The organism is Candidatus Pelagibacter sp. HIMB1782, assembly GCF_052047475.1.
GTDB lineage: Bacteria > Pseudomonadota > Alphaproteobacteria > Pelagibacterales > Pelagibacteraceae > Pelagibacter.
On record NZ_JBNAKE010000001.1, the window covers coordinates 284,629 to 342,299 of the forward strand.

The window sequence follows — 57,671 nt, forward strand, 5'->3', positions numbered from 1 at the left end:
GCTTCTTTTATAGAAACCATGATCTTTTATATACGATTCCTTTTAATTTTAAAGTCTCTATCTAAGTTTTTTACAAATTATAAAACTTTCTTTAGAATCTTTTCTACTCGATTTAGGTTTGAAAACCTTAACTTCTTTAAAATACTTTTTACCTTCTGCGACTATTTCGTTGAAAGTTCTACCCATAAAAATTTTAGAAATAAAATAACCATTTTCATTTAACAAATCTTTTGCAAATACCATTGCTTCCTTACATAGTTCACCTGTTTGAATTGAATCTATATTCTTAATTCCTGTAGTGTTTACTGCCATATCTGACATTACAACATCTGCTTTAGATATAGTATTCTTCTTTATTTCTTCTTGGACATTTTCTTCAGTGAAATCTCCTTGAATTTGGATACTAGATCCAATGGGTTCCATTTTTTTTAAGTCAATTGAAATTAATTTTCCATTCTTAGCTGTCTTTTCAGCATATTGTGACCAGCTACCAGGAGCTGCTCCTATATCTATAATGGTTAATCCGCCTTTAAATATTTTATATTTTTCATCAATTTCAATTAATTTATAAGCAGAACGTGCTCTATATCCATCAACTTTTGATTGCCTTACGTAAATATCTCTTCGTTGTTTATTGACCCAATTTTTAGATATTTTATTTTTTTTCAATTATTTATTAAACCTAAGTTTTAAATCAATTAAATCACCATCTAAAGTTTTTACTTTTGATATAAAATCTTTGTTGTTTCTTATCTGGTCGTTATTTTTTCCAGCAAAATGTACAATTCCTATTTGATGATTTGGTAAGTATGGTTCAACAAGAGTACTAGTAGACTTATCAAATCTTAAAGCTTCTATTAAAGTCCAATTACAGTATGCGGGTAATATCTCTACAGGGAGCTCATCATTATAAATAGTTATATTCATTGCAATTTGTTCAGATCCCCAAATTTTTCCAGACTTCAAAGCTATCCTCAAATTTTTTTGCCAGACTTCCCAGTGATTTGCATTAGCCTCTAAAGCAAAAACTCCAATATTTAAATGAGGTTTTAGCGCAACTGTTCTTGCAATATCTTCTGAAAACCCAGATGATTTTGCATGTTTATAATTTTGTGATTTAATTTTTGCAAAACTTCCAAACAACCATTCAGCTCTTAAAACTCTTCCATAAGCTCTATCAGCTGATGTTGCTATAGAAAGTTTGTTATTCTCACACCCTTTAAAGTATAATTCTATTGCATCCCAGGAATTGACCCAAGCATCTGCATCAATCCACAAGTACTTCTCATATCCAGGAAAATATTTCGGTAAAAAAGCTCTTGATACCTGGCTTTTCAACCATTCTCTTCCTTTAACTTTAAAGTCAGGAACTTCAATATCCCAATCTGCAGATTTAATCTCGTCTACTTTTAAAGACAATTTTTCCTTTTGTTCATCGGTTAAACCTGCATCTAAAATGCAAATAGCAGTATTTTCACTTTCTTTGAATTGTTTTATAGAATTAACAAGTTCGTCCAAAAGTTCATAATATTTTGAATCAGCTAAAGATATAATTACATTTTTTTTCATTAAAGAACGTCTTCGAGATCATCATCTTCTGTTTGATTAATATCTTCATTTTCTTTTCTAAGCTTTTGATAATGGAAATAACTAATTGGCAATAATGATAAGTAAATAATTCCACTTATTGAAATCACATTAAATGGGTAGATTAATAGAAGTCCAAAAAATAATACTATTCCAAATAGCAGGAATATTGTTGCTTTTCTTTGTATTACAATTTTTTTAAATGAATAACTTGGAAATTTACTAATCAATAAAAAAGAGGTGGCGATAAAAAATATTGGCACAACAATTTGATAATCTATTTTAAATAATTCAATACTAGACATACTAAATATCAGAGGTGTTAATACTAAAATTCCACCAGCTGGGGATGGGACACCTTCAAAAAAATTATCTCTCCAGGATGGTTCACCTCCTGTATTTACATTAAAACGTGCTAATCTTAATGCAACGCAAATTACATATATTAAACAAACTAGCCATCCAAACCTTCCAAGTTCATTTAATTTCCAAAAATACATTATGAATGCTGGAGCAACGCCAAAGCTTATCATGTCAGTCAAAGAGTCTAATTCTTTTCCAACTTTTGATGTACCTTTGATTAATCTTGCTATTCTTCCATCTAGTCCATCAATTACAGCTGCAATAATTATTGCAATGATTGCAAACTCATATCTTCCATCTAAAGCAAATCTTATAGAAGTAAGACCAATACAAACACCTATAAGTGTAAGCATATTAGGTAAAATTACTCTAGCACTCCTTTTTTCAGGAACTATTTTAAAATTTTTTTTAGGTTGTTGCATATCTATCTTTTGGCTAATAGAGTTTCCCCTGAAATAGCAGTTTGACCAATTTTAACCAATGGCTCATAATTTTCATAATAAACATCTGCTCTACTTCCAAATCTTATCATTCCAATTCGATCACCTTGGTTTAATGTTTGATCCTTATTTGTCTCGCAAACAATTCTTCTTGCAACCAAACCTGCTATTTGAACTATGACAATATCATTTCCATGATTATCTTTTAACTTATAATAATTTCTCTCGTTGTCTTCGCTCGCTTTATCGAGTGAAGCATTTAAAAATTTTCCTGGCTTGTATAAAATATCTTCAACTTTACCCGAACAAGGAGTTCTATTTACATGACAATCAAATACGTTCATAAAGATACTAATCTTTTTAAATTTCTTGTTTTCTAAATTTAATTCTTTTGGTCCATCTACCTCTTCAACTTTAATTACCTCTCCGTCTGCTGGACTTACTAGATAACTATCATCTCCTATGATCACTCTTTCGGGATCTCTAAAAAAATAATAAACCCATACAGTTAGTAGCAATCCAATTAATCCTAAAAATCCATTTACCAGTAATAAGATGATTGTGATGAAACCTGCTATTATAATGAACTTGTATCCCTCTGTGTGTATCTTTGGAAAAATCTTGGTAAACATATTCTTCTATTTGCTAATTTTCGATTAATATGTATATAAACCAGTCAAATTCAATTATTAAGATAAATTTAATTTAATGAGTAAAATCAAGGTAAATAACCCAGTAGTCGAGTTAGATGGCGATGAAATGACTCGAATTATTTGGGAGTTTATTAAAAACAAATTAATCCTTCCTTACATCGATCTTGGAATTGAGTATTACGATCTGGGAATGAAAAGCAGAGATAATACTGATGACCAGATCACAATAGACTCAGCAAATGCAATTAAAAAAATTGGTGTTGGAATTAAATGTGCAACAATCACACCAGACGAAGCAAGAGTTGAAGAATTTGATTTAAAAAAAATGTGGAGATCTCCAAATGGAACAATAAGAAACATTATTGGGGGAACGGTATTCAGAGAACCAATTATTTGTAAAAATATTCCAAAGTTGGTTCCTTCATGGACAGATCCTGTAATCATTGGAAGACATGCTTTTGGTGATCAATATAGAGCTACAGATTTTAAAGTGCCTGGAAAAGGTAAAATGGAAGTTAAGTGGACATCAGAAGATGGAAAAGAAGAAATTAAATACGAAGTATTTAATTTTACAGGTCCTGGAGTAGCTTTATCAATGTATAATTTAGATAAATCTATTCAAGATTTTGCAAGATCGTGCTTTAGCTATGGTCTAATTAAAAAATGGCCAGTTTATATGTCTACAAAAAATACAATTTTAAAACAATATGATGGAAGATTTAAAGATATTTTCCAAGAAGTTTTTGACAACGAATACAAAAAAGAATTTGAAAAACATAAATTAACTTACGAACACAGATTAATTGATGACATGGTCGCGTGTGCAATGAAATGGAGTGGAAAGTATATCTGGGCTTGCAAAAATTATGATGGCGATGTCCAATCTGATACTATGGCTCAAGGTTATGGATCACTAGGATTAATGACAAGTACTCTATTAACTCCTGATGGAAAAGTGATGGAAGCTGAAGCTGCTCATGGAACTGTTACTAGACACTATAGAATGCACCAACAAGGAAAAGAAACTTCTACAAATCCTATCGCATCTATATTTGCATGGACAAGAGGATTAGCTCACAGAGGAAAATTAGACAATAATCAAGAATTAATTAAATTCGCTCAAACATTAGAAGCAGTATGTATTGAGTGTGTTGAAAATGGTTCAATGACAAAAGATTTAGCAATTCTTGTTGGACCGAACAGTAAGTTTTTAACTACCAATCAGTTTTTAGATGAAATTGATGGTAATCTTAAGAAGAAATTAAATTAAAGATTTTATTTTTTCAAAAGCATCATTGATTTTGGATTGGTCTTGACCACCAGCTTGAGCAAAATCTTTTCTTCCACCACCGCCTTTGCCTCCAATTACTTCTGAACCAGTTTTAACAAATTGTACTGCATCAAATTTTTCTGTCAGTTTTTCTGTGACACCAACAGCTATACCAACTTTGTCATCTTTGCTTGCAAAAACAATTACAATACCCTCACCCAATTCTTTTTTACCTTTGTCTACAAGTTTTCTTAATTCTTTAGGTGGAAGATCTTCAACATTTTGAAATCTTACTTTCACCCCATTAACCTCTAGATCATTAACTTTATTTTTGGATTGATCTTGTAATATTGAATTAACTGATAAAGTTTCCAATTGTTTATTTAAATTTTTAATTAAAACTTTTTTATCAGTTTCATCTAAGTTAGGCTTTCCACCAAGATCTGAGATTTGCTTACTCAATTCATTAATTTGTTCATCATCTTTTTCAGATGATAAATTTAACATTTTCTCTTTATTTTTAAGATAATCATCTAACTGCTTATCTCTTAAAGCCTCTACTCTTCTAACCCCTGCTGCAATTGAGGATTGGCTAATAATCTTAAATTTACCAATATCACCAGTGTTTTTTACATGGGTTCCACCACATAACTCAGTTGAAAAGTATTTTTCTCCTTCATCTCCCATTGATAATACTCTTACTTCATCTCCATATTTTTCACCAAATAATGCTAAAGCCCCATTATCGACTGCCTCTTTTGGTGTCATTATTCTTGTAGTTACATCTGATTGTTTAGAAATCATATCATTTACGTGACTCTCTATTTTTACCATCTCATCATCTGAAATTGGCTTCATATGGCTAAAATCAAATCTTAATCTTTCTGGCTCAACAAGAGATCCTTTTTGAGTAACGTGCGGACCTAAAACTCGTCTTAAAGACTCGTGTAATAAATGTGTTGCTGAATGATATGCTCTTGTATCATTTCTTTTCTCAATATTAATTTTCATTTCAACATCTTGCTCTAGTTTAATTGAGCCTTTTTTCACTTTTCCATAATGAACAAATAGATCTACCAATTTTTTTTGAACATCAGTTACTTCAAATTCAAATTCATCTTTAGAGATCAATCCTGTATCCCCAACTTGACCTCCAGACTCAGCATAAAATGGTGTTTGATTGACAACAATAATGCCTTCGTCACCTTCATTTAAAGTGTCAACTTCTTTATGATTTTTAAGAAGTGATTTAATAACTCCTTGTGCTTGATCATTTTCATATCCTAAAAATTCTGTAGCTCCATATTTTTCTTTTACTCCATACCAAACTTGCTCAACTGCACTATCACCAGATCCTTTCCAATTTTTTCTAGCAAGCTCTATACTTTCTCTCATCAGCTCACCAAATCTTTCTTTATCAAATTCTAAAGATTTTGATTTTAAAATATCTTCTGTAAGATCAATTGGGAAACCATAAGTTTCATAAAGTTTAAAGGCAATATCACCTGGTAAGACTTTATCTATTTTAGAAATTTCATCATTTAAAATTTTAATTCCTCTATCTAAAAGAACTAAAAATTTTTCTTCTTCCATTTTTAAAGTCTCTTTAATTAAAGACTCTGCTCTTTTTAGTTCAGGATAATTCCCTGACATTTCGTTTAATAGAGTATCAAACAATTTAGAAAATACTGGATCCTTAGCTCCTAATAAATGAGAATGTCTCATCCCTCTTCGCATAATTCTTCGAAGCACATACCCTCTTCCTTCGTTAGATGGCAATACTCCTTCAGCAATTAAAAATGAACTTGCTCTTAAGTGATCAGCTATAACTCTAAAACTTGATAGATTTGATTTATCTGATTTAATCTTAATTATATCTGATGCAGAATTAATTATTTTTTTAAAATGATCTGTTTCATAGTTATCATGAGTACCTTGAAGTAAAGCAGCTATTCTTTCTAAACCCATTCCAGTATCAACAGATGGTTTTGGAAGATTTATTCTTTTATCTTTTGTAACTTGTTCAAATTGCATAAAAACTAAGTTCCATATTTCGATAAATCTATCTCCATCTTCATCTTTGGTACCAGGTAATCCTCCATGCAAATGATCACCATGATCAAAAAATATTTCTGAACAAGGTCCACATGGTCCTGTTTCACCCATTGACCAAAAATTATCTGATGTTGCTATTCTGATAATTCTATCATCACTAAAACCTGCTATTTTCTTCCAAAAATTGAAGGCCTCATCGTCTTCATGGAAAACTGTTACATAAAGTCTATTTTTATCTATTCCAAAATCTTTAGTGATTAAATTCCAAGCATAATCTATTGCTTGCTCTTTAAAATAATCTCCAAATGAAAAGTTTCCTAACATCTCAAAGAAAGTATGGTGTCGAGGTGTATAACCAACATTTTCTAAATCATTATGCTTACCACCAGCTCTTACGCATTTTTGTGAAGTAGTTGCTCTTACATAATCTCTTTTCTCTAAACCAGTAAAAACGTTCTTAAACTGGACCATTCCAGAATTAGCAAACATCAATGTTGGATCATTGTTTGGAACCAAATTACTAGATTCCACAATCTGATGATCATTCTTTTCAAAATACTTTAGGAAAGTATTTCTAATCTCATTGAGAGTTTTGTCTGCCATATTTTTAAAATACAGCTTTTTTATTTTATGTCTAGATACAGTACGGGAAAAAAGGCGCTTAAATTAAGCGCCTTTTATTAATAAAGATGACCTATTAATTCTTTTTAGATGGAGGAGTAGCTTCAGCTTTTGCTTCTTCTTCTTTTTCAGCTACTTTCTTTTCTTTCTCCAATTTTTCAGGATCTATCGGGTTTCCTTCTATTTTTTTAGAAATAACACCAGCTTTTTCCCTAATTGCCATTTCTATTTCTGCAGCAACTTTAGGATTTTGAGCTAAATAAGTCTTGGCATTCTCTCTACCTTGACCTATCTTCTCTCCTTTATAAGCATACCATGCTCCTGATTTTTCAATAATATCTGCTTTGGAACCAAGATCAACTAATTCACCCATCTTGCTAATTCCTCTTCCATACATCAAATCAAATTCAACTACTTTAAATGGTGGAGCTACTTTATTTTTAACTACCTTCACTCTTGTAGAGTTACCAATAATTTCATCTTTGTCTTTGATAGCACCTATTCTTCTAATATCCATTCTAACAGATGAATAAAACTTAAGTGCATTACCACCTGATGTAGTTTCTGGACTTCCAAACATAACTCCAATTTTCATTCTGATTTGGTTAATGAAAATCATCATTGTGTTTGTGTTTGAAATTGAGCTTGTTAATTTTCTTAAAGCCTGACTCATTAATCTTGATTGAAGACCAACATGGTGATCTCCCATCTCTCCCTCGATCTCAGCTTTTGGAGTTAAAGCTGCAACAGAGTCGATTACAATAACTGAAATAGAGCCTGATTTTACTAGCGTATCAGCAATTTCTAATGCTTGTTCACCAGCATCTGGCTGTGAGATTAAAAGTTCTTCAGTGTTTACTCCTAATTTTTTTGCATAAACTGGGTCTAAAGCGTGCTCTGCATCAACGAATGCACAAATTCCACCTGCTTTTTGAGCTTCAGCAACAACTTGTAATGCTAATGTTGTTTTTCCAGATGATTCTGGTCCATAAACTTCAATAATTCTTCCTTTTGGTAATCCGCCTATACCTAAAGCTAAATCAAGACTTAAAGAACCTGTTGAAACAGACTCAATATCCATAGCTCTCTTTTGGCCAAGCTTCATTACAGAGCCTTTTCCAAAATTATCTGTAATTTGAGCTATTGCAGCATCTAATGCTTTGTTCTTTTCTTTAATATCCATTTCTTGATCTTTAGTAGATTTAACTACTTTTAGGTTACTTTTCGTCATTTTTTGCCTCTTTTTTTACGTTTTTTAACAGTCGAATCATGAATTAAATGTACACATTTTGTTCTCATTGGCAAGATCTTTGTTTTTAATGATTAAAAAAGACTGAATTACTTAAGATTTAAATAGTCGCTATTTAAAAGTCCTACTGATTTTAAAACTCTGTATTGGGCTAACAAGTAGCTTCTTTCAGCTTCAGCAAGATTAATTTTCGCGTTTATTAAGTTTGATCTAGATTGAAGAACATCAAAAGTAGATCTTCCAGATCCACTTTCATATTCAAAACTAATTCCTTCAGTTGCAACTTCTGAAGCTTTAACTTGTGATTGTACTGCTTGTAAAAAACTTCTTGAAGATTGCAAAGTTGACCAAGAAGATGTCACAGACTGCGTATTATTTTTCTGAGCATTCTCTAATAACAATCTTTTCATTCCCTTAGCTTGAAGATTTTTGCTTACATTAGATTTATTTTTTCCACCAAATTGAAAAGGCCATGAAACAGTTGCTTGCAAGACATCTTTTTCTCTTTCATCATAAGTTGCACTTAAATCATCTGTGTAGGTTCTCTCTAAAGAGATTTTTGCAGTTGGCGAAAGATCAGATCTTGCGATTTTTACATCTAGTTCTGATTGTCCATATTCGATTTCAGCAATAATTAATTCAGGACTTTTCTCTAAAGATATTTTTTTAGCTTCACTTAAATTTTTAGGGATTGTTACTTGCGCGTTATATATTTTTTTCAATTTTGCTTCTTCAGCAATAGTACCAATTACATTTTCATAATTTAATCTACTAGTTACAATATTATTTTGAGCTTCAATATATCTTGCTTGTGCACCTGCAAGAGAAGATTGAGATTGTGCCAAATCAGATGCTGTGATTTGCCCCCTACTTAATCTTGCATTATCTAACTCAAATTGTCTTTGAAGTAAGTTTACGTTTTCTTCATTAATATTTAATTTTTCATAAGCCAAAATTAATCCTGTGTAAGCTTCAATAGCTCTTAAGAATATTTCTTGTTCTTTTTTAACTAATTTTGCTTCTGTTAAATTTAGTCCTAACTTACTTTTCTCATATTCTGTTTTTCTTCCACTGCCATCAAGTAATGTTTGCTCAAGTTTAATTGAAGAAGTCATTGTATCAGTATCAGTGATTGATGCATCTCCTCCACTTTGATTTGTAAGTTTATTGGTATCTTCAAAATTTTTTGTACTAGAAAGAGTTAAGCTAGGTAACAAATCACTTCTAGACATGTTGATTACTTCTTGTTGAATTTCTAAATTTTTTCTTTCAGCTTGAAGCTCAAGATTATTATCAAAAGTTTGTTTTAGTGCTTCTTTTAAAGTTGCTGAAAATGCACTTAATGGAAAAACTAATACACAAAAGATAATTATTAAAAACTTTTTCATTTATTATATTTTATTGTCTTAATTTGATGGTTGCTATTTAAATTTAAGATAATTGTAGAATATTTTGGTGCAAATTTAAACATGTTCTGTGTAATTCTTTGGTAAGTTTGCATAAAATTAATAACATCTCCCTTACTCATTATTTTATGACTAGATTTATTTTTGGTATTTAGCCACAACTTACTCTCTTGTTTAAGTCTCCATTTTTGAAGCAAACTAAAATTTTTAGCTTTTAAATAGATCAAACAATTTAACTGAGAATATAATTTTTTGTATTTTGTCTTTAATTGCTCATTTACATATTTTCTCCAAATAAGATTTTGATCTTTAGTTCTTTCAAGTGAATTAATTGGTTTTTTAATTGTTTTATTAACTTCTGCTCTTGCACCAACACACCAACCCTCAAATATAATTACATCTGGCTGCTCTTTAATATTATACCAATTTTTTTTAGGTGATCGATCATCAACTGCCTTATTAAAACTTGGTAACTTTATTGATTTAAAGTTTTTATTTTTTGATTTTTTAAAGAAATCCAACATAATTTTCACATCATGTGTTCCTGGCACCCCTCTTGTCATCAACATAGGATGAACTTTATTGGATAAAATAGATCTCTCTTTTCTAGTTTTATAAAAATCATCAATGGAAATTTTAAATACTTTTAATTTGAAATATTTTTCTAATATTATTTTTACAATTGAACTTATAGTCGTCTTACCAGTTCCTTGTCCTCCAGCCAAACCAACAAAGTAAGGTTTTTTATTATTAGCTTTTTTTGCAATCCAAAAACATACAGGTATTAGAAAAGATTTAAGCATCTTATCTTTGTTGCTAAATTTTTCTTTTGAGGTTTCTTGTGATTTAATAAATTTTAAACAATCACCTTTAACTTTTTTAAAACACTCAGCAATTGATTGCATTAAACTTTTATTTTTCTTGATCCATTGGATGGTTGAGACCATCAAATTGAGCTATCTCTTTTATATCTTCAACTTTAATTTCATCAACACAACCTAAGTTAAATCCAGTCATAGCTGGTGCACTTCTTGGGTTGTGGTGAGTATAAATTCCACATTCAGTACAAAAATAATGTTTAGCAACTTTTGTATGATATTGATAAAGTTTTATTTTATCTTCACCTTTAGTAAGTTTAAAATCTTCATTTTTAACCATGCCCATTGTTGCATTTTTTCTTTTGCAAATTGAACAATTACATCTGACAATTTTTGCTAATTCATTAACTGTTGAATTAATTTCAGCTTCTATAGATCCACAATGACAACTTAGTTTCATATATCTCCTTAATTTAAGTTAAAATACTTTTTGCTGCAATCTTATTTCCATCTAAATCACGAACGTATGCATAGTAATTTCCATCTTTTCTAACACCTGGTTCACCTTCATCTGTCGCTCCTTTTGAGATTGCGACTTCATAAAATTTATCCACTGCTTCTTTAGTGTCAGCTAATAAAGTAGTTTGTGAACCATTTCCAAAAGTTGCAGGCTCACCATTTACAGGATGCGTTACATAAAATTGAACTTTATCTGGATCACTTGAATGAGCATAACCCAAATACTTTTCTGTTTTTAAAATTCTTTTTAATTTTAAAGGTTCAAAAACAGCATCATAAAAGTCACCTGATTTTTGGTGATCATTAGAACCAACCATAACAAAATCTAAAATGTTCATAATCAAACTCAGAATTTATATATTTAAATAACCAACTTAAACTATCTATGGTTGAAGTTATCCACAAGTCCACAATATGTGGATTGGATGTTCACGTTTTGATTCACTTTTGATTCAGTTACAGACTCAAAATACAACCTATTGAGTGTATTCCATAAATAGTCTATAAAGTAGAACAAAACAAGAACATGAAACTAACAATCCCATATTATCTACATAAAGCAGGCGCTGGTTTTCCTTCTCCTGCAACAGATTATATCGAAGAAGATATTGATCTGAACATGCATTTAATAAGAAATGTTCCAGCTACTTTCATCATCAGAGTTCAAGGTAAATCTATGGTTGATGTTGGCATTAATGATGGAGACTTGTTGGTCGTTGATAAAAGTTTAAAACCAAAAAATTTTTCAACCGTGATTGCAAACGTTCATGATGAACTTGTGGTTAAAACTTTAGTTCAAGAAAGAGATAAAAAATTTTTAACTTCTGGTTCTAAAGAGTTTTCTGACAGAATTTTAATTAATGAAGAACAAGATGTTTTTATTTGGGGAGTAGTTACTTATGTCATCCACTCAGTATACTAAAAAAATAGCACTCGTTGATTGTAATTCTTTTTATGTTTCTTGTGAAAGATTATTCAATCCTAAAATAAGAAAAAAACCAGTTGTCGTTTTATCTAATAATGATGGCTGTATCATTTCAAGATCTAACGAAGCAAAAGCTTTGGGAATTAAAATGGGTGAACCTTATTTTAAAGCAAAAGATATTATTGTTAAAAATAATGTAAATGTTTTTTCATCAAACTATTCCTTGTATGGAGATTTATCTAGAAGGGTGATGCGAACTCTTAAAAGATTTAATTCTGAAATAGAAGTTTACTCAATTGATGAAGCATTTTTAGATTTATCAAACTTTAAAGATCAGGATGTAGAAAAAGTTGGAAAAGAAATTAGAGAAACAGTTTTACAATGGACTGGTATTCCAACCAGTATTGGGATCGCAAAAACAAAAACATTAAGTAAAGTTGCAAATCATATTGCAAAGAAAAAACAATCTGGGGTTACGAGTTTAATTGGAATAGATAATTTAGATCCTATTTTAGAAAAAGTTGAAATTAATGATGTCTGGGGAGTTGGCAGACAATTAACTAAATTTTATCAAAAGCATGGAATTTATAATGCGAAGCAACTTAAGAATAAATCTAATACATGGATTAAGAAAAGTTCCAATGTTTTAAGTTCAAGAACAGCAATGGAGCTTAGAGGAATTTCTTGTATTGATTTAGAAACAACTACTACTAAAAGAAAGAGTTGTGTTGTTTCAAGATCATTTGGAAAAAGAATTGAAACTTTCCAAGAATTAAAAGAAGCAGTTGCAAACTATTGTTTAAATGCATCTGAAAAAATTAGATCAGAGTCTTTAGTTGCAAAAGCAATTACAGTATTTGTAAGAACAAGTCCTTTTCATAGAAACTTTGGTTATTATTCAAATGCAAAGACGGTTGATTTTCCTATTGCAACAAACAACAGTATTGAAACAGTTAAAACAGCAGTTTCAATATTGGAGAGTATTTTTAAAAATGGTTATCGTTATCAAAAAGCAGGTGTGATGCTTACGGGGTTATCTAATGCTAGTGATAAAACAAATTTATTTACTTCTGAAAAGGATGAAAAGATAAATAGCTTAATGAGATCAATTGATAATACTAACCATCGATATGGAAGATCAACTTTAAGCGTTGCAAGTGCTGGTGTTCATAAAAAGTGGAATATGCGAAGACAGTATTCTTCTAAAATAGATACCGCTGATTTTTATTGTTTACCAACGATTAGAGCTTAAAAAAAATTATTAATTTATTTTACAAAAGTATCGTTAAATTGATTAGATACTCTTACAAAAGTAGTACATTTGCTCAGTTGTTTGAGTGATGGGGCCCCTACATAAGTACAACTACTTCTAACACCGCCAAGAATATTTAAAACAGTATCGTTTATTTTCCCTCTATATTTAACTCTCACTTTTCTTCCCTCACTACTTCTGTAATCTGCTAAACCACCGTAATGTTTTTTGTTGGCAACTTCTGAACTTGATCCATAAAATTCTATATACTTAGATCCATTTACTTTTACTATTTTACCTTTTCCTTCATCATGACCTGCTAACATTCCACCTAGCATTACAAAATCTGCACCTCCACCAAAACCTTTTGCAACATCACCAGGACATGTACATCCTCCATCAGCGATGACATGTGCACCAAGACCATGAGCTGCATCTGCACATTCAATTACTGCACTTAATTGTGGGTACCCTACTCCTGTTTGAATTCTAGTTGTGCAAACACTTCCGGGTCCTATTCCAACTTTTACAATATCTGCACCACTAAGAACTAATTCCTGTGTCATATCTGCAGTTACAACATTTCCTGCAATAATAGTTTTTGTTGGATATTTTTCTCTTACTGATTTGATAAAATTTGTGAAATGTTCTGAGTAACCATTAGCAACATCAATACAAATAAATTTGAAAAAACTAAATTCCTTTAAAACCTTATCTAAGTTTTGAAAGTCCTCTTTTTTAATACCGACACTAAGCGCAATGTTTGGATAAATTTTTTTTATATTTTTGTTTTGTTTTATTTTTTTTACATCATGTTGCTTTGTTAAACATGTGATCATTTGATGATCATTTAATTTTTCAGCTATACTTAGTTCACCTACACCGTCCATATTGGCTGCCATAATAGGAATTCCTGACCATTCATTTTTACTATATTTAAATCTGTAAGTTCTAAGAAGATTAACGTCTTTTCGACTTTTTAATGTACTTCTCTTAGGTCTGAATAAGACATCAGAGTAATCTAGCTTAAGCTCTTCTTCTATTCTCATAATTCAAAATGCTATTATTTCTAAAATACTATTTCAATTAAATTGTAGCCTGTGGATAAGTTTAAAGTATCGAATTTAGGTAATTTTTTTATTTAATTTTACCTAATTGCTTCTGTCTCATTATAATTATAAGACCACTTATAACAATCATTACAGCACCTAGATAAGTATTATATTCCGGTGTCTCGTTAAAAAAGAAATATCCATATAAAATTCCCCAAAGTATTGCTGTGTACCTGAAAGTTGATGTAACAGAAACTAATGCAGCTTTAATTGTCAGTACTGAGAAAATATAACCAAAAGATAAAAAGAAAGCTGAAATAATTAAAATAATGCTTTGTTCTAAATTGAATGAATAAAATTTATAAATAGAAAGAACTCCAAAAAATATTGTAACTACCAAACAAGTAATAAACGCTATTTGAAGACTATTATGACCCGTTTTTATATTTTTAGTTACCAAGTCTCTTATTGATAAAAAGATTGCAGAAAGAAGTGGAAATATAAAGTAGTAACCAAATTTTAATTCAGCTGGGTTGATGACTATTACAACACCTGTAAAGCCAATTATAACCGCACTCCATCTTTTCCATCTAACTTTTTCGTTTAAAAATAATGCTCCAAAAGTTGTCATTATTATTGGGGCCAAACTCAATAAAATATAAACCATTGCAAAAGGTAATTTTGCAACCCCTATAAAAAAACCAACAGCAGCTAAAGCTTCTAAAATTCCTCTTAAAGTTAGTTTGTTTGAAGAAAATATTATTCTTAAATTAAATTGGTTTTTAATACTTAAAAATATTCCTATAAATATTAGACAACAAATTCCTCTTAAAAAAATAATCTGATTTAAAACCGCTAATTCATCAAAGCTTTGGTAAATATGTTTAACTAATGCATCGTTAGTAGCAAATGAAAACTGTGCAATAACCATATAAACGATACCAAGTATTTCATTATTTAATTTTTTTTCAGGCATGAGCGTGCCTATATACATTTTAATTAAAAAAATCTAAGAGTAATTTATTAAGCTTTAAAAAGCTTATCTGATAAGTTGTCTAATTTATCACCCCAGAAAACATCTTTTTGAATTCTTTCAAATTCAACATCAAACACTGTAGACATTGCAGATGCATATACTGATCTTGCGTCAATTGTTGAATTTAAATCTCTTCCTTCAAATAATTCTTTTCTTTTTAACCCAGGCCAATCTGTATGAACTTGAGATTTCTTTAATAATCCCCCTGCCATTAAAATAGCTGAACCATAACCATGTTCGGTTCCATTGCTGCTATTTTGTTTTATTGTTCTTCCAAACTCTGTAAGTGTCACAACTAAAGTGTTATCAAATGCTTCTTTAGTCATTGAAGATTTTAAAGACCTAACAATATTATCATAATTACTTAAACAATCTGCATGCGCCCCATCTGTTGCACCTTGCGCTGCATGAGTGTCAAAGCCATCAACTTCAAAAACTGCAACTTTAGGACCATCAGGTTTTGAAAGTTCAGTACCAGCACTTGCTGCTAAAATCCAAGCATCATCTCGTGATCTGTTATCAAAATCTCTTGTTAAAATTATTTCTAAATTATCACTTAATAATTTTTCATCATACTCTTTGTATACATTTTTAATTAATTCTAAAGTAGAAGGATACGGAAGAGTACGTCCCACAGGAAAATAATTGTTATTCATTGGTACACCTCTAATCAACAAAGGCATCGGTAGTGCTAAAGCTAATCCTTGTCCTGTTAACCCAGCTGTTTTCATTCCTCTACCAAGCCAACCTGTTTTTTCTTGATAAGGAATTTTTCCTCCAGATTCCATTAAGTTTTGACCATCAAAGTGTGATCGGCCAGTATATGGAATATTTGTTGCATGAACTGCTGCACTTAAATTTTCGTCCCAAAGACTTTTAAATGTTTTTAGAGCTGGGTGTAAATCAAAATCAGAAGTTAATTTTAAAGTTCTATCAAGATTAATTTTACTTCTTAATTTTTCAAAGTTTTTGTCATCTTTAATTGGAATTGCGCATAGACCATCCATTCCACCACGCAACATTATTACAACTAAATTTTTTTTCTTTTCTGATGCAAAAGTTGGTGCCCCAAACCCTGCAAAATATAGTGAGGTTAAGGCTGTTGTCTTTAAAAAATCTCTTCTTGATATCTTCATGCTTTTAAAAACTCCGGATGGTTAAATAATAAAGTGTGTTTTTCCTTTAGTCTATTTTTTTGATTTAAATATTTGATTATTTTTTCTGGGTTATCAAAGTTTTTGTGTACAGCATTTTCATAATCAACATGAAGTGGTTCCATCTTATAAAAATCATAACTTGATTTTGCATAGACAAGTCTTCTTATTAGTAGCTCTGGTGAAATCCAGTCATCAGAATGATCTGACCAACCATTTGGTTGTTTTGCTCGATAAGGATGGTGACCAAGGTTTTCTAAAAGCCACTGTGGTCTTCTCATACTATCTAGTGGTTTTTGACCAAGCTCATATTTATCCATTAATTCTGGTGGTGGTGGCCATCTTAAATTTGCAATTTTTGCAACTTGTATAAGCCAATTTTCAGGTGTCTGAAATTTTTTATATTTGTTATTGTATTCAAAAGCTACTTTAATTGCTGCTTTATGAATTTCAGGTATATGACCGTCTGATTTCTTAAAAGCATCAATAATTGGTTGTTTCATCTCTTGAGTTGGTTCATCAGTGATTAAAAATCTACACAATCTTTCAGCAACAAAATCTCTGCAGTTAGGATGGTTAACTAAATCCTTAATTACAACAGCCAATGTTTTTTTTCCTCTTTTGTATTCTTTACCTAAAACATTTTTTTTACCAGGTTGATGATGTTCAGAATTGAACCAAACATTTCCTGTTTCTAAACTTTTTTTACCATATTTGTGCTCCCATCCTGTCATGATGTAAGCTAACTGAATTACATCTTCTTGGGTATATCCAGCTTTAGGAGATATCGTGTGAAGCTCCATAAGTTCTCTTGCATGATTTTCATTAATAGTTGCAGGCTCTTTTTTTCTTCTTCTCCATTCTTCTCTGCCCGAAATACTTTTTGGACCTACACTTTCACTGTTGTCTAAATGATGTATCATTGCCCATGATGTAGTTACGTCATACACCATTTTTTCAAAAGACTGATTCAAATTTGGCCAGATAATTTCTCTTTGATATGCTCCAGTTGAATAATGTGGTAAAAAATCTTTATCACTAATTGCGAAAAAGTTCCCCCAAAACATCCAAAGTTTTGTAAGGACTGGTTTGGTTCCGTTGATAGCTTCGTTGTGTCTAATAGATATCTCTAAAGGCTCCCAAAATTTTTGACCAGTTTCATGTCTCAATTTATCTTTATGAACTTTATAAAGATTTTTATTGTCTTTATATTTTTTTCTTAAAACTTTTCTATCTCCATAAACCCAATCTCCGTAATGACCTCTAAGTTCTTTTTCTGAAAGAATTTTTCCCTTCCATGAAAATTCTGGAATTTCATCTACCTGATTTAATGCCCAATTTAATGGATCTGAAGGAACTTCTTCATTTGGACCTATTCCAAATGCGACTTTTCTAAAAAAGTTTTTCATTAATAATATTATAAATAAATTACTTTACTTTATCAATATCGTGGATGTTTGTTAAAGAATTATTAAATTCTTCAATATTTTCTCTTAAAGCTAAACTAGAAATTGAATAAATCATTATTAATAACAAAACTAAAGGTAATGAAGTAACAATTGACGCATTACTTTTGATTAACAAAATATAAAAAACAATAAATAAAGCTGAACGAATTAAAACTGTTTTTCTAAATACGCTTATTATTGAAAGAGAGTGTTTTAATAATTTAAAAAAACTCATCTGAGATGGGCCAAAATATCTTTTTCCCCTAATTGATGGAGAAGAAATTAAATCTTTTTCAATTTTTTTTAATGATCCTGAAAAACTATTCCATGTAGATTTTTCATCTAACATTTTTTTTACAGTTGCTTTTGAAAGACAAGTAAAATTACCAAATTTAATTGATTGCCCAGTAAATGCTAAAGTTAAAAATTTGTGAAATTGATAGCAAAACTTAAAGAACATGCTCTCTGATCTTTTAACCCTTTCACCAACTATTGACCTGTCTCCAGCTTCTTTTGATAATTCAATAAAATTTTTAATCTCCTCAGGTCTATCTTCACCGTCGCCGTCCATTGGAATTACATAGTCAAATTCCTTTTTCTCATAGATGTATTTCAAACCAGAAGCAATACATCTTGCATGACCTCTGTTTTCTTTCATATTAATGATTTCAATTGAATGAATGTTTTCAATATTTGGGTAATCATCGATGATTTGCTGTGAAGAAGCATCATTAATTACCACTAATGATATTTCAGAATTTAAATCTTTTATCTCATGATTAATATTATCAATTAATAACTTCAAAGACTCGCGGTCATTATAAACAGGTACTAAAATGAAATATTTCATAGATTATCTTGATCCAACGCAGATACTATCAAGACACATATAATCTTTCAATTGATCAAGTTTCTCTCTTTCAACTATACCTTCCCAAACTGGTCTAGATTTTAAATGATAAGATAAATTGCCTGCATTCCACTCATCTCCAAGCACAACATTGATAGTAGTTTCAAACTCTTGATCCCAAGCATATTGAGTTTTCATGGCAATTTCTTTACCTGGATAATCTGTTCTCTTATCGTCTTTTGAAACAGAAACATAAGCATAAAGAATAGGTGATAAAAAGAAAAAGAATAAAAATCCAATCATAAAGGGTTTTAATTTTTTTAAATTTATTTGAGACTGAAATAAATAAACAATTAATGTTCCAAAGAACAAATAAAATGGTGTCATCCACATTGTTCGAATTTTTGAACCTGTTATCAATGAAGTTAAAAACATCAGAGCAATTGGCAAGATATTTATTGCTAACAAAAATAATAAATTTTTATCTTTGAAATTTATTTTAAATTTAATTTTTTTAACTAATAACAACGTTAAAATTATAAATGGAATTAATATACCAATTTGTTTTCCTAAAAATATTAATGGAAATTTGATGTGATCAATGAAACTTGATTGCTCTAAACCTGTTCTTGCAAGTCCATAAGTAACTGTGATGAATTCATTATTATTTAACCAAATTAAGTGAGGAACTAAAGCAACTATAAAGACTTCTATTGTAATTAAGTATTTAAAATCAAACTTTCTTTCTTTCTTAAAAATTAAATAAATAAATAAAAGTGCGATAGATACTAATAAGTAAATGAATAAATATTTCGATAAAAATCCTAATGCACCAAACAGACCTATTAAAAAACAATCCCAAAACTTAATATTTTTACCACTATAAATTTTCCATGAATAATAAGCTGTTAATGACCAAAAAGGTAATTGGCATATATTTACGTTAAACTCAGGTGTGGTAAAATTATAAAAATAAATTGTTTCAATTAATAAAACTGAAATTAAACCGAAAAAATTATTCTTAAGTATTTCATTTGAAAGTTTGAATACATAATATAATGAAATAATTACAAAAATTTGGCTTAGTAAATAGTAAACCCAGTCCTGTGACCCAAAAATATGAAAAAAAACTTCAGGAAAAAAAGCACTCATAGGAGGATGCTTATTAAAACCCCAATCTAAATTACTTCCCCAAGCTAAAGCTTCAATTGTATCTAAGGGTAAATTGTGATTTGTAAGAGTTGGAATCAAGGTCCAGAAAATTAGATGAGATGTAACAAAAATATAAAAAAGATTATCTATATTTTTGTTATTAATGGTCATTAATTAAATATTTATAACAATTCAGCTTGCTTGACACCCCTATTTTGCTGAATATACTCCGGCCATTCAAAATTAAGCGATGCCTAAAACTACTAAAGTAAAGAAAAAAGTATCTAAACCAAAAACTAAAGTTGCAAGTAAGCCAAAGAAAACTGCAGCTTCTCCAGCTAAAAAAGTTCCTATAAAAATTTCAAAAACTTACGTTCCAAAAGAAACTGAAAAGTATATGTGTGAAAAACATAAAGTATTTTTTAGAATGAGATTAAATGAATGGAAGAAAGAATTAATTAAATCAAACAATGAAGCGCTATACAATGGAAGTATGGATGATAACAATATTTCAGCAGATCTAGTAGATCAAGCAAGTTCATACATCGATAAAAATGTAGAGATGAAAGCAATTAACAGACAAATTAAGTTAATTTCTGAAATCGACAAAGCTTTAAGAAGAATTATGGATGATACTTACGGATATTGTTTAGATACAGCTGAACCAATTGGTTTAAAAAGATTAATGGCAAGACCGGTTGCTAAATACACAATCGCTGCACAAGAAAAGCATGAAAAAGAAGAAAAAGTTCATGTGGATGATTAATTAAATCTTCGGAATTTTTGCCTCTTTATCCATAAAAGCATATCCTTTTATAACAGCTTCACGTTCAGAAATTTCTTGATACCATCTAGATAAGTTTTGGTAATTTTCTAATCCAATATCATGCCATTCATGTCTAGCTAACCATGGCCATGTTGCAATATCAGCTATAGTGTAATTATCTCCAGCTAAAAATTTAGAATCTTTTAATCTTGTGTCTAATTCTCCATAAATTCTTTTAGCAATTTTAAAATATCTTTGTTCACCAAATTCACTTTTTCCAGGATTATAATGATGAAACTGGTGATGCTGACCAATCATTGGACCAATAGTTCCCATTTGAGCCATCAACCATTGATTAATCACTAATCGATCTTTTTCGTTATAAAACTTTCCACTTTTTTCACCCAGGTACATCAATATTGCACCAGATTCAAAAATACTTTTATTATTTTCATGATCAGTAATTACAGGAATTTTGCCAAATGGACTTATCTTTAAAAAATCTGGATTAAATTGTTCGTCGTTTCCTATATCAATTTTAGTTACTTTATATTGATAACCAATTTCTTCCAGCATAATACCAATCTTCCAACCATTAGGAGTATTAGCAGAAAACAATTCTATCATTTTTTTACACCAAGTCTCTCTTGAGCAGCCTTTGATGTAGTTGTGAATTCAAATCTTAATTTTTCGTCTGGTCTTGCATACTTAAAACAACCTCGAGCAGCAAGAGCTCCTTCATGAAAACCTGAAAGAATTAATTTTAATTTACCTGGATAAGAACAAATATCACCAATTGCAAATATACCATCGACATTTGTCTCAAAGTTTTCAGTGTTTACTTCAACTGTTTTTTTGTTGATGTTAAGACCCCAATTTAAAATAGGACCAAGCTGCATAATTAATCCAAAAAAGCCAAGAACATAATCGGATAGTAATTCTTTAATTTCACCGTCATCATGTTTTATTTTTACTGAACTAATTTGGCTTTCACCAATAACTGAGTCCATTTGATATTTAGTGTACAAATTTAATTTTCCTTGATCATTTAATTCCTTTACTTTTTGAACACTAGATTCAGCTCCACTAAATCCATCACGTCTGTGAATTAAATTTACTTTAGATGTATTTGATAATTCTATGGCCCAGTCTAGAGCCGAGTCTCCACCACCAAATATTGAGATGGTTTTGTCTTTAAAAATGGTTTTATCTTTAATTGAATAAAATAATGAAGATCCTTCAAATTTTTCACATTCTTTAACTGGAAATTTTCTAGGTTCAAAAGATCCTACTCCACCTGCAATAATAATTGCTGCTACATCAAATTCTTGGTTTCCACTTGTTTTGACATGCCAACGATTTTCAACTTTTTTTAGTTCCTCAACTCTTTCATTTAAATGAAATTTTACATTAAAAGGTTTTATTTGTTGTAAGAGATTATTTGTTAATTCTTCACCAGTACATTCTGGTACAGCTGGAATATCATAAATAGGTTTGTCTGGATAAAGTTCGATACATTGCCCTCCAGCCTTGTCTAGATTATCTACGATTTCACACTGAAGTCCAATAATTCCAAGTTGATGAGCACAAAACAAACCTGTTGGTCCTGCTCCAATAATTAAAACATCTGTTTTATTCATCTAAGCTTGCTTTTCTGGAATAGTAACTTCCAATCCGTCTAATTCATCTGAAACTATTAGTTGACAACTTAATCTACTATTTTGTTTAGGTTCATAGGCCATATCCAACATATCTTCTTCACCGTCTTCTTTAGTTGGAAGTTTATCTAACCAGTCCTCTTTAACATAAACATGACAAGTAGCACACGCCATTCCACCTCCACAATCTGCATCAATTCCAGGAATATCGTTTTGAACTGCACCTTCCATTACTGTTAATCCATTTTGAATATCAATAGTATGGGTTTTGCTATCGTGTGTGTGGTAAGTAATTTTAGCCATGCGTTATATATAGGTTTTTATCTAAAATGAGCAAGTAAGTAAAAACATACTTAACAAGATTTATGCGTTCTGAGGTTCTGGTACTTCCTTCTTAAAAAAGTAGCTAGTGTCCTCTGTTTGTTTCATTATAGCTGGTAAAATTTCTTTGTAGGCATCAATTAAACCATCATTTGTTCTTGGTAACTGATCCTTAATATGATGATGAAGTTTATCTAAATTATAAGATGGAACCGTTGGAAACATGTGATGTGTCACATGATATTCCATTTTCCAATATAAAAAACTTAAAATAGGATTTAGATACATTTCTCTTGTTGTGTACCTATGATCTTTAATATTTCTTGCTAAACCAGCATGTTGAGTAAAAGAAACTAGTTTGTGTAAAGTTCTTCCATAAAATTTTGGTAATAAAAAAAACAAAACTGGCAACCAAGATGATGCTATTAAAGACCACAATATAATTGTAATCCAAATTCCAACAAAAACTCTAGAATTAAAAATTACTTTTGATTGAGCGTTTTCAGGAATGCAATCTTGCATAACTTTAGTTTGTACACCAAATGCATGTTGAATAATTTCATAAGCAATACTTTTTTTAAAATAAATAAGTTCCATAAAAGGAATTAAATTCATTAATAAATTTTTTGGAGTTTCTTTTAAATTATTTCCATATTCAATTTCATGATCAAATGGATTTTCTGTTGAATATGTATTTCCATGATGAACAAAGTGCGTGTATCTCCATCTTAATGGTTCAAAGTTAGAAAGATAAGAAGAGATGTAGTAAAAGAATTCATTTAAAGATTTTGATTTAAACGCAGTTTTATGACCTGTCTCATGCCATAATGGATTTGAAAAACCATAAATGTTTCCATAAACCAAAAACCAAAAAGCGGACCACCATGTGCCCCAAGTTATGTAGGCCAAGGTTCCTGTAATTAATAACAGTCCAAAAAAAACTGAAACATGTTGAAGACCTTTGATATCAGATTTTTTTGAAAGCTCTTTAAGAACTTCTATATCAACTTGGCATTTGTGCCATTTTTCGAGTTTTACATCCATAATTAAAAATAAGTATAATAACTATACATAAATTTACATAAGACAAAAAAAAAGGGCAAGTACAAAATTGTACCTGCCCTTTTTTAAATTTTAAGTAAAACTACTACTTAGCTCTACCAGGTTGTTGCATAGCTGCTGCCCAAATGATCAGACCGAAAGCGATCTTGTTCAAGAAGTCAGCTGCGTTGTAAATCACGTTTAGTGAGTTAGCATCTACACCACCTGTTAGGTAACCAAAAATGTAACCTAATGGGTAGATCGCCCAACCTACAGTAACGATCATTCTCATTGCACCAAAAGCAGTTACAAGTGATTTGTTACCACTTTTCGCTGCTCTCTTACCTGCTTCACCAGAGAATACTTCATATAAGATGTATACCCAACCAGCCATACCGATTATGAAACCAAGTGTAGCGTTGATGTATCCAGCTTCTCCTAAGTATCCACCTACTAGCATTACTAATGTACCAATCATTAGTCTCCAGAAAATTCCAGAGTCTGATTTGTTTACTGCTGCTAGAACAAAATAGAATTCTAACATCAATAATGGCACTGTAATTAACCAGTCAATGTATCTGTATACAGTTGGTGAGTCACCAGTAGCGATCCATACATCTCTCATGTACATGTAGTGTACGAATGCAATACCAGTTACTAGACCAGCAACTGTCATTGAAACTCTCCATCCAGCTGGAACTGAACTTCTTTCTAAGAAAAAGAATACAGTAGCAGCTAAACAAGCCATAGATACTAACCAAAACGAAATACCTACGAAATCGTCTTGAGCCAGCATAGCTGTTTCAGCGTTTGCAACACCAGTTACACCCATAAGAGCAACAACTGTAAGAGCAAACAATTTAAGTTTTTTCATAAAAAACTCCCTCTTCGTTAGTTTTTATTTATTAGTTTATATAAACTAGACTTAAGTAACCCTAAGCCAAATTTGGGGTTAAATAGCAAATTAAATTAGTTTTATGAAGACTTAATTGTCATTAATTTGCATTGATTTTACTGAATTTTTAAAATTAAATACAATTTATAAGTTAAAAACCAAAAAAATATCGAAAATCGAATCAAATTAGAATGTCAAAAAAATTTCAAAGTATTTATGAAAATTCTATAAAAAATCCTGAAAAATTTTGGCAAGAAGCAAGTGAAGATATCTTTTGGTTTAAAAAACCAACAAAAATTTTGAATAAATCTAATCCTCCTTTCTATAAATGGTTCCAAGATGGTGTTACTAACACCTGTTATAATGCTCTAGACATTCACATTGACCAAGGAAGGGCTCAAAAAACTGCTTTAATCTACGATAGTCCTATTACAGGCAATAAATCTAAGTTCACCTATGAGGAACTTAGGGCAAAAGTATCAAGATTTGCAGGAGCCTTAAAGCAACAAGGAATAAATAAAGGAGACAGAGTAATTATTTACATGCCAATGATCCCTGAGGCGGTAATTGCTATGCTCGCATGTGCAAGAATTGGGGCCATACACTCAGTTGTCTTTGGTGGATTTGCCTCAAATGAACTTGCAAGCAGAATAGATGACAGTAAAGCAAAGTTATTAGTAACGGCTTCATGCGGTTTTGAGCCTGGAAGGACAGTTGAATACAAGCCTCTAGTAGATGAGGCTATAAAAATAGCCAATCATAAAATTGAAAAGATGATTTTGTTCCAAAGACCAGGAAACGAAGTCAAATTAAATGCTCCAACAGAGATAAGTTGGGAAGAAGCAATCTCAAATGCAAAAGATGCTGATTGTGTTGAGATGAATTCAAATGAGTTTGCTTACATCCTCTATACATCTGGAACAACTGGAACACCTAAAGGAATTGTAAGAGATATTGGTGGTCATATCGTTGCTCTAAAATGGACCATGAAGAATATCTACAATATTGATACTGATGATATTTGGTGGTCGGCAAGTGATATTGGATGGATTGTTGGGCACTCTTATATTGTTTATGCTCCATTGTTCAAAGGATGCACTACAGTATTATTTGAAGGAAAGCCTGTTGGAACTCCTGATGCTGGGGCTTTCTGGAAAATAATTTCAGATTATAAAGTAAAATCATTATTCACTGCACCAACTGCATTTAGAGCTATTAAGAAAGAAGATCCGGAGGGTAAATTTTTCTCAAAATATGATTTATCCAGTTTTGAGAGCTTGTTCCTTGCTGGAGAAAGAGCAGATCCAGATACTATCAAGTGGGCTGAAAATTTATTAAAGGTCCCAGTGATTGATCACTGGTGGCAAACTGAGACTAGTTGGGCAATCAGCTCAAATTGTACCGGTATTGAAATGATGGAAACCAAATATGGCTCAGCTTGTAAAGCGGTTCCTGGATATGATGTCAAAATCATCAAACCAGACCAATCTTTAGCTAAACCAAATGAAATGGGAGACATTGTTGTAAAACTACCTTTGCCTCCTGGGACATTCCCAACTCTTTGGAATGCAGATCAAAGATATAAAGAAAACTATATGACTAATTATGAAGGTTATTATCAAACATATGATGCAGGTCACATCGATGATGATGGTTATATTTGGATCATGTCTAGAACAGATGATATTATTAATGTTGCTGGTCACAGATTGTCAACTGGTGCAATAGAAGAAGTATTGTCTGAACATCAGTCAGTTGCAGAATGTGCTGTTCTTGGAATTGCAGATAAACTTAAAGGTCAATTACCAATTGGTTTAGTGGTATTAAAATCAGGTGTTGAAAAAAATAATGAAACTATATCAAAAGAGTGTGTGCAAATGGTTAGAGATAAAATTGGCCCTGTTGCTGCATTTAAGACTGTTATTGTTATAAAAAGACTACCAAAAACTAGATCAGGAAAAATTTTAAGAGGAACAATAAGAAAAATTGCAGATGGTGTTGAATATAAAATTCCACCAACAATAGATGATCCAGCAATATTGAATGAAATAAAAGAAGATTTGGTAAATCATAAAATTTTAAACAATGGTTAAAACTTATATATTTTTAATTGCTGCAATTTTTTGTGAAGTTGCTGGAACAATGTTACTACCAGTTTCTCAAAACTTTACTAAAGTTATACCTACTGTTGCTTTATCAATTTTTTATCTTTGTGCATTTTATTTATTAACTTTTGTTGTAAATAAACTTCCAATTGCAATTGTTTATGCAACATGGAGTGGTTTAGGAATTTTTACAATAGCAATACTTGGATATATATTTTTTAAGCAAACCTTAGCTTGGCAAGCAGTATTAGGATTATTTTTAATTGTATTAGGTGTAATTCTAGTAAACAGTTTTACAGTTAAGCTTAACTAAATTTCAAAGGTGTTCCTTCTGGATCTCCTAAAATTTTCCCATCTTCCATTTTAATTTTTCCTGCAATTATAGTGTACGTAGGAGTTCCTTTAAATTTAAATCCATTAAATGGAGACCATTTACATTTACTCTCAATATTTTCATTTTTAATTTCAATTGTTTTATTCATATTAACAATTGTAAAATCTGCGTCATATCCCTCTTTGATAAATCCTTTATTTTTAATTCCAAAAATTTTAACTGGATTTTCACAAACAAAGTTCATCAGTTGATTTAAACTTAGCTTTCCGTCATTAATGTGATTTAACATTACTGGCATTAAAGTTTGAACGCCTGGCATCCCTGATGGAGTATTTGGATAAACTTTATCTTTATTCTCTTTCAAATGAGGCGCATGATCTGATCCAATAGTATCATTGAAGTTGTTTCTGACCCCATACCACAGTCTATCATAATGAGATTTGTCTCTTAATGGTGGGTTCATCTGAGCATACGTTCCAAGTTTGTCATAACAATCTGGAGCATAGAGAGTTAAATGCTGAGGAGTTATCTCAAAAGTAATGTTGCCTTTATGCTGAGAAAGAAAATCAATTTCTTCTTTAGTTGTTATATGAAGAACATGAGCTTTTTTCTTATGTTTTTCTGCAATTCTAACTATTCTTCTTGTAGATGCTATCGCACATTCTGCGCTCCTCCATACGGGATGTGTGTGAACGTCTCCTTCTTTAATTAATTTTTTATTAATTTTTAATATCGCTTCATCTTCGGAATGCACTGCAACGACTTTGGAAGCGTTTTGAAAAACTTTATCTATATCATCTTCTTCAGCAACTAATAAATTACCAGTCGAGGATCCAGCAAAAAGCTTAATTCCACAACAACCTTCTAAATCTTTTAAACTAGCTAAATCATCTGCATTATCAGCAGTAGCTCCAAAGTAGAAAGCGTAATTGCAATACATTCTATTCTTTGCGAGATCTAGTTTTCTCTGAAACTCTTTCATGTTTGAAGTTGGAGGATTAGTATTGGGCATTTCGAACACACTAGTAATCCCACCTGCTATTGCCGCCCTACTTCCTGAATGAAGATCCTCAGTATCTGTTGATCCAGGTTCTCTAAAATGTGTTTGGGTATCTATACAGCCAGGTAAAACTGTTTGACCTTCAGCATCAACTGTCTTTTTTGCTTCATCTGAAATTTGACCAATCTTTTGAATTTTTCTATCTTTTATTGCAACATCAACATCTTTTAATTCACCATCGATGTAACATTGTCCATTTTTGATTATAAGATCTAACATTTGAAGAAAAAGTTATTATATTAAAATGATAACTTAATCAAATATGAATATCAAAAACGTTTACATTTTAGAAGATAGATCAATTCTTTATATAAATGGTGAGGATGCAAAAGATTTTTTACAAAATCTTATCAGTAACGATATAAATAAAGTAAGCGAACATAATAGTTGTTTTACATCTTTATTAACTCCACAAGGGAAATTTTTATATGAATTTATAATTGTAAAACATAAATCAGGTTATCTTTTAGATTGTGAAAAATATCAAGCAAATGGACTATTTAAACAGTTATCTCTTTATAAGCTAAGATCTAAAGTTGAATTACTTAACCTAAGTAATGAATTTGTTGTAGCAGCTTTTTCTCATGAAAAATTTTTGAAATTTAATGATGCAAAAGATCAATCAGGATTTACTATTAAATATAGAGAAGATCCTATTTTTTTAGATCCAAGAAACAAACAATTAGGAGCAAGATTAATCATTAATTTAGAAAAACTTTACTTATCCTTAAAAAAATTAGATCTTCACGATAAAGATGTAAATGAATACTATTCTTTAAGTCATAAACTAGGAATAGTTCCAAAAGATTTAAACAAATTACAAGATAAATTATTTGGTATAGAGTGTAATTTTGAAGAACTAAATGGAATTGATTTTAAAAAAGGTTGTTACGTAGGCCAAGAAAACACAGCTAGAATTAAATTAAAAAATAAGCTTTCAAAAAGATTGATGCCTATAAAAATAATTAATGGAAAACTTAATGAAGGAGAAAGTATTTTTAATAATGAAAATGAAATAGGTAAAGTATTAATAGATAATGATTACCCATTTGCTTTAATCAAATTTTTAGATGAAAACTTTGATGAAAAACTTGAATTTAAAACTAAAGAAGCTTCAATAAGTATAAAAAAACCTGAATGGATTAGTTAAAATTGAAATTTGGTGCGGTCGGAGAGACTCGAACTCTCATGGACTTAGTCCACACGGCCCTCAACCGTGCCTGTCTACCAATTTCAGCACGACCGCGATATGTCTCATAATAAATGAATGACAAGCATGTTTCAAATTGGTAAAAAACTCCATGGAATTTACACAAGAAGTACGTAAAGCAACAGATCCAATTTACCAAAAAATTTCAAAGGTGATGCCTGAGATAGAATGGTCAGTGCACGCACCGTACATACATAAAATTAATAAATTAAAAAAAGAAAAGAACGCAATTATTTTAGCTCACAACTATCAAACGCCAGAAATTTATCATGGTGTTGCTGATTTTTCTGCAGACTCACTTGCGCTAGCTATAGAAGCATCAAAAACTTCAGCAGATATAATTCTAATGGCAGGAGTTCACTTTATGGCTGAAACTGCAAAATTAATGAGCCCTAATAAAAAAGTAATTTTACCTGATATGGAAGCGGGATGTTCTTTATCATCCTCAATTACTGGTAAAGATGTGAGATTACTAAAAGAAAAATACCCAGGTGTTCCAGTAGTATCATACGTAAATACTTCAGCTGAAGTAAAAGCTGAAACAGATGTTTGTTGTACATCAGCAAATGCAGTAAAAATTGTTAAATCTCTTGGAGTAAAAAAAGTTATATTTTTACCTGACGATTACCTCGCAAAGTACGTTGCATCTCAAACCGATGTAGAAATTATATCCTGGAAAGGAATTTGTATAGTACATGACCAATTTAATAAAAAAGAAATTGAAGATATTAGAAAAAACAATCCTGGAATAAAAATTATTGCTCATCCAGAGTGTCCACCAGATGTAATTGAAGCTAGTGATTTTGCAGGATCCACTTCTGGAATGATTAAATATGTAAAAGATAATCAACCGAAAAAAGTAATGATGGTTACTGAATGTTCAATGAGTGACAACATTCAAATAGAAAATCCAAATGTAGATTTTGTTAAACCATGTAATATGTGTCCGCATATGAAAAAAATTACTTTACCTAAAATTTTAGATTGTTTAGAAAATGAAACCGGCGAAATTATTATGGACAAAGAAACAATAGAAAAAGCGAGAGTATCCGTAGAGAGAATGGCAGCTATTGGCAGATAATATAAGTGTCAAAAATTAAATTAAGCAAAGAATTTATCAAAAGTACTGTTAAGTTAGCTTTAAACGAAGATCTTTATCCTTCAGGAGATATCACTTCAGCATTAATTAATAACGATAAGGTTGTAACTGTTAAATTAATATCAAATCAAAATGCAGTTGTTGCTGGATTATTGTTTGCTAAGCAAACTTTTTCACTAATAGATAATAAAATAAAATTTATTATCAAAAAAAAAGATGGCTCAAGAATTAAAAAAGGTTCCATAGTTGCTTTGATTAAAGGTAAGGCAAAAAATATTTTAATTGCAGAAAGAGTAGCTCTAAACTTTTTGTCACATATTTCTGGTATTGCAACAAAGACTAATGAATTTGTTAAATTAGCTGGAAAAAAAACTAAAATTTGCTGTACAAGAAAAACAATTCCAAACCTTAGAGTAATTCAAAAATATGCTGTTAAGTTAGGAGGAGGTATAAACCATAGATTTAATTTAAGTGATGAATATCTAATAAAAGACAACCATATCGCAAGTTCAGATTTAAAAAATTTAGTTATAAGAGCAATTAAAAATAAAAAAGGAAAAAAAATTACAGTTGAAGTTGATACAATTGATCAACTTAGATCAATTTTAGGTTTAAAATTTAATACTGTTCTACTAGATAATATGAATATTAAAAATTTAAGAAATGCAGTTAAAATTGCTAAAAAGTATTACGAAACTGAGGCCTCGGGCAATGTTAATTTAAAAACTGTTAAAGCGATTGCTTCAACTGGCGTAAATAGAATTTCTGTAGGAAGTATTACTCATAGTGCTACAGCAGTTGACTTTAAGCTAGAAATTTAACTTACAAACTTAGATAGATCCGGTTTAAAATAGTTTGGGCCTTTCATCACTTTTCCAGCTTCATTATAAATTGGTTTTCCATTTTCATCTAATTTGCTCATATTTGAGTTTTGAACTTCTTCAAAGCATTTATCTAAATCTATTCCAAAAGCATGTCCTGCCCCATACGTTACATACAAAATATCTGTAAGCGCATCAGCAACTTCTAATAAATCTTTATTATTCATAGCTTCTGTGAGCTCATCTAATTCTTCTTTAATTAAATCAATTCTTAATTTATTTATCTTATGGGTACTAAAAGATGGCTTAGTTTTAACATCTTGACCAAAGGTTTTCATAAAAGTTCCAACTTTACTAAAATTCGACATATTGCTCCTGTAAGTTTTTTAAAATTTGTTGTATTAATATAATTATTTGTACTTAAAAATTAATCAATGAAATTAAGAAAAGAATTTGACAGTATTGGTAGTATAAATGTCCCCAGTGATAAATATTGGGGTGCATCAACTCAAAGATCAAATAAATTTTTTAACATTGGAAAAATTTTAGTTAATATTTCTATAATAAAATCTATTGCTATTATTAAAAGATCAGCAGCAATAGTTCATGCTAAAGATAAATTAATTAGCAGTAAGATTTCAAAAGCAATTATCAAAGCTTCTGATGAGGTTATTAAAGGAAAATTAGATCAAAATTTTCCTTTAAAAGTTTGGCAAACAGGTTCTGGAACTCAGACAAACATGAATGTTAATGAAGTAATTTCTAATAGAGCTATTGAAATGCTTGGTGGAAAAAAAGGCACAAAAAAACCAGTTCATCCAAATGATCATGTAAATAAATCACAATCTACAAATGATGTTTTCCCAACTGCTATGCATATTTCTGTAGCAATACAAACTTTAGCTAAAATGTTGCCAAGTTTAAAAATTTTAGAAAAAGAATTAAAGAAAAAATCTATAGAATTTAAAAAAATTGTTAAAATTGGAAGAACTCATCTTCAAGATGCAACTCCATTATCTCTTGGTCAGGAATTTTCTGGATATCATGCTCAATTAAAAAAATGTATTGAAAGAATAGAATATGCATTGAAAGAAATTCTATTCTTAGCTCAAGGTGGAACAGCTGTTGGAACAGGAATAAACTCAAAAAAAAATTTTGATAAAAAAATTGTTAAAGAAATCTCAAAATTTACTAAAATAAAATTTAAACCTGCACCAAATAAATTTGCTGAACTTGCAGCACACGATGCAATAGTAAATTTTTCTGGAACATTAAATACATGTGCTGTTGCATTGATGAAAATTTCAAACGATATCAGATTTCTGGGATCTGGTCCTCGAGCTGGATATGGAGAATTAATACTACCTGAAAATGAACCTGGCTCATCTATAATGCCTGGAAAGGTAAATCCAACACAGTGTGAAGCAGTTACAATGGTTTGTGCAAACGTAGTTGGAAATCACAATGGAATTACTATGGCAGGATCACATGGTCATTTTGAATTAAATGTGTTTAAGCCATTAATTGCCCATAACATTTTGCAATCTATTGACTTATTGGCAGATAGTACAAAAAATTTTGCGCTTTATTGTGTTAAAGGAATTAAAGCTAATAAAAAGAAAATAAAAGAGCATTTAGATAATTCTTTAATGTTAGTAACTGCTTTGGCCCCACATATTGGTTACGATAATGCTGCCAAAATAGCTAAAACAGCTTTAAAAAATAACACAACACTAAAACATGAGACGTTAAAAACAGGATTAATAAGTAAAAAAGACTACGAGAAAATAGTTGATCCTAGAAAAATGATTTATCCTACATAATTTTTTATTACTTCATTCAATAAATTTTTGAGATAAATTTTATTTTGCAAGTTGTTATCTTTTAGTAAAATATCATCAAAAGTATAATCAGATTTTTCAAGTGTTTTTCCGTCTACCTTGATATTCTTTACTTTGATATTTTTTTCATTAAATAAATAGGTAAAGTTAACATTAACTTTACTAATCTTTTTTCTCAAATTTTTTGAAGTAAGTAAGAATTTGTAAAGTTCATCAGTATTATTTATATTAATTTCAACGTTAGAATCTAAAATTAATTTTCCTTCTTTCACAAATATCAAGCTATCTAAAAATTCAAAATTAATATTATTTTTCCATGTCATTTTGGATTGATCAATATCTACTAAACCTTCTTGAATTTTTGATTTTATTAAAACATTTTTAAAATCATCAAATTGTTTAATGCTGTTCCCAGAAATAATTAAATAAAAATCAATATTCTTATTGTTTAAAATTTCGGTTTTTAGAAGTTCTTTAATAATCGCATTTGACGAAAACAAAGAGGAAAGATCTAGTTTATTCGTATTACCTGTTATGTTTGCATAAAACGGCTTTAAATTAAATCTACCTGTATAAGAAAACTCAGGATTTTGTTTTTTATCAAAAAATTTAAACTCAAACAAATCATTTTTATATTGATACTCAAAAAAGTTTTTTGAGTTTAATAAATTTATTTCTGAAAAACCTAAATAATTTGTATCATCATATGAAGATTGATTGTCTATTTCTAGTCTTAAACTTTCTATATTTATTTTAGAATGTATTTTTTTTTCAATTTTATTATCAAAAACTTTGATTGAATAAGGTAAATTAAACATCTCATTATTTGCATAAAGCATATTTTTAATTTCTTTAGGATCGAAAAAATATTTTGCGTTTTTGATATTATTAATAAATAAAACTTCATTTTCTAAACTTCTAAAAAAAACATTACTTTTTAATATTTCAAATTTAAAATCATTAAAATTACCATCTAATAAATTATAAAAAAAATTATAATTTTCTTTGTTTAAGTTAAAATTTCCTTCTTCTAATATGACATGATTTAATTTTATATTTTTTAAAGAAAATAGATTTTCTAAAGAGACATATACCTTAAGTTTTTTTATTTCTGCAATTTTATCCTCTTCAGAATTAATTGAAGAATTATTTGTAGTAAAATGAGGTCTTGGTAAAAATTTATAATCTAAATCTTCTTGAAAACTAAACTCTAGGTTTAATTTGTTTTTTAAATTATTTTTAATTTCTAAAGCTACTTCCTCTTTGTTATGAATGTTTGGCAATGAAAGATATGATAAAAATAAAATAATTAGTGCGACAATAGATAAAAATATTTTATTGTTAATTAATAAATTTTTAAAGTTATCAACATTTAACTTGTTTAAATTTTTCTCTAATAGATTATTAATAAATCTACTGAATTTTTTATTAAAATTAGCAATTAATTTAAGATTATTCATTTTAAGTAGTAATCTTATAAAACATTATTTTGAATGATAAATAGAGAATATTTAAATGGTTTAAATGAAGCTCAAAAGGATGCTGTAATGCATCTAGATGGTCCTCTTTTAATAGTGGCTGGCGCTGGTTCAGGAAAAACTAAAGTTCTAACATCAAGAATAGCAAATATAATTAAGGAAAAAAAAGCTTTTCCTAATCAAATTCTTGCAGTCACTTTTACAAATAAAGCTGCTAAAGAAATGCAAAATAGAGTTAGTAAAATTTTAGGATCTGCTGCTATTGGTCTTTCTTGGTTAGGAACTTTTCATTCAATTTGTGCGAAATTATTAAGAAAACATGCTTCAGCTGCACAATTAAATTCAAATTTCACTATTATAGATACTGACGATCAGATTAGATTAATAAAAAATATATGCAAAGCAGAAAATATCGATATCAAACAATTATCTCCAAGATTTATACTGGCAATAATTGATAGATGGAAGAATAAAGGTTTTTATCCTGGCGAAGTAATTATAAATAAAAAAGACATTTATGAGAAAACTGTTCTTCCATTATACAAAATATATCAACAAAAATTAACTGATTTAAATTCCTGCGATTTTGGAGATTTGATTTTACATACAGTAAAAATTTTAGAATTTAATCCTGATATTAGGGAAATATATTCTAAAAATTTTAAATACATTTTAGTTGACGAATATCAAGATACAAATTTTATTCAAAGTAAATGGCTTAATCTTCTATCTGAAAAAAATAAAAATATTTGCTGTGTTGGTGATGACGATCAATCAATATATAGCTGGAGAGGTGCTGAGATTAAAAACTTTTTAGAATTTGACCAAGTCTATGAAAATACAAAAGTAATAAGATTAGAACAAAATTATAGATCCTCACAGAATATTTTATCAGTTGCTTCAAACCTTATTTCTAATAATCAAAATAGAGTTGGAAAAACATTGATTACTACAATGGAAGAAGGTGATTTAGTTCAATTAAACTGTTTTAAAAATGGTAAAGATGAAGCAGTTGGAGTTTCAGATGAAATTGAAAAAAAAATAAAAAAAAAATTCTCTTATAATAACATTGCAATTTTAGTTAGAGCCATTTTTCAAACACGTGAATTTGAAGAGCGATTTCTGAAAATTGGTATGCCCTACAGAATATTAGGTGGTACAAAATTTTATGAAAGAGCTGAGATTAAAGATTGTGTTGCATACTTAAGATTAATTCATCAAGAGAAAGATGACTTAGCTTTTGAAAGAATTGTTAACAATCCAAAAAGATCAATAGGTGATAGCACCTTAAAAAGCATTCACGAGTTTGCTAAGGAAAATAATTTAAATTTAGAAAGAGCATCAATAAAAATGCTTGAACAAAATTTAATTAAGCCAAAAGCTAAAATTGGACTTAGTTTATTTATTAATTCTTTAATGAAGTGGAGAAATGATTTAATTATAAAAAAATCAAATCATATAAAGTTATTACAAATTGTTTTAGATGAGTCTGGCTATTCAGCAATGCTTAAAAATAAAAAAGATTTAGATAATGAAAATAGACTGGAAAATATTAAAGAATTGTTAAGTGCTATGAAAGAATTTGATAATCTAGAAAGTTTTTTAGAACACGTATCTTTAGCTACCTCGGTAGATCAAGAATGGGATGGTGAAAAAATTAATATGATGACCATGCATGCAGCGAAAGGTTTGGAATTTGATGTTGTATTTTTACCTGGATGGGAAGAGGGATTATTTCCACATCAAAAATCTATTGAAGAAAAAGGGCAAAATGGCCTAGAAGAAGAAAGACGATTAGCGTATGTAGGAATTACAAGAGCAAAGAAAAAAGCTATAATTTCTTTTTCAATGAATAGATTTTACCAAGGGGATTGGATAGACAGTATGGCTTCACGTTTCATTGATGAATTGCCAGAAAAACATTTGGAAAAAAATTCTTTCTTCGATGAAGATATTAACAATGATGATGATTTTGAGTTTAATCAGGATTTTGAAATTGAAGAAGGAACAAGAAGTCCCGGGTGGATAAGATATCAAAAAAGAATTAAATGAAAAATCATATAAAAATTTTAAGAAGTAAATTTAAAAAACATGGAATTGATGGCTACATTATTCCAAAAAATGATGATTTTTTTACAGAATATTCAAAATTAAATAGATTAGAAGTTATTTCAAATTTTAGTGGATCTGCTGGTCTAGCTATAATTCTTAAAAATAAAAATTATTTGTTTACTGATGGAAGATACACAATTCAAAGTAAAATTGAGAGTGGAAAAAATTTTAATATTTATGGGTTTGAAAAATTAATAAATTGTAGTTTATTTAAAAATCTCACACTTGGTATAGATCCAAAGTTATTTACAAATACTCAAATTAAAAATTATTTTTTAAAATATAACAAAATTAAACATGTTGAAAAAAATCTAATTGATGAAATCAAAAAACAGAAAGAGCATACCTTTATTCCATTTTTTTCTTTAGATAAAAATATTATTGGTGAAAGCGTTAATTCTAAATTAAATAAAATAACTAAATACTTAAAAAAAAACAAATCAGATTATATTTTTATTAGTGCGCCAGAAAATGTTGCGTGGACTTTAAATATACGAGGTGGAGATGGTCCCAATAGTCCAATTCCCAATTCAAGATTGATAATAAGTAAATCAAAAAAAATATTACTTATAAGTAATTTTAAAAAATGTAAGCAATTATTAAAAAACAAAATTATTAAGAAAGATCAATTTTTAGATATAAATAATTTACCAAGTAAGATACTGGATCTTAAGGGTAAAAATTTTATTGTTGATAATAAATCTTGTTCAATATTTTATGAAAATTTAATAAAGTCTAAATTTAAGATCGTAAAAACAGAAGATCCAATTTATCATTTAAAAGCAATCAAAAATAAAACTGAAATCAATAATATGATTAATGCTCATATCTTAGATGGAATAGCATTAACAAAATTTTTATACTGGATAAAAAAAATTAATAAAAAAAATATTACAGAAGTTGAAGCGTCTAAGAAATTAGAAAATTTTAGGAAATTAAACAAAAACTTTCTCTACCCTAGTTTTGATACAATAGCAGGCTCTGGAGAAAATGGTGCAATTGTCCATTATCGTGCAAAGAAAGAAAATTGTCGTGTTATAAGTAAGAAGGATATTTTCCTTTGTGATTCTGGAGGTCAATATAAATATGGAACAACTGATGTAACAAGAACAATTTGTTTTTCAAAACAAAAACAAAATATCAAAAACGTCTTCACCAAGGTTTTAAAAGGTCATATTGCTGTAGCTATGACTGATATTAATAGAGATGATACTGGTAAAAAAATCGATAAAAGAGCAAGAAAATTTTTAAATAAAAGCAATTTAGATTATGCACATGGTACAGGACATGGCGTAGGTTTTTTTCTTAATGTTCATGAAGGGCCTCAATCTATCACAAAAATAAATACAGTAAAAATTAGAGAAGGCATGATTTTAAGTAATGAACCTGGGTATTATAAAACTAATGAATATGGAATTAGAATTGAAAATTTAGTTTATGTTAAAAAAATAAAGAAAAAATTGTTATTTCAAAATTTGACAATGGCACCTATAGAGAAAGATTTAATAAATTTTGACTTATTAACAATTGATGAGAAAAACTATCTGTTTAAATATCATCTAGAAGTTTATTCAAAGATATCTAAATATTTAAATACAAATGAGAAAAAGTGGTTAGCTAGTTTTATTTAGCATTTTTAAAAATTCAGATTGATCAATGATTTTTATTTTCAACTCTTTCGCATAATCTACTTTCCTTTTAGTTGGTTTCTCACCTATTATTAAGAAATCTAGTTTTTTTGATACACTGCTAATTGTTTTTCCAGAGTTTTCCTCAATTAAAGATTTAATTTCAGCCCTACTAATTCCACTTAATTTTCCAGTGACTAAAAAAGTCTTATTATTTAAAATTCCATCATCTGAATTTTGAATAGTATCTTTAATTACCAAAACTTTTTCCAATTCATTTAAAACTCTAATATTTTCTTTGTTCGAAAAAAAATTTTTTATCGAATTTACTTGTGATTCACCAATACCATCAATATTTACTAGGTCATCATAATCACTTTTGGTAGATATATTTTTAAATTTAGAAAATGATATGTAATGTTTTGACAACAACTTTGCATTTTCCAATCCTATATGTCTTATTCCCAAAGAATAAATTAATCTTTCTAATGAAATATTTCTTTTTTGATTAATTGAATATTTTAAATTTTGAACAGATAATTTCCCCCAACCTTCAAGTTTTTCTATTTTCTCATAATTTAATTTGAATATATCTTGAGGAAATTTGATTAATTTTAATTCCCAAAAATTTTCAACTATTCTTTTTCCAAAGCCATCAATGTTAAATGCTTCTTTTGATACAAAATGTTTTAATTTTTCAATTGAAATTTTATCACAAAAATAATCTTGACTTGAACATCTTCTTACAGCATCAATTTTTTTTGTAACCTTATTAAATTCTTTAATAGTATCAGAACCACAAGAAGGACATTTTTTTGGAAAGATAAATTTTTTACTAGTATTTAACCTTTTACTTGTATCAACTGAAATTATATGTGGAATTACATCACCGGCTCTTTCTATAACAGCTATATCACCTACTCTAATATCTTTACGATTAATTTCATCTTCATTATGTAAAGTTGCATTAGAAACTACAACTCCTCCTATATTTATAGGTTTAATTTTTGCAACGGGTGTTAAGGCACCTGTTCTACCAATTTGAATTTCAATATCTAATATTTTGGAAATTGCTTTGTTTGATGAAAATTTATGAGCTATAGCCCACCTTGGAGCATTAGCAACATTACCCAATCTTTTCTGTATGGCAAAATCATTTATCTTGTAAACAATGCCATCAATATCAAAATCTAAGTTTGATCTTTTTTTTTCTATCTCATTATAATTTTTAATTAAATTTTTAACTCCAGAAATTAATTTATTTAATGGATTTGTTATAAATCCCCACTCATTTAATTTTTTCAAAAAATCGAATTGATTGTTAACCAACAAACCCCTTTCATATCCAAAAGTATAAGCAATAAATTTTAAAGGTATTTTTTCAGTTTCTTTTGGATTTTTTTGTCTTAGAGATCCAGAAGCTGCATTTCTCGGATTTGCAAATTTTTCACTTAAAATATTAAAATCACTATTTTGTATAAATACTTCCCCTCTAATATCTATCTCTTCAGGAAAATCATCAGATTCAATATATTTAGGAATATCTTTAATAGTCGCAATATTATCTGTTATATCTTCTCCTTCTTTTCCATCACCTCTAGATAAACCTTTTAGGAATTTTCCTTTTTTATATATCAAAGATGCTGATATACCATCAATTTTAGGCTCAGCACTATACTCCATATCAAGCTGATTTTTTATGGATAAATAATTACAAATTTTTTTCTCAAAATTAATTAAATCTTCTTCAGAAAACGCATTGCTTAAAGATAGCATTGGAACCTTATGAGAAAATTTTTTAAAGTTTTTTGATGGTTTATGCCCAACTGATTTTGATGGTGAGTTTTTAGAATTTAAAAAATCGTATTTTTTTTCAAGATTTAAAATTTTTTTTTTTAATTCATCATACGCCGCATCAGTTACAAGGGACTTGTTGTTATTAAAATACGAAAGATTATATTTTTTTATATTATTTATATAAAAATTATATTTTTTTTTTAATTCTTTTTTATCCATCTCATTCAAAGAGAGATTTAATTTTTTCAACTAAACTATCACTAGCTTTTTGTTGATTAAGTTCTTTTGTTTTTTTTTGCTTTTGTACATAATTTTTATCAAACAAAGCATAACTTTTTTCATACCACTGAGATGATTGAAAATTATATCCTAATAATTTAGCATATTTTTCAGCTTCACTAGACAAACCAAGTAAATAATATGTTTCCACTAATCGATGAAGGGCTTCTTCAATATAAATTGTAGTATCATATTGGTCAACTACCGTTCTAAATCTATTTATTGCTGAAATCCATTTTTTTTTATCTAAGTAATATCTACCAATATACATTTCTTTAGATGCCAAAATATCATTTATTAAATCTAATTTAAAACTTGCATCAATTGCATAATCTGTATTTGGATAAGAATTAATTACAATTAAAAAATTTTCTTTTGCTTTAGATAGAGATTGAAGGTCTTTTTTTTCATCAACAATTTGTTCATAATAAGAAGTTGCTAACAGAAAATAAGCATAATCTAAATTTTCATGATTTGAATAAATTTTAATAAATCTTTCTAATTCAGCAACTGCATCGCCATGATAATCTTGAATATAGTAAGAATATGCAGCCATTAATGCGGACCTAGGGGCCCAGATAGATTGTGGATATAAAATTTCTGCTTCATTAAATTTTTTTGCAGCAAACAACACATCACCACCTTTTAAGGCAGACATTCCCTCATTATATGCTTCTATCATTTGAAGATCTAAACTTTTTTCATTTATAATAGATTCTTTTGCTACATCTTTTGAACATGAGGTTAACAATATTAAACAAAATAATAAAAATAAATTTTTCAAAAAGTTCATAAGAATTTATACTTATTATGAGCTAATATTAAAAGCTATGATTGCTTATGCAATAGATTTTAAAAATGATTTCTTAATTAAAGTGTGAGGCAAATTTTTTTCCTTAATTTCAAGAATAGAAAAGTTTTCACTATTTTCAAATAAATTTCTCAAAAGTTTGTTTGTTAAATAATGACCTCCTTGAGAACATTCCACATTTCCAATTATTCTATAACCAGATGTATATAAGTCTCCAATACAATCTAAAATCTTATGGTTCACAAACTCTTTTTTATTTCTTAATCCTTCTTTGTTTAATATTTCTTTTTGTTTTACTACTATTGCATTTTCTAAACTTCCACCTTTTGCAAGTCCCTTCTGTTTTATAAATTCTATATCTTCATACAAACAAAATGTTCTAGAATTAAAAATATCTTCTAAATTATCTTCATAAACTTTTATTTTATTTTTTTGATTTCCAATAACTTCGTTGGAATATTTAAGCTCAAATTCAATATCTAAGCTTAAGGTTGAGGGTTTTATAGAAATATATCTTTCACCTTCTTGATACCTAATCTCCTTATTTACTTTTATTACTTTAATTGGTTCATTACTTACATCTAATCCAACTGATTGTATTTTTTTAACAAAAATTTTAGCCGAACCATCTAATATTGGAACTTCTTCATTATCAATTTCAATTAAAGCATTATCAACGCTCATACCAAACAATGCTCCCATAAGATGTTCTATAGTTGAAACTTTAGCGCCTACTTCATTCTCAACAGTTGTGTTCAAGGAAGTATTAGTAACATTTGAATAACTTGGATAAATTAGATTGTTACCTTTCAAATCTACTCTTTTAAAAACAATCCCATGATTAGGTTTTGCTGGTATAATTTTAATATTAACATTTTTTCCGCTATGAAGAGCTACTCCATTAAATAAAATATTATCTTTAATTGTTTTTTGAGTTAAATAGGACACAAATATCTTTTAATTTGAATAATTGTCGATTTAAAAACAACTATTGTTACAAGAAAAAACAAAATTAACTAAATAATTGAAAAAATTTTTCAAAGAATCCAAGTTTTTTAGTATTTTTTGATGTTAATAAAACCTCATTATTATTAATACCATTTAATATTTTATTAGCCATATGCGAAATCTCTAACTGTTCGTCCTTGAAAAAATCTTTAAGATATTCTTTATCAAAATAATTAATTACCTGAATCTGATATTTTTTTAAAATGTTCTCAATTTCAAATACAATTGAATTTGAAATTGAAATTAATTTAATTTCTAAACATATTTCATCACTATTTGTTTCATCTTTCAATGAAGTATAACTCTTTTCATTAACTATATATTTATTTATCAACATATGAATAAGTTTATACTCTCGATAACTTTCTTTAAACAAATCTTTAACATCTGTAAGTATATTTTTTAAGAATACATCACTAATATTTTGAGAATAATTTTTTTTTTTTATACTTAAATCTAAATTAAGAATTGTTTTATTTTGAACTATCAAATTTATTTTGTTTACAAAGCTTCCCGCTACTTTTTCAATACTGAAAATGTGCTTTTCTAAAAATTCATCTAAAAGGTTTAAATCTATTTTTTCTAAATCAGTTTGATATTTGAATTCTTTTTTATATAAATTTTCAAAGTTTTTTATATCTAATAAATATATTTCAAACTTATCATTAGAAATAACCAAATAAGTTTCAAAATCTATTGCTTCATTCATTTAAAATGATTATTTGATTTTTAATTCTAGCATCTAAAATTTTTTTTTTTTCTAATTTAATATCTTGTAAAAAATCAAATATTTTATCTAAAGTTTCTTTTTTGATTTCCTCAGGTAATTTAATTACTATATCGTTATAAAATTTCAAATCCCATCTATTTGATTTAAAATAATACAATGATTTTATTGCTGAATATTCAATTTTTGACTGATCAATAATTTTTTTTAATTCTAATACTTCTTTTATTTCAGGATTCCCAAATATATATGGCAATTGTTTTTCTGAATTATTTTTATCTGTCAATTTTCCGTTGTTTCCAATTAAGAAAAACTTTCCATTTTCATTAATCCTAGCAATAAATTTTGTTTTTTTTATATTTATATCAATTGAATAAGGATATTTTTTTATAACGTTGTACTCTTCAACTAATGAATTATTTTCGATTATATTTTGAAAGCTTTTTTTATTAATAAAAAAAATATTTTTTAAATCTAAATTTTTTAAATTATAAAGTAATATTTTTCGGTCATTTTCATCTAAACCAAAAATAATAATTTTTTTTACTTTTTCAAATCTTAAATTATTAATTGAATTATTATTTATCGAACCAACTAAAATTAATAAAAAAAAGTAAATTAATATTTTTTTACTTTTTCTTTGGTGCATCTTTTAAAATCCATTCAATTAATTTCAAAAAACTGATTCCTTCGTAAGAAGCTATTTCAGGTACGAGAGATAATTTTGTCATACCAGGTTGTGTGTTGATTTCTAATAGATAAAATCTTCCTTTAAAATATTTAAAATCTGATCGTGTTATACCAGAACAACCAATAATGTTGTGTGCTTTAAACGCAATATTCAATACTTGATTTAATTTTTTATTTGGTAAATCAACAGGTATTATATGTTTAGTTTTCGCATTTGTGTTGTACTTTGCTTGATAATCATAGAAAGCTCTTTTGGGTTTTAATTCAATTGCTCCAAGTTTTTTATTACCCATAATTGCTACTTGAATTTCTCTTCCTCCAATAAATTCCTCAATCATAATTTTTTTGTAATCTTTTAATGATTTAACTTTTTGTGCTACATTAGATTTATTGCATATAAAAACATTAACACTTGAACCCTCATTTAAAGGTTTTATTACAACAGGAAATTTTAATTTTGACTGAATTTTTTTTATTAAGGTAGATGATTTATAACTATAATTATAAACAAAAAATTTTGGTGTATTAATTTTATTTTTTATAAAAATTTTTTTTGAAATTTCTTTATCCATAGCTATAGATGAAGCAACAACACCTGAATGGGTATAAGGAATTTTAAATTTTTCTAAAATACTTTGAATATATCCATCCTCTCCAAATTGACCATGCAATGCATTAAAAATTATATCAGGTTTAAATTTTTTGATATTTGAAGATAAAGATCTATCTGGTTCAGAAATCTGAATTTTATATCCATTTTTTTTCAGCTCTTTTGCAACCTGTTTCCCTGTATCAAGACTTATTAATCTCTCTTTTGATATGCCACCCGAAAGTATTAGTATTTTTTTTCTCAATTTATTCTAAAATTTTAATTTCAGTTTCTAACTTTACACCTGTTTTCTCAAAGACATTTTTTGATACATATTCGATCAAATTCTTCATGTCTTTAAATTTAGCATTACCTTTATTTACAAAAAAATTACAGTGTTTTTCTGAAATATATGCGTCACCAAAAGAAATATCTAATGGAACAGACTCTTTTATTAGTTCCCAAACCTTTTTTTCAGATTGATCTAAAGGGTTTTTAAAAGTACTTCCGCTGGTTTTAATTCTTGTTGGTTGTGCTTTTTCTTTTTTTTCTTTTAAAAAATTCATTTCATTTTGGATTAATTCTTTTTCTTTCTTAAAGCCTTTAAAGGAAGCGCTTAAAAAAATATGATCATCAGATAAACCGCTATCTCTGTATTTAAAATTTATATCTTTTGCAGGTATAGTTATTACCTGACCAGATTTAGTAACTGCTTGAATCGAAACAAGAACATCTTTAAATTCTCTATTGAAACATCCGGCATTCATTTTAATTCCACCGCCAACTGTACCTGGTATACAAGACAAAAATTCAAAACCACCTAAACTATTTTCTAATGCAAATTCTGACAATGCTTTGTCACTAACAATACTTCCTGCAATAATTATATCATCTGACAGAACTGATAAATTATTAAAATTATTTGCAAGCTTGATTACTACACCGTCATATTTGTCGTCAGTTATTAATGTGTTGGATCCTCCACCTAAGACAAAGATTTTTTCTTTATTTTCTATAATTTTTAAAAATTTGATTAAATCTTTTAAATTATCTGCTTTAAAATAAATTTTAGCTTTACCACCAATATTAAACCAATTTTTTTTTTTTAAATCACAGTCTAGCTTTAGGTTTTGACCAAACTCTTCTGACAGTTCTTTTAATTTAGTTTTCATTATAAATATTTGGGTAATTCTCTCATCCAGCTTGAAATTGAACCAGCGCCCATACCTATGACAATTTTTTTTCCATAAATATTACTTTTTACATATTTTGCTAATTGCAATTGATCCTCGATCATCAATAATTCAACCCTCGAATTTTTAATAATTTGTTTTGCAAAACTAAGATAACTAAATCCGAGTTTCATTTTTTCACCGGCATTATAAATTGGAAACAAAATTACTTTATCAGCATCTCTAAAAGCGTAACTAAACTCTTTTTTTAAATCTTTTACTCTTGATATTCTATGGGGTTGAAAAATACATATCTTCTCATAACCTTTATATACTTTCATTACCCCATTAAGTACTTCTCTTATCTCAGTTGGATGATGTGCATAGTCATCAAAAAAATCAACATTATTAAAAGAAAAAATCTTATTAAATCTTCTTTGAACACCTTTAAAATTTTTAAGTCCTTTTTTTATATCAAATATTGATATTCCAACAGTCAACGATACTGCAAGAGCCGCAACTGCATTTTTAATATTATGATTTCCTAAAAGGGGAACTATTATATTTTTTAAGAAACGATTTTTTTTATTTGGTAATTTTATTAATAAATCAAATTTTGAAAATTCTTTATATTGATTTATATTTTTTATAGAAAAGTTTGATTTAGGATTTTCACCATATGTATAAAAATTTTTCTTTTTAATATTTTTAATTAAATTTTTATTATTCTTATCATCTAAACAGATAAATGATTTTCCAAAAGATGGAACCTTCTCAACAAAATCAATAAAATATTTATTTAATTTTTTCATCGAATTATAAAAATCCATGTGCTCTCTATCAATGTTAGTTATGATAGAGTAAGTTGGCGGTATAAATATAAAGCTACCATCAGACTCATCTGCCTCCAAAATAGACCAATCACTTTTACCTAATTTTGCTGTATTATTGATTGAATTTATAACTCCACCATTAATAATCGTCGGGTCTATTTTTGTATTTTGAAAAATTGATGCAATTAAAGAAGTAGTTGTTGTTTTACCGTGAGATCCGGCAACTACAATATTTTTAGACAGAGACACAATGTTTGCTAGCATTTCTCCTCTTTTGTATATTGGTAGACCTTTTGATTTTGCCTCAATTAATTCTGGATTATTTTTTTTAATTGCTGAAGAAACAACCAGAATTGTAGCCATATTTATATTCTCTTTTTTATGTCCAACATAAATTTTGATTTTTTCTTTTCTAATCCTATTAATATTTTTATTATTTGAAATATCACTTCCTTGAACTTTAAAACCTTTTCTCTTCATTATCATTGAAAGGCCACTCATTCCTATCCCACCTATACCAACAAAATGAATAACCTCTGATTTAGCTAATTCAATTTTCATTTAAAATTTCCAATAAATTTTGATTAACATTATTCCAAGTATTTTGATAATTTAATTTTTCTAGATTTTCTTTTTTTGTAACATAATCTTCATCTTTCTTAGATATTTTCAACAATAATTCTTCAAATTTATTTTTATCAAATTTTTTTTGATCAATTATCCAACAACAATTTTTATCATAATAATATTTAGCATTTTCATATTGATGATTATCCTTGGAACCAGGAAGTGGTACGGCGATAAAAGGAATATTCATTAATGACATTTCAGCTAAGCTTGAAGCGCCTGATCTTGATATACATAAATCAGACTGTTTCATGAGTTCATTTAAATTTTGATCAAAACTAAAAACATTGCTTTCTATATTATTAATTTTATAAAAATTTTTTAAATTGTTCATATTTTTTTCACTAGTTTGATGGATTACATTTATTAAGCAGGATTTTGAGACGCTCAAAATTGATTCATTAATAAGTGTATCAAAAATTTTAGCTCCTTGACTACCTCCAACAATCATGATGGTAAATAAATTTACATCTTTTTTATATAAATCTGATTCATAATATTTTTTTCTTATAAAAGGTTTTGAAATTTTTTTCTGATTTTCAAATTTTTTTGGATAATTTTTTAAGTTTTTTGAATAACATATTAATTTTTTAGAAAAATTTAAAAAAAATTTATTCGCTCTTCCTAAAACCATATTTGGTTCAATTAAAAAAATTTTAATATTTAGAATTTTTGCTGCCAAACATAAAGGTAAGGACATGTACCCACCTGTTGAAATTAAGTAAGAAATTTTTTCTTTTTTTAATATTTTTAGAGAATTAATTGTTAATATTAAGATTTTAAATAATTTAAAAGGAAAAAGTATTAAGCTATTAAACTTTGGTGTATCTATTAAAATAGGTCTATAATCATTTTTTTCTAAATATTTTAATCCTCTAGAGTCTGTTGAGATTATTGTGTCATATTTTTCTTTTAAATGGTCATGAATTGTAATTGCAGGAATTACGTGTCCCCCAGAACCTCCAGTGGAAATTAATACTTTTTCTCTCACTTATTATATTTTTCTTTTTGTTAAGTTTAAAATTATACCTGTCAATATTGAGGTACTTACAATTGAAGAGCCTCCATAACTCAAAAAAGGTAATGTCATTCCAGTTGTTGGAAATAATCTTATATTAACTCCAATATGAATTGTGGCCTGCATAAGAATTAAACTTACTGATCCAATTAAAATAAGTTTATTTTGCTCCTCATTTTCAAAACTTATTTTTTTAAAAACCATGTAAATTAGAACTAAAAACAAAATTAAGATTAAAATTATGGCAATCACACCAAACTCTTCGGAAATTACTGAAATAATATAATCAGTATGCGCTTCTGGTACTCTATTTTTTAGTGTTCCTTCTCCTATCCCTTTTCCAAAAAAACCTCCACTTGTTATTGATTCTATTGCTTTATCTGATTGAAAATTATGAGTTCCTGTTTCTTTATCAAAAAATGAAAAAATTCTAGCTTTAATATAATTAAATTTAGGAACGTAAATAATCATATAAGACAACAAAATTAATCCAATAGAAGAGATTGAAAGCAAAAAATATAAATTAATACCTGAGCAAAATATCAAAACAGCCCATGAAAAAACTACTAATAATGTTTGACCAATGTCTGGCTGTATTATCAGTAGCAAAGAAACTAAGGTCATTAAAATTGTTGATGCTAAATATTTGAATAAAATATTGGTTTCATTTTTACATAAAATAATTGCAAGAATTACAATCAAGAAAGGTTTCACTATTTCTATGGGTTGAAATCTTGGTAAAAAAAATAAATCAATCCATCTCCTTGATCCCTTAACTTCTATGCCAATTATAGGTACTAAAAACAAAGAGAGTAATGAAATAAAAAAGAGAATTATTGAAAATTTATACAATTTATCTTGATTTAAGGATGAAAAAATAAAAATAAGAATTACTCCAATAATTACATAAATTAAATGTTTAAAAAAAAAGAAATAATTATTGGTATCTAATTTATCTGAAGCTATGAGTGATGTTGATACTAAAGAGAAAAAAAGTCCAATAGTGAATAGAATGCTAACTAAAAATAATAAAGGTTTGTCAATATTTTTCCACCACTGGTAATAAAATTTATAAATTATGCTATTACTTTGCATATATTAATTTTTTAACTATTTTATTGAAGTAATTGCCTCTATCTTCAAAATTTTTAAAACTATCAAATGATGCACCAGCAGGACTAAAAAAAATTATATTTTTTTTAATTTCTTTATCTTCTATCTCTAAGAAAATTGCTCGTAAGGTTTCATTTAAAGTTTTATATTTTTTAACCTTTAATTTATCTCTCAAAACTTTATGAAACTTATTTCGATATGAACCAAAAATGAATGCTTTTATATTTTTGCATTTTATTTTAGATAATTTGAACTTATCATTTTTTTTTGGTATGCCTCCCAAAATCCAATAAACATCATTCAAATTATTTAGTATATTTTCTGAAGAAGCGAAGCTTGTTGATTTAGAATCGTTTATTATTGTTAAATTTTTTTTATCAAAAACAATTTGTTGTCTATAATTAAGGCCTTTAAAATTATTAATTGTTTTGATTAATCTGTCTTTTGACAGTTTTAATTTAGGTGCAATTTCAAAAATAAATGAGAGATTTTCTCTATTTCCGTCGGAAGCAAAGTATTTATTGCTAATCTTATCAATTATGTTTTTCAAATTTGAGACATCAACTTTATAAATTTTTGACTTAAATTTATTTTTTTTAATTTTTTTTGAAATTAATAAATCATTTTTTTTAACGTATGCAAAATTTCCTTTAACTTGAGACTCGATTAATTTAAATTTTGCATTAACGTAATTTTTTAGGTTCTTATGTCGTTCAATGTGATCTGCTGAAATATTTAGAATTAAGCTATATTTTGATCTAAAAATCTTTGAATAATCTAGTTGATATGATGAGGCTTCAATCACAAAAATCGTTTTTTTTGTTATTTTTTTCTCTGCAAGTGCTGGATTTCCTATATTTCCAATCAATCGAGCGTCTTTTTTCTGATCAACCAAAGCATCATGTAGTATTTTTGCTGTGGTTGATTTTCCGTTAGTACCTGTAATTGTTATGCTCAAATTATCATAAAAAGAGTATAAAACATCAAGATCTGTATATATTTTTTGTAAATTTTTTTTCAAGAACGTCGATAATTTACATTTTGAAATATCTATTCCTGGACTAATAATGATAACATCAAAACTTATTTTTGAAATTTCACTTAAACTAACTAATTTTTTATTTATTTTTGAATTGTCATCGAAAAGATAAACATCTGCTTTTTTTTTTAAAAATTTATATGAAGATATTCCACTTTTGCCTAATCCATATATTAATATTTTTTTTCTTAAAAAAATATTTTTTTTATTTTTCATTATCTTAATTTTAACGTAGCAAGTCCTATCATTGCTAAAATTATTGAGATAATCCAAAATCTAATAACTATGGTAGATTCAGGCCAACCTTTTTTCTCAAAATGATGGTGTATAGGTGCCATTCTAAAAATTCTTTTTCCTGTAAGTTTGAATGAAATTACCTGAACCATTACGGAGACTGCTTCTAAAACGAAAAGACCTCCTGTTATCGCTAAAACAATCTCATGTTTTGTTATAATACCTACTGCTCCTAAAGAACCACCTAAAGATAAAGAGCCTGTGTCTCCCATAAAAATTTTAGCTGGAGGAGCATTAAACCATAAAAACCCTAAGCAAGCTCCAATAATTGCTCCACAAAAAATTGCAACTTCACCTGTTCCTTCAATGTAAGGAATTTGTAAGTAATTTGAAAAAACAATATTTCCAGTTACATAGCTTATGAATGCAAAACAAGCTGCCACCAATATTACTGGTACTGTTGCTAAACCGTCTAGACCGTCTGTAAGATTTACAGCATTAGAAGAACCTATTATTACAAATACAGCAAAGGGTATAAAAAACCATCCAAGATTAATTATTAAATTTTTAAAAAAAGGAAAATATAAATTATTTAAATCTTGATAATCAATCAAATAAACAAACAAACTTACTCCTAATAACGCTAATATAATCTGTGCGATTATTTTAAACTTTGATGAAATACCAGAGGAATTACTTTGCTTAATTTTTTTATAATCGTCAAATGCACCCAGTAATCCAAATGAAATAGCAATGTATAAACAAAATAAAATATTATTATTTGATAAATCTGCCCATAAAATAACTGAAATTATTAGACCAAGTAAAATAATAATTCCACCCATTGTTGGAGTACCAATTTTTTTAATTATGTGATCTTCAGGTCCATCATCTCTAATTGGATTAAAAATTTTTTGATTTGAAAAAAATTTTATAAAAGGACCTCCAATAAATAAAACTATTACTAAAGATGTAAAAAAGGATAAACCAGTTCTGAAAGTTAAATATTTAAAGACGTTTAAAAAGCCGAAATTGTCAATAAAATTTAATAGAAACTGATATAGCATTTAATTTAGATCTTTTATTTCATTAACTATCTTATTGAAACCTGTCGCAAGTGAGGCTTTGATCATCAAATAATCATTGTTTTTAATATCATTTCTAATCAAATCATCGATCTGAGAATTTTTGCTTAGTATTTTACCTTTTTTACTATTTAATATTTTTTTATATATTAAAGAAGCCATTTTTCCTTTTACAAAAACCTTATGAATTTTAGTTTGATTTATTAATGGAGCAATAGATTCATGAAGTTTTTTAGAATAACTACCAAGCTCCAACATATCCCCAAGCAGCAAATATTTTTTAGACTTGTTTGACTTTATTTTATCAAAATTTTTAATAGCAGAACTTAATGATAGCGGATTTGAGTTATAACTTTGATCAATTAAATTTATTTTTTTATTATTTATTTTTATTATTGAATGGTCCCCTCTCCCATTAGGAATTTTAAAATTTAAAAAAATATTTTTATTTAAATTAAATATATTTAAATTCACACTAATAACAGCTAATGCAGATAGAATATTGTAAATATTGTTTTGATAGTCATCAGAGATTATAAAATATTTAATTTTATTCATAAATCTAACTTTAATTTTAAAATTTTTTCCAAATGATTTAATATCTATTAACTTAATATCTGCTCTTTTACTTTTGATACCAAATGAAATTAATTTAAGATTTTTCTTTTTAGAAATTTGCCTATGCAGTTTAAAAAATTTATCATCTGCATTTAAGATAATAGAACCATTTAATTTAATATTATTTATAATCTCTGATTTTGCTAAGGCAATCTGTTTTATATTTTTAAAATTTTTTGCATGTGCATAATTTATATTTGTAATAACTCCAACATTTGGCTCAATTATTTTTGTTAAATAATCAATCTCACCCTTTTTATCCATTCCTACTTCTAAAACACCATATTGATCATTCTCTTTAATATTAAGAAGACTTAAAGGAACTCCAAATTTATTGTTATAAGACTTTGGTGATATACTCGTAATTGAAATTTTTCCCAACGCACTTCCTAATAATTCTTTGAGTGTAGTCTTCCCACAACTACCTGTGATAGCTATAATGTTAGTGCTTATATTTTTTCTGTATACCTTTGAAACATTTGTTAAAAATTTTAAGGTGTTTTTAACTTTTATCTGCCGTTTATTATCTAGATTATTTTGAATTTTATTTACAATTGCTAATGATGCTTTTTTCTTAAATGATTGTGAAACAAATTTATTTCCATCATTTATTTTTCCTTTGATAGCAAAAAAAACATCGTTTTTTTGTACTTCATTAGAATTAATACTCGCATTATTTATTGAAATAGACTTTGGTAATTTTTGAGTGTTAGAAAGTTCTTTAATTATATTTATTTTTAATTGATCGGATAAATTTTTGTTTTTTTTATTGATTTCTTTTAGAATTTTTATTCTATCGGAAAATTTGATTTTCTTTTCACCAATTTCCTGTGTGTTTTCGTGCCCTTTTCCTGCAACTAATAAAATATCTCCACTTTTTAAATTTTTAATAGCCTCGGATATTGCTATTGCTCTATTAGAAATTTCTGTAATTTTCTTAGCATTGATACCCTTTTTAATATCTTTTCTTATATTTGCTGGGCTTTCGTAACGAGGGTTATCGTCAGTTAAATATATATTATCTGCATAAATACTTGCTATTTTGCCCATTTTCATTCTTTTGTTTTGGTCTCTATTCCCCCCACAACCAAATAAAAGGTTTAACTTTTTATCAGGAAATTGCTCCTTAATATTTAAAAGACAAACTTTTAAAGCATCAGGAGTGTGTGCATAATCAAGAATAACAGTCGAATTATTTTTAATTTTTCCAATTTTTTCTAATCTACCTTCAACTGGTTTTAATTTTGGTAAGACTTTTAAAATATTTTCAAAATTTAAATTACTTTTTTGTGCAGCAATTGCAGCCATCAAAATATTCTTGATTTGAATTTTACCTATTAAATTTAAGTTAATTTCCTTAATTGAATCTTTATGTTTTATTTTAATCAATTGATTTTCATTGTCATATCTATGAGATAATATTTGAAAACTATTTTGTTTTTCATTTATTGCTGATAATTTTAATTTTTTCTTTAAAGAGATTTTCTTGATTGTTTTATATTGAGGTATATTTTTATCTGTAATTATATTTCCTTTTTTTTCTATTAAATTCTCAAATAAATAAAGTTTTGCTTTTAAATAATTTTTCAAATTTTTATGATAATCAAGATGATCTTGTGATAAATTTGTAAAAATTCCAGATTTAAAATTTAATCCATCTAATCTATATTGTTTCAATCCATGACTGGAAGTTTCCATGATAACATTATCAATTTTTTCTTTTTTTAATTTTTGTAAGATCTGACCTAAATTAATTGGATCAGTTGTTGTATTAAATAAATTTAAATTTATATTTCTTGATTTAACTCCTAATGTTCCAATTGAAGCAACCTTTTTTTTATTTAATTGCATTATTTGAAGATAAAATTCAGCAACTGAAGATTTTCCATTGGTTCCTGTAACAGCTACTAAATTTTTTGGTATTTTGTTGTAAATTTTAAATGAGACTTCTGCTAATAATTTTCTTATATTTTTTGTTCTTATAAACAAAATTCCATTACGAAAATTTTTTATTTTTTGTTCTGTTATAATTATTTTAGAACCTTTTTCTATAGCTGTAGAAATGAATTTATTTCCATCTATACTATTTCCCTTAATTGCAAAGAAAATATTATTTTTGTTTAAAGATCTAGTATCAAAAGAGATACCTGAAAAAAATAATTTTTTATAATTTTTATGGATACCTTTAAAATAATTTCCAAGTAACATTATTAGTCAACCTGTATATATTTTGTGGCTAAAATAGGCCCAATTTTATCAATTACTTTTCCTGCTACCTCTACTGATGTCCACCCAGCTGTATTATATAGTGTCCCCTTCCATCCACCATTTCTATGCCTATACTTATAATAGTAATCTTTTGATTTTTTAGGTGTATCTAACATCACAACAAATACAAATTGTGGATTAGATGTTGGAAATACCGAACTAAAAGTATTTATTTTTGCCTCTGAATATTTCCCTCCTTCTGGTTGGTCAGCTGTACCTGTTTTGCCTCCAATTTCGTAATTTTCAACATCTGCAAATCTAGCAGTACCCTCCTCTGTATTAACAATTTTTCTTAAAGCATTAACAACTTGTTCCGAAATTCCTTCATTAATTATTCTTTTGTTATTATTTTTTTTATTATCTTCTTTAAAAACCAATGTTGGATTTACATCGTAGCCACCATTAGCCAATATAGCATATCCTTTTGCTAGTTGAAGAATGGTTGTTGCTACTCCATGACCAAAAGAAGCTGTTGCTAATCTACATTTTCCAAAATTATAATCAATTTGAGGTGCCACTTCTTCAATGTCAAAATTAATCTGAGTCAATACACCAATATCCTCTAAAAAAGATTTAAATTTTTCTGGACCAACTTTTTGAGCAATTCTTACAGACCCTATATTTCCAGACCTAACTAAAATTTGCTCAGCAGTTAAATCTGAAGGTATTTCATTGTCATATTCTCCAATTCTGTATCTGTCACACTTAATTGATTTTGGCAAATCTAAAAAATCAGTATCTGGTTCAATTAATTTTTCATTTAAAGCGCTTGCAAAAGTAAATACTTTAAAAACTGAACCAAGTTCATATGTTCCTTTTGTTACTCTATTAATATAATTGACATCCGATATATTTTTTCTCTCATTTGGATTAAAATCAGGTAACGAGACTAAAGAAAGTATATTGCCATTATTAACATCCATTAAAATTGCTGCACTTCCTTTGCTTTTAAAAATTTCCTGATATTTTAACAATTCTTTTCTAATTAAAAATTGAATGTCTTTATCAACAGTTAACTTAATTGGATCTCTAGATGTTTTAAGATTTTCATTTAACGATTTTTCTAATCCAGAAATACCATTATTGTCATTATCAATTTGACCTAAAATATGACTAAAAAGATTTTTCTGTGGATACATTCTAAGCACTTTTTCTTCGGGGATAAGAGATTTATCTCCCAACTTCATAAGTTGTTCATATTTTTCCTCTGAAATTTTTTTCTCTAAATAAAAAAACTTTTTATTTTCTATTTTTTTTTCAATTTCATTAAAATCTTTTTCTGGGAAAATAATTTTTAGACTTAACAGTAATTTTTCTTTACTAATTATGTCTGAAGTTTTGAGACCAACATCAATAGACTTAACCGTTTTTGCTAAATAATTACCATTAATATCTAAAATATCCGCTCTATAAAGATCGCTACTGAAAGGAAGTGTGTTGCTTGTATTTTCAATTTTTGCCTCACGAGTCCCTAAATGAATTAAATGTATTGTGTATATTGAATAAATAACAAAAAAGACAAAAAAAATGAAAGCAACTCGATTAAATTGAATATTTAATCCAGTATTGTTTTTTTTATAATCAAAATCATTTTTGTGATCTTCAATTGTTAATCTTTCTTTAAAATTGCTCATTTTGCCTTAGTTATTTTATAATCCTCTAATTTATTTAAATTATCTGAAATATTATAAATTTTAATATCATCTATCTTTTTTTGAACTAATTGATCTTCAAAATATAAAGATTGATATTCTAATAATTTTTCAGCAGAACTTAGATAATCATATTCCAACTGAATATTTTCTAAATCTGATTTTAAAAGTCTTACACTTTCTTTATAAGCAAATATTTTATCTTCGATTTTTTTTGTGGTATTTTTGATAATTGCTGTGGTTAAAACTAAAATTATAATTGTTAATGCTAGTAATAATCTTTTCAAAGTTTATCTCCAAACTTTTCTATTTCTAAAAAATTTTTAAATTTTTCCTCTATATCTGTATCAAAATTAAAGAAATCACTTTTCTTAATTGCATATCGTAGTTTTGCTGATCTCGAAGGAGGATTTTCTTTTATTTCAAGATCAGATGGAACAATTGGTTTTTTTTGACTTAAATTAAAAAGAGTTTCTTTTTGTTCTGTTTGAGGTGTGTATCTTGAAATACTTTCATTTTGAGAAAGACTTTTTAAAAAATATTTTACAATTTTATCTTCTAAAGAATGAAACGTAACGACGGCTAAAACACCTCCCTTTTTTAGTACTTTTGTAGCATTTATCAGTCCATAAATTAATTCGCTTATTTCTTTATTCACAAAAATTCTAAGAGCTTGAAAAACTTTGGTTGAATTGTGTACTTTAAAATTTTTTCTTATTTTTGATCTATCAACAATTTTAATTAAACCCTGTGTATCAATTTTCTTATTTAATCTTTCTTTTACAATATTTTTAGAAATATGTTTTGCATCTTTTTCATCTCCAAAGTATTTAAAAATTTTCTCCAACTCTTTTACCTCAAGTTTATTAATAACATCAGCAGCTGAATAGTTGTTTAAACCCAATTGCATATTTAAATCTGTCATTGAGTTGAAAGATAATCCTTTTTTTAGATCTTTCATTTGTGTTAATGAATATCCAAGATCAAAAATAACACCTTTGATATTTTCGTTTTTGATTTTTAAATTAGTTAATTGACTAAATTTTAAATTTTTGAAAATAAATCTACCTTCAAAATTTTCTAAAATTGAGTTTGCAACTTTTTGACTTTCAATATCCCTATCAAGTCCAATTACCTTTGTATTTTCAAACTCTAGTATTTTTTTTGAATATCCGCCTTGACCAAATGTACAGTCTATAAATGTGCCACCATGTTGAGGGGTGATAACGCTAATAATTTCTTTTAGCAGTACAGGATAATGTTTTTGTACATCCGGTACTATGGTGGCTTCCATTTATTTCTTTGAAGACCATTAATTTTTTTGTCTTCTTAGGAAAGCAGGAATTTCAAGATCGTCTTCATCTTCTTGATCTTCAGAATTCAACAAATCTGAAGGTGAAGAGTTTTCACTTTCTGAACTAAATAAATCTGGTGAATCTGAATCAACGCCAAATTCCTTTAGATCATTTGATGGTTCTTCTTGAACATTTTCATCATGATTTTTTTCTTCAAATGTTTCTACTGCTTCTTGAGTAAAAGATTTTTCCATTTCATTTACAGTGCTGTCATCTACAATGTTTTCTGTTACTACGCTATTTTCTGTAGCAAAATTTTCATTCATCATATTATTTTCAACACTTATTTGCTCTTGTTCTTGAACCATTTCATTCTCAACCTTAAGTGCGTTAGCACCATGAGTAATTGGGCTTGATGAGTTTGAAAAATTAAATGCTGGAGACCCCATATTTGAAAAATCAGAGTAACCAGGATTACGATTTTGTATTCTATGCACCATATTTACTACTGATTTAGATTCAGGTTGTTGTCCATCTAATGAAGTTGCAACAATGGAAACTCTCATTTTTCCGTCTAAGTCAGCATCAGTTATTGCT

Annotated in this window: 54 protein-coding genes and 1 tRNA gene (2 of these 55 only partly in view); 12 read left to right on the top strand and 43 right to left on the bottom strand. The window is 28.0% G+C overall.

The window, feature by feature from the left end; all coding sequences use genetic code 11:
* The 5 genes in view from guaB to ACTTAO_RS01560 are tightly spaced (at most 37 nt apart) and all read right to left on the bottom strand, a layout consistent with a single transcriptional unit that may run on beyond the window.
* Positions 1-20, bottom strand: partial view of an IMP dehydrogenase gene (gene guaB / locus ACTTAO_RS01540; RefSeq protein WP_440690629.1) — the start only. The gene continues 1,057 nt to the left of window position 1, outside the view; only the first 20 of its 1,077 coding nucleotides appear in the window; it begins with the start codon at positions 18-20; its stop codon lies off the left edge, out of view.
* Positions 21-57: 37 nt separating this feature from the next.
* A complete protein-coding gene (locus ACTTAO_RS01545; RefSeq protein ID WP_440690631.1) occupies positions 58-669 on the bottom strand; it encodes an RlmE family RNA methyltransferase in 612 nt (203 codons plus the stop codon).
* A complete protein-coding gene (locus ACTTAO_RS01550; protein WP_440690633.1) occupies positions 670-1,569 on the bottom strand; it encodes a glycosyltransferase in 900 nt (299 codons plus the stop codon).
* Positions 1,569-2,372, bottom strand: coding sequence for a CDP-diacylglycerol--serine O-phosphatidyltransferase (pssA, locus tag ACTTAO_RS01555; RefSeq protein ID WP_440690635.1), 804 nt, complete (start codon positions 2,370-2,372; stop codon positions 1,569-1,571). Before pssA ends, ACTTAO_RS01550 begins: the two co-directional genes overlap by 1 nt.
* A gap of 2 nt (positions 2,373-2,374) precedes the next feature.
* Complete coding sequence (locus ACTTAO_RS01560) at positions 2,375-3,022, bottom strand: phosphatidylserine decarboxylase (RefSeq protein WP_440690637.1); 648 nt, start codon at positions 3,020-3,022, stop codon at positions 2,375-2,377.
* A 76-nt stretch (positions 3,023-3,098) separates the two neighbouring features.
* Between ACTTAO_RS01560 and ACTTAO_RS01565 the strand changes: the two genes are divergently transcribed.
* Positions 3,099-4,313 carry an NADP-dependent isocitrate dehydrogenase gene (locus ACTTAO_RS01565; RefSeq protein ID WP_440690639.1) on the top strand — a complete coding sequence of 405 codons (1,215 nt, stop codon included), beginning with the start codon at positions 3,099-3,101 and terminating at the stop codon, positions 4,311-4,313.
* On the opposite strand, the gene alaS is transcribed toward ACTTAO_RS01565, so the two are convergent.
* The 6 genes from alaS to ACTTAO_RS01595 form a co-directional block, all read right to left on the bottom strand.
* Positions 4,305-6,971, bottom strand: a complete 2,667-nt coding sequence (alaS, locus tag ACTTAO_RS01570; protein WP_440690641.1) for an alanine--tRNA ligase — start codon at positions 6,969-6,971, stop codon at positions 4,305-4,307. The two genes, ACTTAO_RS01565 and alaS, sit on opposite strands and share 9 nt — an antisense overlap.
* Positions 6,972-7,065: 94 nt before the next feature.
* Complete coding sequence (gene recA, locus ACTTAO_RS01575; RefSeq protein WP_440613910.1) at positions 7,066-8,220, bottom strand: recombinase RecA; 1,155 nt, start codon at positions 8,218-8,220, stop codon at positions 7,066-7,068.
* A 107-nt stretch (positions 8,221-8,327) separates the two neighbouring features.
* Positions 8,328-9,626 carry a TolC family protein gene (locus ACTTAO_RS01580; RefSeq protein ID WP_440690643.1) on the bottom strand — a complete coding sequence of 433 codons (1,299 nt, stop codon included), beginning with the start codon at positions 9,624-9,626 and terminating at the stop codon, positions 8,328-8,330.
* On the bottom strand, positions 9,623-10,591 hold the full coding sequence (locus tag ACTTAO_RS01585) for a uridine kinase (protein WP_440690644.1): 969 nt from the start codon (positions 10,589-10,591) through the stop codon (positions 9,623-9,625). Before ACTTAO_RS01585 ends, ACTTAO_RS01580 begins: the two co-directional genes overlap by 4 nt.
* A complete protein-coding gene (locus ACTTAO_RS01590; protein WP_440690645.1) occupies positions 10,557-10,922 on the bottom strand; it encodes a GFA family protein in 366 nt (121 codons plus the stop codon). Before ACTTAO_RS01590 ends, ACTTAO_RS01585 begins: the two co-directional genes overlap by 35 nt.
* A 13-nt stretch (positions 10,923-10,935) precedes the next feature.
* On the bottom strand, positions 10,936-11,319 hold the full coding sequence (locus ACTTAO_RS01595) for a VOC family protein (RefSeq protein ID WP_440690646.1): 384 nt from the start codon (positions 11,317-11,319) through the stop codon (positions 10,936-10,938).
* Between the two features lie 188 nt (positions 11,320-11,507).
* Between ACTTAO_RS01595 and ACTTAO_RS01600 the strand changes: the two genes are divergently transcribed.
* Together ACTTAO_RS01600 and ACTTAO_RS01605 are read left to right on the top strand one after the other, a co-directional pair.
* The gene (locus ACTTAO_RS01600) at positions 11,508-11,903 is read left to right on the top strand and encodes a LexA family protein (protein ID WP_075506508.1); all 396 of its coding nucleotides are present in this window, start codon (positions 11,508-11,510) and stop codon (positions 11,901-11,903) included.
* Positions 11,881-13,158, top strand: coding sequence for a Y-family DNA polymerase (locus ACTTAO_RS01605; RefSeq protein ID WP_440690647.1), 1,278 nt, complete (start codon positions 11,881-11,883; stop codon positions 13,156-13,158). Before ACTTAO_RS01600 ends, ACTTAO_RS01605 begins: the two co-directional genes overlap by 23 nt.
* A 14-nt stretch (positions 13,159-13,172) precedes the next feature.
* Here the strand turns inward: ACTTAO_RS01605 and ACTTAO_RS01610 are convergent, their stop codons facing one another.
* From ACTTAO_RS01610 to ACTTAO_RS01635, 6 genes are all read right to left on the bottom strand, one after another.
* The gene (locus ACTTAO_RS01610) at positions 13,173-14,207 is read right to left on the bottom strand and encodes a GMP reductase (RefSeq protein WP_440613904.1); all 1,035 of its coding nucleotides are present in this window, start codon (positions 14,205-14,207) and stop codon (positions 13,173-13,175) included.
* Between the two features lie 88 nt (positions 14,208-14,295).
* Positions 14,296-15,186 (bottom strand): DMT family transporter, encoded by an 891-nt coding sequence (locus ACTTAO_RS01615; RefSeq protein ID WP_440690648.1) that lies wholly within the window; start codon positions 15,184-15,186, stop codon positions 14,296-14,298.
* Positions 15,187-15,233: 47 nt separating this feature from the next.
* Positions 15,234-16,382 (bottom strand): DUF1501 domain-containing protein, encoded by a 1,149-nt coding sequence (locus ACTTAO_RS01620; protein WP_440690649.1) that lies wholly within the window; start codon positions 16,380-16,382, stop codon positions 15,234-15,236.
* The gene (locus tag ACTTAO_RS01625; protein WP_440690650.1) at positions 16,379-17,809 is read right to left on the bottom strand and encodes a DUF1800 family protein; all 1,431 of its coding nucleotides are present in this window, start codon (positions 17,807-17,809) and stop codon (positions 16,379-16,381) included. The genes ACTTAO_RS01620 and ACTTAO_RS01625 overlap by 4 nt, the downstream gene beginning before the upstream one ends.
* Before the next feature lie 19 nt (positions 17,810-17,828).
* The gene (locus tag ACTTAO_RS01630) at positions 17,829-18,698 is read right to left on the bottom strand and encodes a glycosyltransferase (RefSeq protein ID WP_440690651.1); all 870 of its coding nucleotides are present in this window, start codon (positions 18,696-18,698) and stop codon (positions 17,829-17,831) included.
* Between the two features lie 3 nt (positions 18,699-18,701).
* Positions 18,702-20,021 (bottom strand): glycosyltransferase family 39 protein, encoded by a 1,320-nt coding sequence (locus ACTTAO_RS01635; RefSeq protein ID WP_440690652.1) that lies wholly within the window; start codon positions 20,019-20,021, stop codon positions 18,702-18,704.
* A gap of 79 nt (positions 20,022-20,100) precedes the next feature.
* Here ACTTAO_RS01635 and ACTTAO_RS01640 point away from each other — a divergent pair, with 79 nt between their 5' ends.
* Positions 20,101-20,616, top strand: coding sequence for a TraR/DksA family transcriptional regulator (locus tag ACTTAO_RS01640; protein WP_440690653.1), 516 nt, complete (start codon positions 20,101-20,103; stop codon positions 20,614-20,616).
* Here the strand turns inward: ACTTAO_RS01640 and ACTTAO_RS01645 are convergent, their stop codons facing one another.
* The 5 genes from ACTTAO_RS01645 to ACTTAO_RS01665 all read right to left on the bottom strand — a co-directional run bounded on the left by ACTTAO_RS01645 (position 20,617) and on the right by ACTTAO_RS01665 (position 24,510).
* On the bottom strand, positions 20,617-21,243 hold the full coding sequence (locus ACTTAO_RS01645; RefSeq protein ID WP_440690654.1) for a glutathione S-transferase family protein: 627 nt from the start codon (positions 21,241-21,243) through the stop codon (positions 20,617-20,619).
* The gene (locus ACTTAO_RS01650) at positions 21,240-22,256 is read right to left on the bottom strand and encodes an NAD(P)/FAD-dependent oxidoreductase (protein ID WP_440690655.1); all 1,017 of its coding nucleotides are present in this window, start codon (positions 22,254-22,256) and stop codon (positions 21,240-21,242) included. The genes ACTTAO_RS01645 and ACTTAO_RS01650 overlap by 4 nt, the downstream gene beginning before the upstream one ends.
* Entirely contained in the window at positions 22,257-22,577 is a 321-nt protein-coding gene (locus tag ACTTAO_RS01655) for a 2Fe-2S iron-sulfur cluster-binding protein (protein WP_440618771.1), read from the bottom strand.
* Between the two features lie 60 nt (positions 22,578-22,637).
* Complete coding sequence (locus ACTTAO_RS01660) at positions 22,638-23,639, bottom strand: fatty acid desaturase (protein ID WP_440690656.1); 1,002 nt, start codon at positions 23,637-23,639, stop codon at positions 22,638-22,640.
* A 103-nt stretch (positions 23,640-23,742) separates the two neighbouring features.
* Positions 23,743-24,510 carry a bacteriorhodopsin-like gene (locus ACTTAO_RS01665; RefSeq protein ID WP_262589654.1) on the bottom strand — a complete coding sequence of 256 codons (768 nt, stop codon included), beginning with the start codon at positions 24,508-24,510 and terminating at the stop codon, positions 23,743-23,745.
* Between the two features lie 212 nt (positions 24,511-24,722).
* Here ACTTAO_RS01665 and ACTTAO_RS01670 point away from each other — a divergent pair, with 212 nt between their 5' ends.
* Positions 24,723-26,624 (top strand): propionyl-CoA synthetase, encoded by a 1,902-nt coding sequence (locus ACTTAO_RS01670; RefSeq protein WP_440690657.1) that lies wholly within the window; start codon positions 24,723-24,725, stop codon positions 26,622-26,624.
* Positions 26,617-26,949: a DMT family transporter gene (locus ACTTAO_RS01675; protein WP_440618775.1), complete on the top strand. Its 333-nt coding sequence runs from the start codon at positions 26,617-26,619 to the stop codon at positions 26,947-26,949. The genes ACTTAO_RS01670 and ACTTAO_RS01675 overlap by 8 nt, the downstream gene beginning before the upstream one ends.
* Here the strand turns inward: ACTTAO_RS01675 and ACTTAO_RS01680 are convergent.
* On the bottom strand, positions 26,942-28,249 hold the full coding sequence (locus ACTTAO_RS01680; protein ID WP_440690658.1) for a dihydroorotase: 1,308 nt from the start codon (positions 28,247-28,249) through the stop codon (positions 26,942-26,944). The genes ACTTAO_RS01675 and ACTTAO_RS01680 overlap by 8 nt on opposite strands.
* 43 nt (positions 28,250-28,292) lie before the next feature.
* On the opposite strand from ACTTAO_RS01680, the gene ygfZ reads away from it, so the two are divergent.
* Positions 28,293-29,180 (top strand): CAF17-like 4Fe-4S cluster assembly/insertion protein YgfZ, encoded by an 888-nt coding sequence (gene ygfZ, locus ACTTAO_RS01685; protein WP_440690659.1) that lies wholly within the window; start codon positions 28,293-28,295, stop codon positions 29,178-29,180.
* A gap of 10 nt (positions 29,181-29,190) precedes the next feature.
* Here ygfZ and ACTTAO_RS01690 read toward each other — a convergent pair.
* A tRNA-Leu gene (locus tag ACTTAO_RS01690) sits at positions 29,191-29,276 on the bottom strand.
* 55 nt (positions 29,277-29,331) lie between these two features.
* Between ACTTAO_RS01690 and nadA the strand changes: the two genes are divergently transcribed.
* Positions 29,332-30,321 carry a quinolinate synthase NadA gene (gene nadA / locus ACTTAO_RS01695; RefSeq protein ID WP_440690660.1) on the top strand — a complete coding sequence of 330 codons (990 nt, stop codon included), beginning with the start codon at positions 29,332-29,334 and terminating at the stop codon, positions 30,319-30,321.
* Between the two features lie 5 nt (positions 30,322-30,326).
* Positions 30,327-31,160, top strand: coding sequence for a carboxylating nicotinate-nucleotide diphosphorylase (nadC, locus tag ACTTAO_RS01700; protein WP_440690661.1), 834 nt, complete (start codon positions 30,327-30,329; stop codon positions 31,158-31,160).
* Here the strand turns inward: nadC and ACTTAO_RS01705 are convergent.
* Complete coding sequence (locus ACTTAO_RS01705) at positions 31,157-31,528, bottom strand: phosphoribosyl-ATP diphosphatase (protein WP_440690662.1); 372 nt, start codon at positions 31,526-31,528, stop codon at positions 31,157-31,159. The two genes, nadC and ACTTAO_RS01705, sit on opposite strands and share 4 nt — an antisense overlap.
* A gap of 66 nt (positions 31,529-31,594) precedes the next feature.
* On the opposite strand from ACTTAO_RS01705, the gene fumC reads away from it, so the two are divergent.
* The gene (fumC, locus tag ACTTAO_RS01710; protein WP_440690663.1) at positions 31,595-32,983 is read left to right on the top strand and encodes a class II fumarate hydratase; all 1,389 of its coding nucleotides are present in this window, start codon (positions 31,595-31,597) and stop codon (positions 32,981-32,983) included.
* Here the strand turns inward: fumC and ACTTAO_RS01715 are convergent.
* Entirely contained in the window at positions 32,971-34,461 is a 1,491-nt protein-coding gene (locus ACTTAO_RS01715) for an AsmA family protein (RefSeq protein WP_440690664.1), read from the bottom strand. The two genes, fumC and ACTTAO_RS01715, sit on opposite strands and share 13 nt — an antisense overlap.
* A gap of 33 nt (positions 34,462-34,494) precedes the next feature.
* Here ACTTAO_RS01715 and ACTTAO_RS01720 point away from each other — a divergent pair, with 33 nt between their 5' ends.
* Both ACTTAO_RS01720 and ACTTAO_RS01725 read left to right on the top strand, forming a co-directional pair.
* The gene (locus ACTTAO_RS01720; RefSeq protein WP_440690665.1) at positions 34,495-36,531 is read left to right on the top strand and encodes an ATP-dependent helicase; all 2,037 of its coding nucleotides are present in this window, start codon (positions 34,495-34,497) and stop codon (positions 36,529-36,531) included.
* The gene (locus tag ACTTAO_RS01725) at positions 36,528-38,222 is read left to right on the top strand and encodes a M24 family metallopeptidase (RefSeq protein WP_440690666.1); all 1,695 of its coding nucleotides are present in this window, start codon (positions 36,528-36,530) and stop codon (positions 38,220-38,222) included. The genes ACTTAO_RS01720 and ACTTAO_RS01725 overlap by 4 nt, the downstream gene beginning before the upstream one ends.
* Here ACTTAO_RS01725 and ligA read toward each other — a convergent pair.
* The 17 genes from ligA to ftsZ all read right to left on the bottom strand — a co-directional run.
* On the bottom strand, positions 38,205-40,235 hold the full coding sequence (ligA, locus tag ACTTAO_RS01730) for an NAD-dependent DNA ligase LigA (RefSeq protein ID WP_440690667.1): 2,031 nt from the start codon (positions 40,233-40,235) through the stop codon (positions 38,205-38,207). The two genes, ACTTAO_RS01725 and ligA, sit on opposite strands and share 18 nt — an antisense overlap.
* 1 nt (position 40,236) lies before the next feature.
* Positions 40,237-41,088 carry an outer membrane protein assembly factor BamD gene (locus ACTTAO_RS01735; protein WP_440690668.1) on the bottom strand — a complete coding sequence of 284 codons (852 nt, stop codon included), beginning with the start codon at positions 41,086-41,088 and terminating at the stop codon, positions 40,237-40,239.
* Between the two features lie 45 nt (positions 41,089-41,133).
* Positions 41,134-42,054: a UDP-3-O-acyl-N-acetylglucosamine deacetylase gene (lpxC, locus tag ACTTAO_RS01740; protein ID WP_440690669.1), complete on the bottom strand. Its 921-nt coding sequence runs from the start codon at positions 42,052-42,054 to the stop codon at positions 41,134-41,136.
* Positions 42,055-42,118: 64 nt separating this feature from the next.
* Complete coding sequence (locus tag ACTTAO_RS01745; protein WP_440690670.1) at positions 42,119-42,823, bottom strand: hypothetical protein; 705 nt, start codon at positions 42,821-42,823, stop codon at positions 42,119-42,121.
* Positions 42,816-43,490, bottom strand: a complete 675-nt coding sequence (locus tag ACTTAO_RS01750; protein ID WP_440690671.1) for a cell division protein FtsQ/DivIB — start codon at positions 43,488-43,490, stop codon at positions 42,816-42,818. Before ACTTAO_RS01750 ends, ACTTAO_RS01745 begins: the two co-directional genes overlap by 8 nt.
* Positions 43,471-44,385 carry a D-alanine--D-alanine ligase gene (locus tag ACTTAO_RS01755; protein WP_440690672.1) on the bottom strand — a complete coding sequence of 305 codons (915 nt, stop codon included), beginning with the start codon at positions 44,383-44,385 and terminating at the stop codon, positions 43,471-43,473. Before ACTTAO_RS01755 ends, ACTTAO_RS01750 begins: the two co-directional genes overlap by 20 nt.
* A gap of 1 nt (position 44,386) precedes the next feature.
* The gene (murB, locus tag ACTTAO_RS01760; RefSeq protein WP_440690673.1) at positions 44,387-45,292 is read right to left on the bottom strand and encodes a UDP-N-acetylmuramate dehydrogenase; all 906 of its coding nucleotides are present in this window, start codon (positions 45,290-45,292) and stop codon (positions 44,387-44,389) included.
* Complete coding sequence (murC, locus tag ACTTAO_RS01765) at positions 45,292-46,686, bottom strand: UDP-N-acetylmuramate--L-alanine ligase (protein ID WP_440690674.1); 1,395 nt, start codon at positions 46,684-46,686, stop codon at positions 45,292-45,294. Before murC ends, murB begins: the two co-directional genes overlap by 1 nt.
* Entirely contained in the window at positions 46,676-47,743 is a 1,068-nt protein-coding gene (locus ACTTAO_RS01770) for a UDP-N-acetylglucosamine--N-acetylmuramyl-(pentapeptide) pyrophosphoryl-undecaprenol N-acetylglucosamine transferase (RefSeq protein ID WP_440690675.1), read from the bottom strand. Before ACTTAO_RS01770 ends, murC begins: the two co-directional genes overlap by 11 nt.
* Positions 47,744-47,746: 3 nt before the next feature.
* A complete protein-coding gene (locus ACTTAO_RS01775) occupies positions 47,747-48,865 on the bottom strand; it encodes an FtsW/RodA/SpoVE family cell cycle protein (RefSeq protein WP_440690676.1) in 1,119 nt (372 codons plus the stop codon).
* Positions 48,855-50,138, bottom strand: a complete 1,284-nt coding sequence (gene murD, locus ACTTAO_RS01780) for a UDP-N-acetylmuramoyl-L-alanine--D-glutamate ligase (protein WP_440690677.1) — start codon at positions 50,136-50,138, stop codon at positions 48,855-48,857. The genes ACTTAO_RS01775 and murD overlap by 11 nt, the downstream gene beginning before the upstream one ends.
* Positions 50,138-51,223, bottom strand: a complete 1,086-nt coding sequence (mraY, locus tag ACTTAO_RS01785; RefSeq protein ID WP_440690678.1) for a phospho-N-acetylmuramoyl-pentapeptide-transferase — start codon at positions 51,221-51,223, stop codon at positions 50,138-50,140. Before mraY ends, murD begins: the two co-directional genes overlap by 1 nt.
* Entirely contained in the window at positions 51,224-54,067 is a 2,844-nt protein-coding gene (locus ACTTAO_RS01790; RefSeq protein ID WP_440690679.1) for a UDP-N-acetylmuramoyl-L-alanyl-D-glutamate--2,6-diaminopimelate ligase, read from the bottom strand.
* 2 nt (positions 54,068-54,069) lie between these two features.
* Positions 54,070-55,761 (bottom strand): peptidoglycan D,D-transpeptidase FtsI family protein, encoded by a 1,692-nt coding sequence (locus ACTTAO_RS01795; protein WP_440690680.1) that lies wholly within the window; start codon positions 55,759-55,761, stop codon positions 54,070-54,072.
* Positions 55,758-56,066 carry a cell division protein FtsL gene (locus ACTTAO_RS01800; protein WP_440690681.1) on the bottom strand — a complete coding sequence of 103 codons (309 nt, stop codon included), beginning with the start codon at positions 56,064-56,066 and terminating at the stop codon, positions 55,758-55,760. The genes ACTTAO_RS01795 and ACTTAO_RS01800 overlap by 4 nt, the downstream gene beginning before the upstream one ends.
* Complete coding sequence (rsmH, locus tag ACTTAO_RS01805; RefSeq protein WP_440690682.1) at positions 56,063-57,073, bottom strand: 16S rRNA (cytosine(1402)-N(4))-methyltransferase RsmH; 1,011 nt, start codon at positions 57,071-57,073, stop codon at positions 56,063-56,065. The genes ACTTAO_RS01800 and rsmH overlap by 4 nt, the downstream gene beginning before the upstream one ends.
* Positions 57,074-57,091: 18 nt before the next feature.
* Positions 57,092-57,671, bottom strand: partial view of a cell division protein FtsZ gene (gene ftsZ / locus ACTTAO_RS01810; RefSeq protein WP_440690683.1) — the 3' portion only. It continues 896 nt past the right edge of the window; the window shows 580 of its 1,476 coding nt (coding positions 897-1,476); its start codon lies off the right edge, out of view; its stop codon occupies positions 57,092-57,094.

Bases quoted from the DNA above. Each gene is read 5' to 3' on its own strand.
- ACTTAO_RS01705 (WP_440690662.1), bottom strand. From the start codon at position 31,528: ATGTCGAATTTTAGTAAAGTTGGAACTTTTATGAAAACCTTTGGTCAA.
- ACTTAO_RS01735 (WP_440690668.1), bottom strand. From the start codon at position 41,088: ATGAACTTTTTGAAAAATTTATTTTTATTATTTTGTTTAATATTGTTA.
- ACTTAO_RS01650 (WP_440690655.1), bottom strand. From the start codon at position 22,256: ATGAATAAAACAGATGTTTTAATTATTGGAGCAGGACCAACAGGTTTG.
- alaS (WP_440690641.1), bottom strand. From the start codon at position 6,971: ATGGCAGACAAAACTCTCAATGAGATTAGAAATACTTTCCTAAAGTAT.
- ACTTAO_RS01720 (WP_440690665.1), top strand. From the start codon at position 34,495: ATGATAAATAGAGAATATTTAAATGGTTTAAATGAAGCTCAAAAGGAT.
- ACTTAO_RS01790 (WP_440690679.1), bottom strand. From the start codon at position 54,067: ATGTTACTTGGAAATTATTTTAAAGGTATCCATAAAAATTATAAAAAA.
- murC (WP_440690674.1), bottom strand. From the start codon at position 46,686: ATGAAAATTGAATTAGCTAAATCAGAGGTTATTCATTTTGTTGGTATA.
- ACTTAO_RS01620 (WP_440690649.1), bottom strand. From the start codon at position 16,382: ATGAAGATATCAAGAAGAGATTTTTTAAAGACAACAGCCTTAACCTCA.
- ACTTAO_RS01665 (WP_262589654.1), bottom strand. From the start codon at position 24,510: ATGAAAAAACTTAAATTGTTTGCTCTTACAGTTGTTGCTCTTATGGGT.
- ACTTAO_RS01725 (WP_440690666.1), top strand. From the start codon at position 36,528: ATGAAAAATCATATAAAAATTTTAAGAAGTAAATTTAAAAAACATGGA.
- ACTTAO_RS01670 (WP_440690657.1), top strand. From the start codon at position 24,723: ATGTCAAAAAAATTTCAAAGTATTTATGAAAATTCTATAAAAAATCCT.
- ACTTAO_RS01745 (WP_440690670.1), bottom strand. From the start codon at position 42,823: ATGAATGAAGCAATAGATTTTGAAACTTATTTGGTTATTTCTAATGAT.
- rsmH (WP_440690682.1), bottom strand. From the start codon at position 57,073: ATGGAAGCCACCATAGTACCGGATGTACAAAAACATTATCCTGTACTG.
- murD (WP_440690677.1), bottom strand. From the start codon at position 50,138: ATGAAAAATAAAAAAAATATTTTTTTAAGAAAAAAAATATTAATATAT.
- ACTTAO_RS01595 (WP_440690646.1), bottom strand. From the start codon at position 11,319: ATGAACATTTTAGATTTTGTTATGGTTGGTTCTAATGATCACCAAAAA.
- recA (WP_440613910.1), bottom strand. From the start codon at position 8,220: ATGACGAAAAGTAACCTAAAAGTAGTTAAATCTACTAAAGATCAAGAA.
- ACTTAO_RS01660 (WP_440690656.1), bottom strand. From the start codon at position 23,639: ATGGATGTAAAACTCGAAAAATGGCACAAATGCCAAGTTGATATAGAA.
- ACTTAO_RS01625 (WP_440690650.1), bottom strand. From the start codon at position 17,809: ATGAAAAACTTTTTTAGAAAAGTCGCATTTGGAATAGGTCCAAATGAA.
- pssA (WP_440690635.1), bottom strand. From the start codon at position 2,372: ATGCAACAACCTAAAAAAAATTTTAAAATAGTTCCTGAAAAAAGGAGT.
- ACTTAO_RS01640 (WP_440690653.1), top strand. From the start codon at position 20,101: ATGCCTAAAACTACTAAAGTAAAGAAAAAAGTATCTAAACCAAAAACT.
- ACTTAO_RS01600 (WP_075506508.1), top strand. From the start codon at position 11,508: ATGAAACTAACAATCCCATATTATCTACATAAAGCAGGCGCTGGTTTT.
- ACTTAO_RS01550 (WP_440690633.1), bottom strand. From the start codon at position 1,569: ATGAAAAAAAATGTAATTATATCTTTAGCTGATTCAAAATATTATGAA.
- ACTTAO_RS01565 (WP_440690639.1), top strand. From the start codon at position 3,099: ATGAGTAAAATCAAGGTAAATAACCCAGTAGTCGAGTTAGATGGCGAT.
- fumC (WP_440690663.1), top strand. From the start codon at position 31,595: ATGAAATTAAGAAAAGAATTTGACAGTATTGGTAGTATAAATGTCCCC.
- ACTTAO_RS01655 (WP_440618771.1), bottom strand. From the start codon at position 22,577: ATGGCTAAAATTACTTACCACACACACGATAGCAAAACCCATACTATT.
- ACTTAO_RS01580 (WP_440690643.1), bottom strand. From the start codon at position 9,626: ATGAAAAAGTTTTTAATAATTATCTTTTGTGTATTAGTTTTTCCATTA.
- nadA (WP_440690660.1), top strand. From the start codon at position 29,332: ATGGAATTTACACAAGAAGTACGTAAAGCAACAGATCCAATTTACCAA.
- ACTTAO_RS01775 (WP_440690676.1), bottom strand. From the start codon at position 48,865: ATGCAAAGTAATAGCATAATTTATAAATTTTATTACCAGTGGTGGAAA.
- ACTTAO_RS01750 (WP_440690671.1), bottom strand. From the start codon at position 43,490: ATGCACCAAAGAAAAAGTAAAAAAATATTAATTTACTTTTTTTTATTA.
- ACTTAO_RS01615 (WP_440690648.1), bottom strand. From the start codon at position 15,186: ATGCCTGAAAAAAAATTAAATAATGAAATACTTGGTATCGTTTATATG.
- ACTTAO_RS01635 (WP_440690652.1), bottom strand. From the start codon at position 20,021: ATGACCATTAATAACAAAAATATAGATAATCTTTTTTATATTTTTGTT.
- ACTTAO_RS01590 (WP_440690645.1), bottom strand. From the start codon at position 10,922: ATGAAACTAAGTTGTCATTGTGGATCTATAGAAGCTGAAATTAATTCA.
- mraY (WP_440690678.1), bottom strand. From the start codon at position 51,223: ATGCTATATCAGTTTCTATTAAATTTTATTGACAATTTCGGCTTTTTA.
- ACTTAO_RS01630 (WP_440690651.1), bottom strand. From the start codon at position 18,698: ATGAAATATTTCATTTTAGTACCTGTTTATAATGACCGCGAGTCTTTG.
- ACTTAO_RS01715 (WP_440690664.1), bottom strand. From the start codon at position 34,461: ATGAATAATCTTAAATTAATTGCTAATTTTAATAAAAAATTCAGTAGA.
- ACTTAO_RS01585 (WP_440690644.1), bottom strand. From the start codon at position 10,591: ATGGTCTCAACCATCCAATGGATCAAGAAAAATAAAAGTTTAATGCAA.
- ACTTAO_RS01560 (WP_440690637.1), bottom strand. From the start codon at position 3,022: ATGTTTACCAAGATTTTTCCAAAGATACACACAGAGGGATACAAGTTC.
- murB (WP_440690673.1), bottom strand. From the start codon at position 45,292: ATGAAAACTAAATTAAAAGAACTGTCAGAAGAGTTTGGTCAAAACCTA.
- ligA (WP_440690667.1), bottom strand. From the start codon at position 40,235: ATGGATAAAAAAGAATTAAAAAAAAAATATAATTTTTATATAAATAAT.
- ACTTAO_RS01675 (WP_440618775.1), top strand. From the start codon at position 26,617: ATGGTTAAAACTTATATATTTTTAATTGCTGCAATTTTTTGTGAAGTT.
- ACTTAO_RS01610 (WP_440613904.1), bottom strand. From the start codon at position 14,207: ATGAGAATAGAAGAAGAGCTTAAGCTAGATTACTCTGATGTCTTATTC.
- ACTTAO_RS01795 (WP_440690680.1), bottom strand. From the start codon at position 55,761: ATGAGCAATTTTAAAGAAAGATTAACAATTGAAGATCACAAAAATGAT.
- ACTTAO_RS01645 (WP_440690654.1), bottom strand. From the start codon at position 21,243: ATGATAGAATTGTTTTCTGCTAATACTCCTAATGGTTGGAAGATTGGT.
- ACTTAO_RS01605 (WP_440690647.1), top strand. From the start codon at position 11,881: ATGTCATCCACTCAGTATACTAAAAAAATAGCACTCGTTGATTGTAAT.
- ygfZ (WP_440690659.1), top strand. From the start codon at position 28,293: ATGAATATCAAAAACGTTTACATTTTAGAAGATAGATCAATTCTTTAT.
- ACTTAO_RS01680 (WP_440690658.1), bottom strand. From the start codon at position 28,249: ATGTTAGATCTTATAATCAAAAATGGACAATGTTACATCGATGGTGAA.